We start from the raw sequence: 45,755 nt of genomic DNA on the forward strand, positions 1-45,755 counted from the left end.
GCAGCTCCTCGTCGCCGAGGCCCTCGCACTTCAGGGCGAGGGTGGCCCGGTGGTAGTCGAGGTAGGCGCGCAGGGTCTCGCGCTCCCCGCCGGTCAGGGGCGGCCCGACGCGTTCTGTGTTCCGCATGCACTGATCCTCTCCGCTGCCGGGCCCGCACGGAAGCCCCTCCCGGCGGCCGAAGCCCCGGAAGGCGCCCCGGGCGCGGGGCGGAGGCGGCACGCGGCCGGGGCCGGACTCCGCCGTCCCGCCACACGTGCGGGGTCAGGCTCCGTCGCCCCGCCACACGTACGGGGTCGTCACGCCGAGGACGCCGAAGCCCAGGCGTTCCAGGATCGGGCGGCTGTCGTCCGAGGCGTCCACCTGGAGGTAGGGGATGTCCCGGGCCGCCGCCACACGGGCGCGGTGGGCCACCAGCAGCCGGTAGATGCCGCGGCCGCGCCACTGCGGGTCCGTGCCGCCGCCCCACAGGCCGGCGAAGTCGCCGCCCGGCCGCATCTCCATCCGGGCCGCGCTGACGGGGACGTCCCCGGCCATCGCCACGACGGCCTCGATGGTGTCCGGCTCGTCCCGCAGCCGGCTGAGCACCTGCTCACGGATCCGGGGCCGCTCGGTGCCGAAGGCCCGGTGGTGGACCTCCATCATCAGGTCCACCCCGGCCTCGTCCGTCACCACCCGCAGGGTGATCCCCTCCGGCGGCTCCACCGGCATGGCGGCGAGCTCGGCCGTCCGCCCCACCAGCAGGGTCTCCGGCGCCTCCGGTACGAACCCGGCCGCGAGCAGCCGGTCCCCGAGGTCCGCCGGGCGGTCGTGGGAGTACAGCTTCCACTCGAACTCCGGCCCGCCCCCGTCCTCGCCGCGCGCCCCGAAGTACGCCACCTGCGCCGCGATCTCCGCGTCCGCCGTGTCCCCGTCGAGGTCCGACCAGAGCACGCCGTTCCAGCCGAGCCCGGGCACGGTCTGGCGTACGACCGCGCCCACCCGCTCCACCCGCGCGTGCGCGGCGTCGGGCCGCGCGTCGCGCCGCATCTCCGCGTCGTAGCGGTCGCGCACTTCCAGCAGTTCACCGGGGTTCGTCTTCATGGGATGAGCTGACCAGGTGCCGGGGCGGACGTACAACTGCATTAGCCTCGCCCCGTGAACGACGACTCCGCCATCTACACCGGCAAGGCCACCCCCGACGCCGCCGCCGACCGGGGCTGGCTCCTCGGCCACTTCAAGAGCACCGGCGATCCCCGCCACAGCGAGGACGTCGAGATCAAGTGGGGGGTCCATCCCAAGGGGGAGGAGCGCGAGCGGTGGGTGACCGGCGAACGGCGCACCGCCCTCCAGGTGCTGATCAGCGGCCGGTTCCGGCTGGAGTTCCCCGGCCGCACCGTGGTCCTCGCCGAGCAGGGGGACTACGTGGTCTGGGGGCGCGGGGTCGACCACTCCTGGTACGCCGAGGAGGACACGGTGGTCCTCACCGTGCGCTGGCCCTCGCTCCCCGGCTACCGGGTCGATGAGCCCTCCGTCCCGGAACGCCGGTGACCGAGGTCCCGCATCTCCCCCCAAGCCTGTGACGATGCACACGAAAGCAGCCAACGATCACGAAAGGCTGGAATCGTGTCGATCGAGGTGTATACCACCCTGGCCGCGACGGGACTTCGCGGCCGAACCTTCACAAGTTCACGAGTTCATGAGTTCTTTGCGCCGGGCTGCCTCCCGCTGAAGATCCGAACCACCAGGGAGCACGTCCGTTGGCAGCAATCGCACGGTGGTGCCTGCGGCACCGACTGGTCACCGTCCTGATCTGGCTGCTCGCCCTCGGCGGGACCGCCGCGGCGGCCGGGGCCGCCGGAACCGCGTTCTCCAACGACTACGAGGTCCCGGGCACGGAGTCCGCCAAGGCCCACGCCCTGCTGCGCGAGGGCTTCCGCGGCCAGGGCGGCGACACCGACACCATCGTGTGGCGGGCCCCTGACCACCGGACGGCACGCACCCCGGACGTGGAGCAGCGCATGACCCGGGCCCTGGACGCCGTCGCCGCCCTGCCCGGAGTGGCCTCGGTCGCGAGCCCCTACGCACCGGGCCCCGCCGGCGCCGCGCAGATCAGCCGCGACGGACGCACCGCCTACGCGGTGGTCACCTTCGACCGGCAGGCCGACTCCGTACCCCGGGCCCAGGCCGAGGCCGTCGTCGACACGGCGAAGAACGCGACCACCCAGGCGGACGGGCTCCAGGTCGAACTCGGCGGCCGCGCCATCGGCCTGACCGAGGCGCCCAGCGCCCACCTCGCCGAGGTCATCGGCGTGGGCATCGCCGCCGTCGTCCTCTTCCTCGCCTTCGGCTCCCTCGCCGCGAGCCTGCTGCCCCTCGCGACCGCACTCGTCAGCGTCGGCAGCGCCTACTTCGGGATCACCCTGCTCGGGCACGCCATGCCCGTCGCCGACTTCGCCCCGATGCTGGGCACCCTCGTCGGCCTCGGCGTCGGCATCGACTACGCCCTGTTCATCGTCACCCGGCACCGCAAGGGCCTGGCGCGCGGGCTCACCGTCGAGGAAGCCGCCGCCGGCGCCGTCGCCACTACGGGCCGGGCCGTCGTCTTCGCCGGGGCCACCGTCTGCATCGCGCTGCTCGGCATGCTGGTGCTGCGGCTGAACTTCCTCGACGGGGTCGCCATCGCCGCGTCCCTCACCGTCATCCTGACGGTGGCCGCCTCCGTCACCTTGCTGCCCGCCCTCCTCTCGTACATCGGCATGCGGGCCCTCTCGCGCCGCGAACGGCGCCGGCTCGCCGCCGAGGGGCCCCGGCCCCAGCCGCCCACCGGGTTCGCCGCCCGCTGGTCGGCCTTCGTGGAGCGCCACCCCAAACTGCTCGGAGCGGTCGCGGCCCTGGTGATGGCGGTACTGGCGCTGCCGACGCTCTCGCTCCACCTCGGCACCTCCGACCAGGGCAACAACCCGGCCGCCTCCACCACCCGCAAGGCCTACGACCTGCTCGCGGACGGGTTCGGGCCCGGTACGAACGGCCCGCTCAGCGTCGTCGCCCGGCTCGAGGGCGCCGGGGACCGCATAGCCGTCGAGCGGCTGACGGAAACCCTGCGCACCACCGAAGGAGTCGCCTCCGCCGGCCCGGCCGTCTTCAACCGCAGCGGGGACACCGCCGTCCTGACCGTCGTACCGGACTCCGCCCCGCAAGCCCGTGCCACGAGCGAGCTGGTCGACACCCTGCGCCGGGACGTCATCCCGCGCGCCGGGCACGGCAGCACCATGGACGCCCACGTCGGCGGGGTCACGGCCGGCTACGACGACTTCGCCGAGGTGATCGTCGGCAAGCTGCCGCTCTTCGTCGGGGTGGTCATCACCCTCGGCTGCGTCCTGCTGCTGCTCGCCTTCCGGTCCATCGGCATCCCGCTCAAGGCCGCAGCCATGAACGTCGCCGCCGTCGCCTCCTCCTTCGGCGTCGTCGTCATGATCTTCCAGTGGGGCTGGGGGAGCGAACTGCTGGGCCTGGGCAGCGCCGGGCCGATCGAGCCCTTCCTGCCGGTGATCATGGTGTCGGTGCTCTTCGGCCTGTCCATGGACTACCAGGTCTTCCTGGTCAGCCGGATGTACGAGGAGTGGCTGGAGACCGGCGACAACCGGCGGGCCGTCCGTGTGGGCCTCGCCGAGACCAGCCGGGTGATCAACTCGGCGGCCGTCATCATGATCTCCGTCTTCCTGGCCTTCGTGCTCAGCGGTGACCGGCTCATCGCGATGTTCGGCATCGCGCTCGCCGCCGCCGTCGCGCTCGACGCCTTCGTCCTGCGCACCCTGCTCGTCCCGGCGCTCATGCACATGCTCGGCGGCGCCAACTGGTGGATCCCGGCATGGCTGGACCGCCGGCTGCCCCGCATCAGCATCGAGCCGCCGGAACGCGCCACTCCCCGTGCGACACTTCCGTCGCAGCGGCCGGAAGCGGACCACGCCGAACCGGCCCGCACGCCCCGCTGACCGGTCACGAGCCGTAAGGAAGCACAGATGTTCGCGATAGAACTGGCCGACGACGCCCAGCTGTTCCCGCTGGAGGTGTGGCACGCCGAGGAGTTCCTGGCGCACATGGACCGGGGCCGCGAGTTCATCGGCCGGTACATCGGCTTGCCGGACCGCGTCACCGACCTCGAATCGGCGCGGCACCTGCTCGGCTCCAAGGCGGAGGAGGCCGCCAGGGACGGCGCCCGGCTCTTCGGCATCCGCGTCGGCGGCACCCTCGTCGGCGGGGTCCTCTTCCGGGAATTCGACGCCGCCGCCGGCAACTGCGAGGTCGGCTGCTGGCTGGAGCCCGCGGCGGCCGGCCGGGGCCTGGTCGGCAAGGCCTGCCGGGTCCTGATCGACTGGGCCTTCGACGTGCGCGGCATGCACCGCGTGGAATGGCACGTGGCCTCCGGCAACGAGAAGAGCATCGCCCTCGCCGAACGCCTCGGACTGACCCGCGACGGCGTCATGCGGCAGAACCACCTCCACCGCGGCGTCCGCCAGGACACCGAGGTCTGGGCCGTCCTCGCCCACGAATGGGCCGCCGCCCGCCCGGCTTAGGCCCCCGTGCCGCGGGCCCCTCCAGGGGCCTGCGGCCCACCACCGGCGCAGCGTCCGCCGCCCTCTCAGGAACCTCTCAGAAACGCCGCCTACGGTGCCCGGCATGGACACCACCAAGACCCCCGCCCCGGCCGCCCCCGACGCGGACGCCGCCGAGGACAAGGCGACCCCCGGCGCCCCGGACGAGGCCGCCACCGCCAGCCCGGCCGCCGGCCTCGACGGCGCCCCGGCCGCCACCGCCGCTACTGCCCAGGACGCCGAGGACGAGGACGCCGACGAGACCGGGGAGGACGCTCCCGAGCGGAGCACCGGCGTAGGGGCCGCCGCGTCCGCCGTCGTCGCCGCCGGTCTGGGCCTCGTCGCCCTCAGCGGCAGCTGGGTGTCCCGCGTCGCGGCCGAGCGCCAGACGCTCATCGGCCAGATCGAATCGGTCAGCGCGACCACCGCCAAGGAGAAGATCGCCGCCCTGTACGGCGACGCCTGGCACATGACCGCCGTCGTCAACGGTGTCCTTTCCACCCTCGCCCTCCTCGTCGCCGTCCTCGTCCTCGCCGGCCCGGCCTTCGGCGCCCCGGGCCGGGTCCACCCCGCCTGGGTCCGCTCCGTCTCCTGGGCCGCCGTCGCCCTGGGCCTCATCGGGGCCCTGCTCTTCGGCCTCATGTACTTCGACCTGCTCTTCCCGCTCCCCACGGCCGCCCAGTAGGCACCGCCTTACGGGATCTGCCCCCGGTCTTAGGCCGCCCTAGGCCTCCTCAGGGGCACCGGGCCCCGGCCTAAGGACCCCGGCACCGCGGAGATGCGGCATGAGCCCCATGCGCCGCACCCCTCTGGGACGCGAATCTCGGATCACACCGAACGAGGTGCCCGAGAAGAGCAACCAGGGAGACGAAATGTTCGAGTACGAGATCGCCACCGCCCGCCGCGCCGACCTCATCCGCGAGGCCGACCGGTACCGGATCGCCCAGGAGGCCAAGAAGGCCTCCCGCGCCTCCTCTCGCAGCCAGGAATCCGAAAGGCCGGTGAGTCGGCACCGCAGTCTCTTCACCCGCGCCGCCTGACCCGCGCCGCGGACCCGTCCGGACTGACCCGAGATGACGAGCGCACCGATAACGACTGCCACCGGACCGGACCCGTGTGCGATGCTCGGCGGCGTGGAGACCAGATCTGTCAGCCCGGTGTTCGTCGGCCGAGCCGACGAACTGGCCGTACTCGTCGACGCCCTGGCGCGCGCCGCCGGCCAGGAGCCGCAGGCCCTGCTCATCGGGGGAGAGGCCGGGGTCGGCAAGACCCGCCTGACCGAGGAGTTCCTCACGGAGGCCGCCAGCCGCGGAGCGGTGGTGGCCGTCGGCGGCTGTGTGGAGATCGGGGCGGAGGGACTTCCCTTCGCCCCCTTCTCCACGGCCCTGCGCACCCTCCGGCGCCTGCTCCCCGACGAACTGGCGGAAGCCGCCGCCGGCCAGGAGGACGAACTCGCCCGCATCCTCCCCGAACTCGGCGAGACGCCCCGGGGCCCCCACGACGAGGAGAGCACCGCCCGGCTCTTCGAACTGACCGCCAGGATGCTGGAACGGCTCGCGGCCGACCGCACCGTCGTCCTCGTCCTGGAAGACCTGCACTGGGCGGACACCTCCACCCGGCACCTCCTCGCCTACCTCTTCCGCACCCTCGGCCGGGGCCGGCTCGTCCTCGTCGCGACCTACCGCGCCGACGACATCCACCGCCGCCACCCGCTGCGCCCGCTCCTCGCCGAGCTCGACCGGCTCCGCACCGTCCACCGCATCGAACTGCCCCGCTTCAACCGGGCCGAGGTGCGCCGCCAGCTCGCCGGGATCCTCGCCTCGCAGCCGGAGGAGAGCTTCGTCGACTCCGTCTTCGACCGCTCCGACGGCAACGCCTTCTTCGTCGAGGAACTCGTCGCCTCCCGGGAGAGCGGATGCCGCACCGGGCTCACCGAATCCCTGCGCGACCTCCTGCTCGTCCGCGTCGAGGTACTGCCGGACGCCTCCCAGCGCGTGGTGCGCATCGTCGCCGAGGGCGGCTCCACCGTCGAGTACGCCCTGCTGCGCGCCGTGGTCCGGCTCGGCGAGGACGAACTGATCGAGGCCCTGAGGGCCGCCGTGGGCGCCAACATCCTCCTCGCCACCACCGACGGCGACGGCTACCGCTTCCGCCACTCGCTGGTCCGCGAGGCGGTCAGTGACGACCTGCTGCCCGGGGAGCGCGCCCGCGTCAACCGCCGCTACGCCGAGGCCATGGAGGCCGACGGATCGCTGGTCCGCGCCGAGGAACGGGTCATCCGCCTGGCCAACTACTGGTACGCCGCGAACGACCCCGCCAAGGCGCTGCCAGCCGTCCTCGCCGCCTCCGTCACCGCCCGCCGCCGGCACGCCTACTCCGAGCAGCTCAGCCTGCTGGAGCGGGCCATGGACCTGTGGGACAGCGTCCCCGACGAAGTACGCGCCGACCTGCGCCCCGCGGACTACACCGAGGTGTACCCGCCCTGCGGCTGCGACCCGGCCACCACCCCGCTCCAGCGGCTCGACCTGCTCGCCGAGGCCACCGTCGCCGCCCGTTTCGGCGGTGACCGCGAACGGGCCCTGAAGCTCACCAAGCTGGCCCTGCGCACCCTCGACGAGGACCGCGGCGACCCGCTGCGCGCCGCCTGGTTCTGGACCGAACGCTCCCGCCTCGTCGCCAACCTCGGCAGGGGCGACGGCTGGCAGGAGATCGCCAAGGCGCAGGAACTGGTCAAGGGGCTGCCCCCGTCCCAGGTCCACGCCGACGTCCTCGTCCGGGCCGCGGGCTGGGGCATGCTCCACAACCCCGGCCCCGGCAATCTCGCCGCAGCCGAACGGGCCGTGGAATACGCCCGCATGATCGGCGCCGAGGAGACCGAGCTCAACGCCCGGATCACCTACGGCTGCCTGCTCACCGACTCCGGCGACGGCACCACCGGCCTCGCCGAACTCCACGCGGTCAAGGACCGCGCCACCGAACTCGGGTTCACCGTGGTCGCGGGTCGCGCTCACGTCAACATCACCTCTCAACTCGAAGCCATGGGCCGGTCCCGCGAAGCGGTGGAACTGGCCGAACAGGGGGTCGAACTCGTCAGCAGGTCCCGGCTCCTGGACACCGAGGCCTGGGTCTGCGGGAACATGGCGGAGAGCCTGTACAGCCTCGGCCGCTGGGACGAGGCCGCCGAGGCCGCCCGCCGCACCCTGCGCGTCGGCCAGGGCGCCGCCCCCCGCGGCTCCGCCTCCGCACGCCTGGCCTACCTGGCCCTGGCCCGCGGGGAACTCGCCGAGGCCGCCCAGCAACTTGCCGCCGCGCACGCCCACTTCGGCACCCACGACAGCCAGCCCCAGCACCGGCTCCCGCTCTACCGGCTGGCGATCGGCCTGGCCGACGGAGAGGGCCGGATAGCCGACGTCCGCGCCGAGACCGCGGACGCCGTCGCCCACGGCTTCCCGCTCGGCCAGCACCGCTACGCCTGGCCCCTGCTGCTGGCCTCCGCCTCCGCCGAGGCCGACGCCCGGGGCCTGCCGGCGGCCGACGCCGGTAGGGGCGCCGCCCTGGACGTGCTGCGCACCGCCGCCCGGACCCTGGCCACCCCCGTCCCCCTGTGGGCCGCGCACGCCGAGTACCTGCGGGCCGAGCTGCTCCGCGCCGAGGCCCGCGACACCGTCGCCGACTGGGGCGCGGTCGAGGCGGCCGTACGCCCGCTCCAGCGCCCGTACCTGCTCGCCCGGGCCCGCCACCGGCTCGCCGAGGCACTGCTGGTCTCCGGCGGGGACCGCGAGACGGCCGCCGACCTGCTCCGCGACGCCCACGCCGCCGCCGACCGGCTCGGTGCCCGACGACTCCGCGAGGACCTGGCCCTGCTCGCGCAGCGCGCCCGGCTCCCGCTGACCGCCGAGGAGTCCCGGCCGGCCGCACCGGCCCCGGAGGCCGATCCCATCGAGGCCCTGGGCCTGACCAGCCGCGAGCGGGACGTCCTGCGCCTCGTCGCGGCGGGCGGCACCAACCGCCAGATCGCGGAGGAGCTCTTCATCTCCCCGAAGACGGCCAGCGTGCACGTCTCGAACATCCTGGCCAAGCTCGGCGTCGCGAGCCGGGGCGAGGCCGCGGCACTCGCCCACCGGCTGCGCCTCTTCGCCGCCCCCCTCGCCCCGGCGGCCCCGGCCGGGCGCGTCTAGACCTCGTCGGCCTCGTCGGCCTCGTCGGCGCCGGGGTCCCGGTCGGCCTCGGCGGCGGGGCGTATGAGCACCTTGCCGGAGTCGAGGTCTATGGGCCCCCGTCCCGGATCGCCGTCACCGACGTCGGTCCGGGACAGCTCCAGCCGCTTCTTCTCCTCGTCCGTGTGCTTGCGTCCCGGGTTGAACAGCTCCTCGATCATGTTGAACACGCGTCCACCCTGCCTTCCGCCCCTTCCGGAGCCGTTCAGGTCACCGCACCGTCAGTGTCAGGATCCTGTCGTCGCCCGCTTCCGGCGAGCCGCGCCCGTCCGTCTCGCTCGTCACCAGCAGCAATCCGTCTCCGCCGAGGGGCACCACCGTGCGCAGCCGGCCGTACTTCCCCTGGAGGAAGGGCTCCGGCTCCGCCGCCGGGGCAGCCCCCTTCAGCGGGATCCGCCACAGCCGCTCGCCCTTCAGCCCGGCCATCCAGATCGAGCCCTCCGCCCAGGCGATCCCGCTCGGCGAGGCCTCGTCCGGCTTCCACACCGCCACCGGATCACGGAACCCGGCTTTGCCCGCCTTCCCCTCCGCCTCCGGCCAGCCGTAGTTGCCACCCGGCTCGATGAGGTTCAGCTCGTCCCAGGTCCGCTGGCCGAACTCGGACGCCCACAGCCGCTTGTCCTTGTCCCAGGCGAGGCCCTGCACATTGCGGTGCCCGTAGGAGTAGACGACGGAGCCGGCTTCCGGATTGCCGTGCGCCGGCTGCCCGTCCGGGGTCATCCGCAGGATCTTCCCGCCCGGCGATTTCCGGTCCTGCGCCAGCGACGTGTCCCCGGTCTCGCCCGTGCCGGCGTAGAGCATCCGGTCCGGGCCGAAGGCGATCCGCCCGCCGTTGTGGATCAGTCCCTTGGGGATGCCCCGGAACACCGTGTCCGGCGCGCCCAGTTGCTGCCCGGCCGGTCTCTGCTCGTCGTACCGCATCCGGGCGATGCGGTTGTCGGACTCGGTCGTGAAGTAGGCGTAGACCATCCGGTCCGAGGCGAAGGACGGGGACACCGCCAGACCCAGCAGCCCGCCCTCCCCGCCCGGGGCCACCCCGGGGACCTCCCCGATCTGCGTCACCGCACCCGTGTCCGTCCGCACCCGGCTGATGGTGCCCTTGTCCCGGGAGGCGACCAGCAGGTCCCCGCCGGGCAGCGGGGCCACGCCCCACGGGGTGTCCAGGCCCTTGGCCACCTCTCCCGACACCGTCACCGCCCCCTTCGCCGGCGCCCCCGACGCCTCCGGCCGGCCCGAGGCCCCCGAGGACGCCGCTCCCGTCGGCGGCGAGCCCGGTGGCGAACCGCCCGGCCCGGCCCGCTCGCCGTCCGGCGCGGAGCAGCCCGCCGCCAGCAGGGCACCGCACCCCGCCAGCGCGAGCGCCGCCAGCACGCCCCGGCGCCGCGCGGGCCCGCCCCCGTACCCCGGCGCCGCCTCCAGGTCCCGCGCCCCGTCCTTGTGAAACCGCCCGTACCGCATCGTCCGCTCCCCTCCGGCCGTCCGTCCTGAGCCGTCCGCCCTCAGCCGTCCGTCCTCAGCCTTGTGTCCTCCAGTCCTGCCCTTCACATGACTCAACAGACCCGGCCACTTCCGAAGTTCCACCCCTCGTACACCCGATCGAGTGGATGTGGGGAAGCCGGCAAGATCCGAAAGGGACGACCTAGTCCCAGGCTCCCACCGCCGCCGGCAGCCCCGCTATCTCGGCCAGCTCCCCGGCAGTGAGCCGCACCTCGGCCGCCGCGGCGTTCTCCGCCGCCCACCGGGCCCGCTCCGCCCCCGGTACCGGCACCACGTGGGGTCCCTGCGCCAGCACCCAGGCCAGCGCCACCTGTGCCGCCGTGATCCCGGGCCCCCGCCGCCGGGCCACCCGCCGCAGCCCCGCCACCAGGACCTGGTTGGAGGCCATCGCGTGCGCCGTGAACCGAGGGTGGCGCGCACGCACGTCCGCGTCCTCGAAACCCTGCCCCGGCGTCAGCGTCCCGGTCAGGAACCCGCTGCCCAGCGGCATCGCCGCCAGCAGCCCCACCCCCCGCGCCGCACACCACGGCAGCAGCTGCCACGCCGCCTCCGGCGACCACACCGACAGCTCCGCCTGCACCGCCGTCACCGGGAACACCTGCTGCGCCCGCTCCAGCTGCCGCACGGTCGTGCGGTACCCACGGTCCCCCCGGCGCCCCGCACCCGGCCCGGCCCCCGCGCCCAGCGCGCAGAACCCCAGTGCCCGTACCTTCCCCGCGCCCACCAGCTCCGCCATGGCTCCCCAGGTCTCCTCCAGGGGCACCTCCGGATCCACCCGGTGCAGCTGGTAGAGGTCTATGACGTCGGTCCGCAGCCGCCGCAGCGAGGCGTCGCACGCCCGCCGCACGTACCCCGGCCGCCCGTCGGCCACCACGTGCCCCTCACCCGCCCGCAGCCCCACCTTGGCGGAGACGAAGGCCTCGGCCCGCCGCTCCCGCAGCACCCGGCCCAGCACCAGCTCGTTGGTGAACGGCCCGTACAGATCGGCCGTGTCCAGCAGGTTCGCCCCCAGGTCCAGCGCCGTGTGCAGGGTGCGCAGCGATTCCTCGCCCCGCCGGCGCGAAGGCGCGTAGGCCCAGCTCATCGGCATGCAGCCGAGCCCTATGGCTCCCACCGTCAGCGGTCCCGACCCGATCGACCTGCGCTCCACCCCTGCGTCCCCCTTCCGGCCCGGTCCCGGTCCGGCCCTCAAACTAACGGCTTGATCCAGTTCCCTTCGCATAGCCTCGCGATCATGACTGCGACGACCGGGGACGTCTGGCTCCCCTTCCCGCCCGGACAGATCGACGGCCTCCCCGACTGCTTCCGCTACCGCCAGTGGGACGGCGAGGACACCTTTCCGGCCGATCCGGCCGACTGCGTCTTCTACGTCACCCCGTACATGAAGTCCCAGGAGGTGACCCTGCGTCCGCTCGCGGCGATGCCCGCCCTGCGGGTGGTGCAGACCCTCACCGCCGGTATCGACCACGTCCTGCCCGGCCTCGGCGACCTCCGGCCGGGCGTACGGCTGTGCAACGCCCGCGGCGTCCACGAGGCCAGCACCGCCGAGCTCGCCCTCACCCTCACCCTCGCCTCCCTGCGCGGCATCCCCGGCATGGTGCGCGGCCAGGACCGGGAGGAGTGGCGCGGCGGCTTCTACGCCGCGCTCGCGGACAGGTCCGTCCTGATCGTCGGCTACGGGGCGATCGGCGAGGCCGTCGAGGACCGGCTCGTCCCCTTCGAGTGCGGCCGGATCGCCCGCGTCGCCCGCTCGGCCCGCACCGCCCCGCACGGCCCGGTCCACGCCCTCGCCGACCTCCCGGCCCTCCTCCCCGAGGCGGACGTGGTGGTGCTGACCACCCCGCTGACCGAGGAGACCCGGGGCCTCGCCGGCGCCGCCTTCCTCGGGCGGATGAAGGACGGCGCCCTCCTCGTGAACGTCTCGCGCGGGCCGGTCGTCGACACCGCCGCCCTGCTGGCGGAGCTGGAGTCCGGCCGGCTGCGCGCCGCGCTCGACGTCACGGACCCCGAGCCGCTGCCCGCGGGCCACCCCCTCTGGCACGCCCCGAACGTACTGATCACCCCCCACGTGGGCGGCAGCAGCTCGGCGTTCGAGCCCAGGGCGAAGCGGCTCGTGGCCCGCCAGCTCACCCGGTTCGCCGCAGGGGAGGAAGTCGGCAACACCGTGCTGATCAAGGACTGAGGCGGGCGCGCCCCCGCTCGGGAAGCAGCGTGCGCGCAGGCCCGGCGGCAGGGCGGCGGCGGTCCCGACGAGACCGGTGGCCACGACCCCCCTCATGGTAACTGAGCGTAGAGAAGCTATGTCGCTGAGTGACGAAAGTGGTGTATCGTCCGGAACAAGGGGCTGCGCCACGTACGTCTGGCGCTGGGGAGTGATCGGACACTTTGGGGGGCGACGGGCGATGCACGGCCAATGGACGAAGGATCCGATGCGGCACAGCCGCCGGAGGCGCCGCCGCCGGGACTGGGCTGCGCCAGAACCGTCCGGCGAGGGGCACCGGTGAGCGCCCAGGGGGCGGCGCTCCTGACCCGGTCGCCGGTCCCGGGTGGCGGTCGGAGCATCGCGGCACAACTCCTCCTCGCACTCGTGAGCGGCGGCTACGCCGTCGGCGCCGCCCTCGGCTGGGGGTCGGACGAACTCGCCAAGATCATGGGCGACTTCGGGCTCAGTGCCGCCGGATTACTGGCCGCGTTCTCCTGCTACCACTACGCCCGCACGATCGACCGGCGTGAACGCCCCGCCTGGCTGATGTTCGCCTTCTCCTCGCTCATGGGCGGCCTGGGGAACGCGGTCTGGGGCTGGTACGAGGTGGTCCTCGGCCAGAAGCTCCCCGAGCCTTCGATCGCCGACTTCGCCTTCCTCTGCTTCGCACCGCCCGCCATCGTGGGCCTCCTCGTCCTGGCCAAACGCCCGGTCACCCGCGCCGGATGGGTCTGCCTCGGCCTCGACTCCTGGCTCATCGGCGGCTCCCTGCTGACCCTGTCCTGGAGCCTGGCCCTCGCCAACGCCGCCCGCACCGCCCAGTCGGGCGCCCCCGGCAACGTACTGCGCGCCGCGCTCTCGCTCGCGTACCCGCTCCTCGACATCGCGCTGGTCTCGATGGTCCTGGTGCTGCACTTCCGGCGCTCGGCGAACAACCGCTCGGCGGTCAACACGGCGATCGCGGCCCTCGCCCTGACCGTCCTGAGCGACGCGCTGTTCACCTCGCCGCTGCTCAACACCACCTACAACTCAGGGGAGATCCTCGACGCCGGCTGGTTCGCGGGCTCGCTGCTGCTCGCGTACGCCCCCTGGGGCGCCCGCCGGCCCGAACCGGTGCCCCGCCCCTCGCCGCCGCGCCACGACCGCCCGCACAGCCGTCCCATCACCGGCTCGCTGCCCGCCCTCACCCCGTACCTCGCGGCCGCCGTCTGCACCCTCGGCATCCTGGCCAACGTCGTGGACGGGCGGAAGGTCGACCGGATGGTGGTCTTCACCGGCTGCACCGTCGTCCTCGCCCTCGTCATCCGGCAGGGCATCATGCTCCTCGACAACATCGCGCTCACCCAGGAACTGGCCCAGAAGGAGAACCACTTCCGTTCCCTGGTCCAGGGCTCCAGCGACGTCATCATGATCGCCGCGCCCACCGGGACCCTGCGCTACGTCAGCCCCGCCGCCGCCGGGGTCTACGGCCGCGAGGCGGAGGAGCTGGTCGGCACCGAGCTCGCCGCCCTGATCCACCCCGAAGACCTCGGCCGGGTGGTCCACGAGGTACGCCGTTTCCTGGCCGCCCCGCCCGCCGAGGAGCCCACCACCCGCATCGAGTGCCGCTTCAGGTCGGGCAGCGGCGAGTGGCTGAACGTGGAGTCCACGGTCAACCGCCACCAGGGCGGGCTCATCCTCAACAGCCGCGACGTCACCGAGCGGGTCCGCCTCCAGGCCCAGCTCCAGCACAGCGCCGAGCACGACCCGCTGACCGACCTGCCCAACCGGGCCCTGTTCACCCGCCGGGTCCGCCAGGCCCTCACCGGCCGCCGGGCCGGCGACCACAGCACCGCCGTGCTCTTCATCGACCTCGACGGCTTCAAGGCCGTCAACGACACCATCGGCCACCAGGCCGGCGACGAGCTGCTCGTCGAGGCCGCCCGCCGCCTCCAGGACGCCGTCCGGGCCGGGGACACCGCCGCCCGGCTCGGCGGCGACGAGTTCGCCGCGCTCATCCTCGGCGACGGCAGCCGCGACCGCAGTGCCCGCGAGTACCAGGTGCACGACATCGCCGACCGGCTGCGCGCCACCCTCTCCCAGCCCTACCGCATCGCCGGGAGCGAGGTCCGGGTGGCCGCCAGCATCGGCGTCGCCTTCGCCGACCCCGGCATCACCCCCGCGGACCTGATGCGCAACGCGGACCTCGCGATGTACCGGGCCAAGGCGGGCGGCAAGGACCGGGTCGAGCTGTACGCGCCGCAGATGCAGGCCGAGATCGCGCGGAAGGCCGAGCTGGCCGGGCGGCTGCGCACCGCCCTGCACGACGGAGACTTCGCCCTGCTGCACCAGCCCGTGGTCTCCCTGGCCACCGGCGAGGTCACGGCGGTCGCCGCGCAGGCCCGCTGGCGCTCGGCCCAGGGGATCCTCTTCACCCCCGCCGAGTTCCTCCGGGTGGCCGAGCACAGCGAGGGGGGACCGGCGGCCGGGCCGGACGCCTCCCGCACGGCCGAACTGGGCCGATGGCTCCTCGAAGAGGCGGTGGAGCAGGCCGCCGAGCGGCACCGGGCGGGGCACGGCGTACCAGTGGCCGTCCGGATGACCGCCCAGCGGCTGCTGGACCCCGCCGTGCCCCGGGGGAGCGTGGAGGCCCTGCTGAACCGCCACGGGCTGCCCTCCGGCGCCCTCGTGCTGGAACTGGCCGCCTCCGACCCCAGGGTGCCCTTCGACGAGCTGGAGCGCCGCCTGACGGCCCTGCACCGGCTCGGCGTACGGATCGCCCTCGACGGCTTCGGCAGCGGCTACGCGGCCATCAGCGCCCTCCGCCGCCTCCCGGTGGACCTGCTCAAACTGGACCGGGGGCTGGTCGAAGGCGTGGTCGAATCGGCCAGGCTGCACAAGATCACGGCGGGATTGTTGCGGATCGCAAACGACCTCGGCATGCAGTCCGTGGCCGACGGGGTGGACCACCCCGAGCAGGTGCTGGCCCTGCGGGCGATGGGGTGCACCCACGGCCAGGGCGCGGCCTTCTCCGGACCACTCGACGAATACAGGCTGCGCCGCACGCTCGTGAGAGGTACGTTCCCAGTACCGGGCGGTACGGCCCAGCCCGCCTTGGCCGGAGGCTCGTCCGGTGGCTCGATGGTCATCCATAGGGGCTCACATAATGAGACGCCCGTCCCACCCGCTTGACATCCACCTCCCGCCGGAGGGAGGGTCAATGCCATGCGCACCCGAATTCTCGTACTTGGAAAGCGCGTCGGCTGAAGCTGGGGCCTGCATGTCCCCGCTCGACACCACCGACGCGCTCCCCTCGCTTGCCACCCGGCACGAGGGGTTTTTTGTTGCACTGGCACACGCCTCCGGACCAGATCCGGAGCACCCCCGCTCCTCGTAAAACCCTCAGCTTCGAGAAGAGAATGCCGATGACCGAGCAGGCCTCCGGGGCCCACCATCCGCAGCCGCGGCCCCGTACGGGCGGACAGCAGTCCGCCGCAGTTGAGCACGTGACGGGTGCGCAGTCCCTCATCCGCTCTCTCGAAGAGGTGGGGTGCGACACCGTCTTCGGTATCCCGGGCGGCGCCATCCTCCCGGCCTACGACCCGATGATGGACAGCAAGAGGGTCCGTCACATCCTGGTCCGCCACGAGCAGGGGGCCGGCCACGCCGCCACCGGCTACGCCCAGGCCACCGGCAAGGTCGGCGTCTGCATGGCCACCTCCGGCCCGGGCGCCACCAACCTGGTCACCCCGATCGCCGACGCGCACATGGACTCCGTGCCGCTCGTCGCCATCACGGGCCAGGTCTCCTCCAAGGCGATCGGCACCGACGCCTTCCAGGAGGCGGACATCGTCGGCATCACCATGCCGATCACCAAGCACAACTTCCTGGTCACCAGGGCCGAGGACATCCCGAGGACGATCGCCGAGGCCTTCCACATCGCGTCCACCGGCCGCCCCGGCCCGGTCCTGGTCGACATCGCCAAGGACGCCCTCCAGGCGAAGACCACCTTCTCCTGGCCGCCCGCCATGGACCTGCCCGGCTACCGGCCCGTCACCAAGCCGCACGCCAAGCAGATCCGCGAGGCCGCCAAGCTCATCTGCCAGGCCAAGCGCCCCGTCCTGTACGTCGGCGGCGGCGTCATGAAGTCCGGTGCCACGGCCGAGCTCAAGGTCCTCGCCGAGCTGACCGGCGTCCCGGTCGCCACCACGCTGATGGCCCTGGGTTCCTTCCCCGACAGCCACCCGCTGCACGTCGGCATGCCGGGCATGCACGGCTCCGTCACCGGCGTCACCGCGCTGCAGAAGTCGGACCTGCTGATCGCGCTCGGCACCCGCTTCGACGACCGCGTCACCGGCAAGCTGGACAGCTTCGCCCCCTTCGCCAAGGTCATCCACGCGGACATCGACCCGGCCGAGATCGGCAAGAACCGCGAGGTCGACGTCCCGATCGTGGGCGACGCCCGCGAGGTCATCGCCGACCTGATCCAGGCCGTCCAGGCCGAGCACACCGAGGGCAACGCGGGCGACTACACCGCCTGGTGGAAGGACCTCAACCGCTGGCGCGAGACCTACCCGCTGGGCTACGACCTGCCCGAGGACGGCATGCTCTCCCCGCAGCAGGTCATCGAGCGGATCGGCGCGCTCGCACCCAAGAGCACGATCTTCGCGGCGGGCGTCGGCCAGCACCAGATGTGGGCCTCGCACTTCGTCAAGTACGAGGAGCCGCGCACCTGGCTGAACTCCGGCGGCGCCGGAACCATGGGCTACGCGGTCCCCGCCGCGATGGGCGCCAAGGTCGGGATGCCGGAGCGCACCGTCTGGGCGATCGACGGCGACGGCTGCTTCCAGATGACCAATCAGGAACTGGTCACCTGCGCGCTGAACAACATCCCGATCAAGGTCGCGATCATCAACAACGGTGCGCTGGGCATGGTCCGCCAGTGGCAGACCCTGTTCTACAACCAGCGGTACTCCAACACCGTGCTGCACGCGGACGAGACGGGCCACGACACCGTGGGCTCGCAGCTCGGCGAGTCCAACGCGCCCCGCAAGGGCACCCGCGTCCCGGACTTCGTCAAGCTGTCCGAGGCCATGGGCTGCGTCGCGCTGCGCTGCGAGGACCCGGCGGACCTGGACAAGGTCATCGCCGAGGCCAACGCGATCAACGACCGCACGGTCGTGATCGACTTCATCGTCCACGAGGACGCCATGGTGTGGCCGATGGTCGCCGCCGGCACCTCCAACGACGAGGTCATGGCAGCCCGGGGCGTCCGCCCCGACTTCGGCGACAACGAAGACGACTGAGCCGAGAGAGCCTGAGAGAGAGAACGACTCACATGTCCAAGCACACGCTCTCCGTCCTGGTCGAGAACACGCCCGGCATCCTCGCCCGGATCGCCGCGCTGTTCTCCCGCCGCGGGTTCAACATCGACTCCCTCGCGGTCGGCGTCACCGAGCACCCCGACATCTCCCGCATCACCATCGTGGTCAACGTCGAGGACCTTCCGCTGGAGCAGGTGACCAAGCAGCTCAACAAGCTGGTCAACGTGCTCAAGATCGTCGAGCTGGAGCCGTCGAACGCCATCGAGCGCGAACTCGTCCTCGTGAAGGTCCGCGCCGACAACGAGACCCGCTCGCAGATCGTCGAGATCGTCCAGCTGTTCCGCGCCAAGACCGTCGACGTCTCCCCGGAGGCCGTCACCATCGAGGCCACCGGCGGCAGCGACAAGCTCGGCGCCATGCTCAAGATGCTGGAGCCCTTCGGCATCAAGGAGCTCGTGCAGTCCGGCACCATCGCCATAGGGCGTGGCGGGCGGTCCATCACGGACCGCAGCCTGCGCTCGCTCGAGCGCAGCGCCTGAGCGTCGCGCGTCCGGTCCGGGACGCGGGGCTGACACGCCGGCCCGCATAGCGAGACCGAGAAACTCTTATTCCGTTCCCCGCCGTACGGTGGGAGCAACACCAGCGCACCAAGGAGATATCCCAGTGGCCGAGCTGTTCTACGAGAACGACGCCGACCTGTCCATCATCCAGGGCCGCAAGGTCGCGGTCATCGGTTACGGCAGCCAGGGCCACGCCCACGCGCTGTCGCTCCGTGACTCCGGCGTCGACGTCGTCGTCGGCCTCAAGGAGGGCTCCAGCTCCAAGGCCAAGGCCGAGGAGCAGGGCCTGAAGGTCGTCTCCGTGGCCGAGGCCGCCGAGTGGGCGAACGTCATCATGATCCTGACCCCGGACCCGCTCCAGGCCGAGATCTACGAGGCGTCCATCAAGGACAACCTGCAGGAGGGCGACGCGCTCTTCTTCGGCCACGGCTTCAACGTCCGCTACGGCTTCATCAAGCCCCCGGCCAACGTGGACGTCGCCCTGGTCGCCCCGAAGGGCCCGGGCCACCTGGTCCGCCGTCAGTACGAGGAGGGCCGCGGCGTTCCGTGCATCGCCGCCGTCGAGCAGGACTTCTCGGGCAACGCCTTCGCCCTGGCCCTGTCGTACGCGGCCGGCATCGGCGGCACCCGCGCCGGCGTCATCAAGACCACCTTCACCGAGGAGACCGAGACCGACCTGTTCGGTGAGCAGGCCGTCCTCTGCGGTGGTGCCTCCGCTCTGGTCAAGGCCGGTTTCGAGACCCTGACCGAGGCCGGCTACCAGCCGGAGATCGCGTACTTCGAGTGCCTGCACGAGCTGAAGCTCATCGTCGACCTCATGTACGAGGGCGGCCTGGAGAAGATGCGCTGGTCGGTCTCCGAGACCGCCGAGTGGGGCGACTACATCACCGGCCCGCGCGTCATCACCGACGCCACCAAGGCCGAGATGAAGAAGGTCCTGGAGGAGATCCAGAGCGGCAAGTTCGCCGAGGAGTGGATGGCCGAGTACAAGGCCGGTCTGCCGAAGTACAACGAGTACAAGAAGGCGGACTCGGAGCACCTGCTCGAGACCACCGGCAAGAAGCTGCGCAAGTTGATGAGCTGGGTCGACAACGACGAGAGCTGATCTCGTGAACGGCGGGGCCGGGACGGTGCGTCCCGGCCCCGCCGCGCATCCGCCGGCTCCGCCAGTCGAGGATCACCGGAATGTAGCCCTCGGACAGCGCGGATTGTCCACCCCGGCCAATCCCGGACGGGTGATCCTTCCGTACAGGAGGAAATCCGCGCGCGAACCGCTACTACACTGCTGAACACAACGCGTCAGGCCCACAGTGTCGTGCGTCTTCCACGCGGCTACCCCCTCCACCGCCTGCGGCCGTCGGGACGGCCGTCCGCACTGGACTTGTGAGGACCCACGTGAGCTCGAAACCTGTCGTACTCATCGCCGAAGAGCTGTCGCCCGCCACGGTGGACGCGCTCGGTCCGGACTTCGAGATCCGGCACGTCAACGGCGCCGACCGCGCCGAGCTGCTCCCCGCGATCACGGACGTCGACGCGATCCTCGTCCGCTCCGCCACCAAGGTGGACGCCGAGGCCATCGCCGCGGCCAAGAAGCTGAAGGTCGTCGCCCGCGCCGGTGTCGGCCTCGACAACGTCGACGTCTCCGCCGCCACCAAGGCCGGCGTGATGGTCGTGAACGCCCCGACCTCCAACATCGTCACCGCCGCCGAGCTGGCCTGCGGCCTGCTCGTGGCCACCGCCCGCAACATTCCGCAGGCCAACACCGCCCTGAAGAACGGCGAGTGGAAGCGGAACAAGTACACGGGCGTCGAGCTCAGCGAGAAGACCCTCGGCGTCGTCGGCCTCGGCCGCATCGGTGTCCTGGTCGCCCAGCGCATGTCGGCCTTCGGCATGAAGGTCGTCGCGTACGACCCGTACGTACAGCCCGCGCGCGCCGCCCAGATGGGTGTCAAGATGCTGACGCTGGACGAGCTGCTCGAGGTCGCCGACTTCATCACCGTGCACCTGCCGAAGACCCCCGAGACCGTCGGTCTCATCGGGGACGAGGCCCTGCACAAGGTGAAGCCGTCCGTCCGCATCGTCAACGCCGCGCGCGGCGGGATCGTGGACGAGGCCGCGCTGTACTCGGCCATCAAGGAGGGCCGCGTCGCCGGCGCCGGCCTCGACGTGTACGCGAAGGAGCCCTGCACGGACTCCCCGCTCTTCGAGCTCGACCAGGTCGTCTGCACCCCGCACCTCGGCGCGTCCACGGACGAGGCCCAGGAGAAGGCCGGCATCGCGGTGGCCAAGTCGGTGCGCCTCGCCCTCGCCGGCGAGCTCGTGCCGGACGCGGTCAACGTCCAGGGCGGTGTCATCGCCGAGGACGTCCGTCCGGGTCTGCCGCTCGCCGAGAAGCTCGGCCGCATCTTCACCGCCCTCGCGGGCGAGGTCGCGGTCCGCCTCGACGTCGAGGTCTGCGGCGAGATCACCCAGCACGACGTCAAGGTGCTGGAACTCTCCGCCCTCAAGGGTGTCTTCGAGGACGTCGTCGACGAGACGGTCTCCTACGTCAACGCCCCGCTGTTCGCGCAGGAGCGCGGCGTCGAGGTCCGTCTGACCACCAGCTCGGAGTCCCCGGACCACCGCAACGTGGTGACCGTCCGCGGCACCCTGTCGGACGGCCAGGAGGTGTCGGTCTCCGGCACCCTCGCCGGCCCGAAGCACCTTCAGAAGATCGTGGGCGTCGGCGAGTACGACGTGGACCTGGCCCTGGCCGACCACATGATCGTGCTGCGCTACACCGACCGCCCGGGCGTCGTCGGCAAGGTCGGCCAGCTCCTCGGCGAGGCCGGCCTGAACATCGCGGGCATGCAGGTCGCCCGTGCCGAGGAGGGCGGCGAGGCGCTCGTCGTCCTCACCGTCGACGCGGAGGTCCCGGCGGACGTCCTCGCGGCCATCTCGGCGGAGATCGGCGCCGCTTCGGCCCGTACGGTCAACCTCGGCTGACCGTCGCGCACCGTCGAAGGGGCCCGGGCGTCAACCCGGGCCCCTTCGTGTCACCCCCGTCCGAGGGGTCCGCGTACGCATGGAACATCTGTATATGACGGATGTATAAACACTGTGTGCGGGACCTTCGTCCCGGACGGCCGCCTTGCTACGGTGACGGCCATGGGACACAAAGAGGATCTGCTCGAAGGCGCCAAGAAGTGCCTGGTCGAGAAGGGTTTCGTACGCACCACCGCGCGCGACATCGTCGGCGCCTCCGGCACGAACCTGGCCTCCATCGGCTACCACTACGGTTCCAAGGACGCCCTGCTCACCCAGGCGTTCATCGCCCTGATGCAGCAGTGGGGCGAGACGGCCTTCCAGGACGGCATGCCCGGTGAGGACGGCTCCCTGGAGCGCCTGCGCGCCCTGTGGGAAGGGGTCCTCGCCCAGCACGACGCCTCCGCCCCCGTCTGGGCGGCCAGCATGGAGGTCGCGCTGAGCGGCGAACGGCTGCCGCAGCTGCGCGGGATGCTCGCCGCCTCCCAGGCCGAGGGCCGCCGCGGTCTGATCTCGCTCCTCACCGGCACCCCGGAGGAGGAGCTCACCGAACGCGACGAGCGCACCCTCGGCTCCGTCTGCCAGGCGCTGCTCAACGGCCTGATGATCCAGTGGCTGCTCGACCCCGGCACCGCCGCCTCCGCCGAGGAGTTCACCGAGGGGCTCCGCCGCATCGCGGAGGGGCTGACGGCCGCCCGGGGCGGATCCGCCGGACGCGCGCCGGCGCAGACGCGATGAGATCCGGGTTCCTGTCCGCCGGGGGCGACCTCGGCCCGCTGCCGCCCGTGGGCCGCGCCCCGGACGCCCGGCCGCTGCCCGGCTCCCCGGCCGGGATCATGCGGCGCTGCGCCGCCACGGCCGTGGACCTGACCATCGCCATCGTGGTGATCCTCGTACCGCTCCTCGGCTTCGACCGGGTGCTCGCAGTCCTCGCCCTCACCGACCGGGAATCCAGTACCGCCTGGCAGACGGCCGCGGCGGCCTGGACGGCGGCCTTCGTGCTGCTCTACTCGCCGCTGTCCGTCTCGCGACGGGGGGCGACGCCCGGCAAGCGGCTGTTGGGCATGGAGGTCGTCGCCCGCGGGGGCGGGCGCCTCTCCTACGGGCAGGCGGTCGTCCGCCACCTCACCAACCTGGTGGTCACCGGCATTCCCTTGCTGAGCGTGGCCAACGCGTCCTCCATGACGCTCAGCCCCGACGCCCTCGGCATCCACGACAAGGCCGTCGGCAGCGCGGTCATCCACCGCCGCCCGGCCTCCGCCTGAACGGCGCTCAGGCCCGCAGTCGGGCGGCCTTGAGCGCCATGTGGAGCAGCAGCCGGTCCTCGCCCGCGTCCAGGTCGAGCCCCGTCAGCTGCTCGACCCGGCCCAGCCGGTAGTACAGGGTCTGGCGGTGGATGCCCAGCTCCGCCGCCGCGCGGCCCGCCTGCCCCGCGCAGTCGAGGAACACCTCGGCGGTACGGGCCAGTTCCCGGTGGGCCGGCGCCAGCAGCGCCCGGGTCGCCGGGTCGTCCGCCGGGCCCGCGGCCACGGCGGCCAGCATCCGGTACGGCCCGATCCCCGCCCACCGCGCCACCGGCCCCAGCCCCGGCTGCGCGGCCGCCGCCCGGGCGGCGGCGGTGGCCTGGGCCCAGGCGGCGGGCAGCTCCGTGAGCGCCCGGACCGGGTCGGACAGCCCGGCGGTGACGGCGCCGCCCCCCGAAGGCCCCCGCTTACCGCCGCTCGGCCCGGCCGCCGGAGCCGCCGCCGGCAGCAACCGTCCCGCCGCGGCCAGGGCCGGAGCCGACGCGTCCCCCGACCGCAGCCGCAGCAGCACCGCGAGCGCCGCCGCCGCGGGGCCGGCACCCGCGCCGTCCGGGCCCTCGGACCCCGCCGGGACCACGCACACCGCCGCCGCCCCCGGGACCGACCCCGGAGCCTCCCCGGACCACGGGGCCACGCACACGGCGGCGTGCGGTCCCTCGGCCCCGGGCCCCAGCGCCACCCGCAGCGCGGCCACCGCCATGTCCTGCTGCCAGCCCCGGCCGGCCGTCAGCACCGCCAGGAACTCCCGGGAGAGGCCGGCGCCCGCCCTGGCCTCCTCGGCGAGCAGCACCCCGATCCGCCGGGCCACGTCCATGGCGGCCTCCAGGGCGGCCGGACCCGGGCCCGGATCCTGGTCGAGGAGCCACACGTAGCCCTGCACGATGCCCCGGTACCGCACCGGCAGGCAGATCCGCCCCCGGAAGACCCCGGCGTCAGGGGCCGCCGGGATGCGCACCGGGCCGGTGGCGCGCGCGATGCCGAAGCCCTCGAACCAGGCCCGGACGGCCGCCGTCGACTGCCGGGTCAGGATCGAGCGGGTGCGCACCGGGTCCATCACGAGGTCGTCCTCGCTGTCGTGCGCGCCGAAGGCGATGAGGCGGAAGTCCCGGTTCTCCAGCGTCGCCGGGGCGCCGAGCAGCGCCGAGATCTCGTCCACCAGGTCCTGGTAATCGCCTTTCACGCGGCCATTCTCCCACTTCGCGGCCGACCCTTCAGACAGATGTATGAGATCCGGGACACGGATGCGTGACAGCTGTCGATGGCAGAGGATCGTGGAGATCCTTAGGTTTCACGGTGGTTTCACTCGCGTTTTCCCTACGGCCGCAGCACCACCCCCGCGGCGTCCGTTCGTCCGCTTCTGCCACCCGTTGGAGGTGCCCCGTGCTGGGTCCCGCGATCCTCGCCGCCTCGCGCAGCGACAAGATGCGCCGTATCGTTTCCGCCGCCCCGGTGACCAAGCCGGTGGTCAACCGGTTCATCCCCGGTGAGACGGTCGACCAGGTCATCCCGATCGTCGAGGAGCTGACGCGCAAGGGCCTCGAGGTCACCCTCGACGTCGTCGGCGAGGACATCACCGCCGTCGAGCAGTCCTACGCGGCCCGGGACGCCTACCTGGAGCTCATCCAGCGCCTCAAGGAGCTGCAGCTGGGCGAGGCGGTCGAGATGTCGGTCAAGCTGTCCATGTTCGGCCAGGCGCTGGAGGGCGGCCACGAGCTGGCCCTCGCCAACGTGCGCCCGGTCGTCGAGGCCGCCGCCGCCATCGGCACCACCGTCACGCTGGACGCCGAGGACCACACCACCCTCGACTCGATGTTCGCCATCCACGAGGAGCTGCGCCGGGACTTCCCGCAGACCGGCTGCGTGATCCAGGCCTACCTCTTCCGCACCGAGGCCGACGCCCGCCGCCTGGCCGCCGCCGGCAGCCGCGTCCGGATCGTGAAGGGCGCGTACAAGGAGCCCGCCGAGGTCGCGTACCAGGACAAGGCCGAGATCGACAAGGCGTACGTCCGGATCATGAAGATCCTGATGGAGGGCGAGGGCTACCCGATGATCGGGTCCCACGACCCGCGCCTCATCGCCATCGCCCAGGAGCTCGCGCGGCAGGCCGGGCGCAAACTGGACGAGTACGAGTTCCAGATGCTGTACGGCATCCGCAGCGAGGAGCACCTGCGGCTCGCCGCCGAGGGCCACCGGATGCGCGTCTACACGGCCTACGGCACCGACTGGTACGGCTACTTCATGCGCCGCCTCGCCGAGAAGCCGGCCAACCTGCTCTTCTTCCTCCGCTCGATGATCACCAAGAACTAGGTCAAGGAGTTACCAGCCCCATGGATGCTGTGACCCAGGTCCCCGCGCCGGTCAACGAGCCGGTCCACTCGTACGCCCCCGGCAGCCCGGAGCGCGCGCGCCTCGAGATCCAGCTGAAGCAGCTGTCCGAGAACCCGATCGACCTCCCGATGACGATCAACGGCGTCAAGCGGATGGGTGGCGGCGAGCGCTTCGACGTCGTCCAGCCCCACGACCACAAGTCGGTCATCGGTACGTACGCCAACGCCACCGAGGCCGACGCCCGGGAGGCCGTCGACGCCGCCCTGGCCGCCGCCCCGGCCTGGCGCGCGATGTCCTTCGACGACCGCGCCGCGATCATCCTGCGCGCCGCCGAGCTGCTGGCCGGCCCGTGGCGCGAGAAGCTGGCCGCCTCCACCATGCTGGGCCAGTCCAAGACCGTGCAGCAGGCGGAGATCGACACCCCCTGCGAGCTCGTCGACTTCTGGCGCTTCAACGTCCACTTCGCCCGCCAGATCCTGGCCGAGCAGCCGGCCGCGAACAGCGCCGGTGTGTGGAACCGCAGCGACCACCGCCCGCTCGAGGGCTTCGTCTACGCGATCACCCCGTTCAACTTCACGGCCATCGCCGGCAACCTGCCCACCGCCCCCGCGCTCATGGGCAACGTGGTCGTGTGGAAGCCGTCCCCGACGCAGACCCACTCCGCGGTCCTCCTCATGGAGCTCCTGGAGGCGGCCGGCCTGCCCAAGGGCGTCATCAACCTGGTGACGGGCGACGGCATCGCCGTCTCCGAGGTGGCCCTGAACCACCCCGAGCTCGCCGGCATCCACTTCACCGGCTCGACCAAGACCTTCCAGTACCTGTGGAAGACGGTCGGCAACAACATCGAGAAGTACCGCTCCTACCCCCGCCTGGTCGGCGAGACGGGCGGCAAGGACTTCGTCGTCGCGCACCCGTCCGCGGACCGCGCGATCCTGAAGACCGCCCTGACCCGCGGCTCCTTCGAGTTCCAGGGCCAGAAGTGCTCCGCCTCCTCGCGCGCCTACGTCCCGGCCTCCATCTGGAACGACGGCTTCAAGGAGCAGTTCGCGGCCGAGGTCGACGGCATCGCCATGGGTGACGTCCGCGACCTGTCCAACTTCATCGGCGCGGTCATCGACGAGCGCTCCTTCGCGAAGAACAAGGCCGCGATCGACCGTGCGAAGGCCGACCCGACCTGCACGATCGTCGCGGGCGGCACGTACGACGACTCGGAGGGCTACTTCGTCCGCCCCACCGTCATCGAGTGCACCGACCCGGAGAACGAGGTCTTCACGACCGAGTACTTCGGCCCGATCCTCGCGATCCACGTGTACGAGGACGACAAGTACGACGAGATGCTGGCGCAGATGGAGAACGTCTCGGCCTATGCCCTGACCGGCTCCGTCATCGCCCAGGACCGCTACGCGGCCGCCGACACGATGGAGAAGCTCCGCTTCGCGGCGGGCAACTTCTACATCAACGACAAGTCGACCGGCGCCGTCGTCGGCCAGCAGCCCTTCGGCGGCGGCCGCGCCTCGGGTACGAACGACAAGGCGGGCGCGGCGTCCAACCTGCTCCGCTGGACCTCGACCCGCTCCATCAAGGAGACCCTGGTCCCGCCGACCGAGTACGGCTACCCCCACATGGGCTGACCCGGCTCGACCCCTGAATCCCGCCCCCGCTCCGGTACCCCCAAGCCCGGAGCGGGGGCGGTCCAGGTCGCGGGGGCGGCCCGCGGGTTCAGACCTCCACCAGGACCTGGTCCAGGGACTTGCGGACCAGGTCCGGGACCTCGCAGTCGTCCGCCGGGTAGCCGACCGGGATGACCGCGAAGGCCTTCTCGTTCTCCGGGCGGTTCAGGACGTGCCCCAGGAAGCGCATCGGGCTCGGGGTGTGGATGAGCGCCGCCAGGCCCGACAGGTGCAGGGCCGACAGCAGCATGCCGACCGCGATGCCGACCGACTCGTCGACGTAGTAGTGCTTGCGCTTCGTGCCGTTGGGGCCGAGCCAGTAGCGCTGCTGGAAGACCACGATCAGCGCCGGCGCGTCCGTCAGGTGGGTCTTCACGGCGTCCGTGCCGATGGGTCGCAGCGCGGCGAGCCACTCGTCGCCGAGGCGGCCGTCGTAGGAGATCTGCTCCTCCTGCTCGGCCGCGGCGCGGATCTGCTGCCGGATGCCCGGGTCCTTGACCAGGACGAAGGTCCACGGCTGCTGGTGCGCACCGGAGGGCGCGGTGGCGGCGCAGGCGATCGCGTCGCGGACGGCCTGCTCGGGGACGGGATCGGGGGAGAAGTGGCGCACCGTCCGCCGCTCGTCCATCCGGGCCCGCAACTCCGCCGCGCGCGCGAGCGATTCGGGGCCCGGCATGCGCGCGGGACGGTAGGGGACGGGCCGGTAGGGTCGGCCATGGGTGGGGGTCCACTGCTGGGTCTCAGGCGACATGCGCAGATCTTCCAGCGAGGGAACTCCCGAGGCCAGGGGAGCGTCATCAGCCAATGTCCGTTGTGTACTGACAGGGGGGCTATGACCGTGTCGAACGTCGGTCGATTCGTGGCGTGGGAGGGCTGCTTCAACGCCCGTGACCTCGGCGGGCTGGGAGCGGTGCGGCCCGGGACGCTGGTACGGGCCGACAGCCTCGACGGGCTCACCGCCCGCGGCTGGACCACACTGGCCCGCGACGGGGTGCGCACCGTCATCGACCTGCGCAACGACGGCGAAGCCGAGCTGGACCACGCCCCGCGTCCGCCCGGGCTGACCACCCTGCGGATCCCGCTCGACGGCATCGAACACCGGGACTTCTGGGACGTGTGGTGGGGCACTCCCGGCTTCGGCACCCCCGCGTATTTCCGGCCTTTCCTGGAACGGTTCCCCGACCGCGTGGCCTCCGTCGCCCGGGCCGTCGCCACCGCCCCGCCGGGCGGGGTCGCCTTCCACTGCGGTCTGGGCTACCTGCGCGGGGCGGGGCTGACGGCCGCCGAACTGGGCCGGCTCCGGGGCAGACTGGGGGCATGAGCGACGCCACGCACACCCGTCTCGCGCACACCTCGCAGCTCGGCGCGGACGACCTCGCCGTGATCAGGGACCTGCTCGACGCGGCCTTCGACGGGGACTTCGGGGACGAGGACTTCGAGCACGCCCTCGGCGGGATGCACGCCCTGGTGTACGAGGGCGGTGCGCTCGTCGCGCACGGCAGCGTCGTCCAGCGGCGGGTGCTGCACCAGGGGCGGGCCCTGCGGACCGGGTACGTCGAGGCCGTCGCCGTACGCGCCGACCGGCGCCGGCGCGGGCTCGGCGCGGCGGTGATGGCCGGGCTGGAGGGCGTCATCGCCGGGGCGTACGTGCTCGGCGCCCTGTCCGCGTCCGACGAGGGCGCGGCGCTGTACCAGAGCCGGGGCTGGAAGCCGTACGCCGGGCAGATCGGCGTGCTCGGCCCGGCCGGGCCCGAGCGGCTGGCCGAGGAGGAGGGCTCGGCCTACGTGTGGACGCCGCCCGGCGGGGTCGCGCCGGACGCCGCCGGGCGGCTCGACTTCGACTGGCGGGACGGGGACGTCCTGTAGCCGGGGCCGGAATCAGTCGCCGGCACGTACGAGCATCTTGCCCAGGTTCTCCCCGCGGAGCATGCCCAGGAAGGCCTCCACGGTGCGGTCGAAGCCCTGGGCGACGGTGGTGTCGGTGCCGATCCGGCCGCTGCGCAGGTGGGGGACCAGGAAATCCTCCAGCTCGTCCTGGAGATCCGTGTGGTTGCGGACCAACACCCCTTCCAGGCGCAGGGACTTGTGGACCACCTCGAAGAGGTTGCGCGGCGCGGCGGGGGAACGGTCCCCGTTGTACATCGAGATGGCGCCGACCCAGGCGATCCGGCCGTACTCGCGCAGGGATTCGATCGCGCCCTCCAGGTGCTCCCCGCCCACGTTGTCCACGTAGACGTCGATGCCGTCCGGCGCGGCCTGCGCCAGCTGCTCGGCGACGGGCCCGTCGTGGTAGTCGAAGGCGGCGTCGAAGCCGAGGGTCCCGGTGAGGTGGGCGGTCTTCGCCGCCGAGCCGGCGCTGCCGATGATCCGGCGGGCTCCGAGCAGCCGGGCGATGTGCCCGGTGGCGGTGCCGACCCCGCCGGCGGCGGCGGAGACGAAGAGGTCCTCGCCCGCGCGCAGGGCCGCCGTCCGGGTGAGGGCGGCATAGGCCGTCAGGCCCGTGCCGCCGAGGATCGACAGGTAGGCCTCCAGCGGGACGCCCGCGTGGCCGCGCAGCTTGCGGGTGCCGTCCACACCGAGGGTGACCAGGGAGTGGGTGCGCCAGCCCGCGCGGTGGAAGACCAGGTCGCCCTCCGCCAGGCCGGGGTCGCGGGAGGCGGTCACCCGGCCCACCGTGCGGCCCTCCAGCGGGGCGTGCAGCTCGAAGCCGTCCTCGCCGCCGTCCATCATCCCGCGGTGGTACGGGTCCACCGACAGCAGCAGGTTCTCCACCAGGGCGGTCCCGGGGGCGGGTTCGGGGACGGGCGAGGAGACGTACGCGAAGTCGGAGGCGGCCGGGAAGCCGGTCGGGCGGGCGATCTGGTGGACGGCACGGGCCGTTTCGGTGCTCATGGCCCCGACCGTAGGAAGGAATCCCGGAGCCGGGCAGGGGGTTGCGCTCATGGAAGCCGCACATCCATGAACGCGGCTCATACACCGAGGTGGGAACCCATGGCCGAGCTGGCCCCGCAGGAACTCCGGGTGCTGGTCGCCGTCGCCGAGACGGGCGGCTTCTCCGCCGCGGCCGCCGTGCTGGGCATCAGCCAGTCCGCCGTCTCGCACTCGGTGCGCGGCAGCGAGGGCAAGGTCGGCGCGGTGCTCTTCGAGCGCGGGCGCGGCGGGGCCTCGCCCACCCCGGCCGGGGAGCGGGCCGTCGCGCTGGGCCGGCGCATCCTGCGGCTGTACGAGGTGCTGGGCGCGGAGGCGCGCGGCGCGGCCCGGGCTCCCGCCGGGCGGGACGCCGGGGAGGGGGTGCTGCGCGTCGCGGCCTTCCGCAGCGCGGCCCTGCACCTGCTGCCGCCCGCGCTGGAGCGGCTGGCCGCGCTGTACCCCGGGATCCGCCCCGAGGTGAGGGTGGTGCGGGAACTGGGTGCCGGCACGGCGGGGGAGGTGGCCGCGGGCCGGGCGGACCTGGGCATCGCGACGCTGGGCGCGCGGGAGGACGTACCGCCGGGGCTGCTGACCGGGGTGCTCGTGGAGGAGGCGTACGCGCTGGTGCACCCGGCCGGGCAGCCGGACCCGAGGGCGCTGCCCCTGCTCGACTGGGACGAGAACTGCGGCTCCTACACCCGGGAGTGGTGGCGGGCCCAGGACTGGATCCCCCGGGCCACCGTGAAGGCCGAGGACGATGCCATGGTGCTGACCATGGTCGGCCGGGGGCTGGGGATGGCGATCATGCCGGAGCTGTCGCTGCGCGAGGCGCCGGACACCGTCGAGATCACCGGTCTGGGGCCCCGGAGGCCAGTGAGGCAGGTGGGATACGTCACCACACCGGAATTGGCGTCGACCCATGCTGTCAGGGCTCTGATCAGGGAACTTCGAGCTGAGAAGGTCTGAAACGGAACTACCGGAGGGCTCCCTTCGGGCGGTTTCCCGTCTCAGATACTAGGAAGTCCGAGTAATTGCGGAGACAGACAGCCGGACCTGCCCTAGCTTTGTAGGAGCCGAACGTCTCGCTGATCCTGCGAATGGCGGTCGAGAGCGCGCGCCCCCTGGCAGGCAACCCCTGCGGCGCACGGCTCCCCGCCTCTTCCGGCGCCTTGAAGGAACACCCCTCATCCGTGGCCCCGCCACGCCGTGATCCCAAGGAGTCGATCACCATGACCCCCACCACCGCCGCAGCGCGCCGCGTCCGCCACTCCTCCCCGGCCGACGCCGACCGCAAGAACGCCGCCGCCGCCCTCCAGCGCGCCCTGGACCGCCGTGACAACGGCGGCTCGACCGGCCACTGACCGGGCTCCCGGCGGGCATCGCCGAGCCCGTCCGCACCGGACATGTCGCGTCCCCGCCGGCCGCCCCGGCGGTCCGAATGGTGGACGCGATATGTCTGAGGGCTGGGACACGGAGTACGGTTCCGACATGGCGACCAGCATCAATCTCGCAGTGATCCCCGGTGATGGCATCGGCCAGGAAGTCGTGGCTCAGGGCCTCAAGGTCCTTACCGCGGTCCTGCCCCAGGATGTGAAGCTGGAGACCAAGGAGTACGACCTCGGCGCCCAGCGCTGGCACCGCACCGGTGAGACCCTCCCGGACGCGGAGCTCGAGGCCCTCAAGCACCACGACGCGATCCTGCTGGGCGCCATCGGCGACCCCTCGGTCCCGTCGGGCGTCCTGGAGCGCGGTCTGCTGCTGAAGCTCCGCTTCGCCTTCGACCACTTCATCAACCTGCGCCCCTCGAAGCTGTTCCCGAACACGGCCACCCCGCTGGCCGGCCGTCCGGAGATCGACTTCGTGGTGGTCCGCGAGGGCACCGAGGGCCCGTACACCGGCAACGGCGGCAGCCTGCGCACCGGCACCCCCGCCGAGGTGGCCACCGAGGTCAGCGTGAACACCGCCTACGGCGTGGAGCGCGTCGTGCGCGACGCGTACGAGCGGGCCAACGCGCGTCCCCGCAAGAAGCTGACGCTCGTCCACAAGAACAACGTCCTCGTGTACGCGGGCCACCTGTGGAAGAACATCTTCGACAAGGTCGGCCAGGAGTACCCCGAGGTCACCACCGACTACCTGCACGTCGACGCCGCGACGATCTTCTTCGTCACCCAGCCCGAGCGCTTCGACGTCATCGTCACGGACAACCTGTTCGGTGACATCCTCACCGACCTGGCCGCGGCCGTGACCGGCGGCATCGGCCTGGCCGCCTCCGGGAACATCAACCCGACCGGCGCCTTCCCGTCCATGTTCGAGCCCGTCCACGGCTCGGCCCCCGACATCGCGGGCACCGGCAAGGCCGACCCCACCGCGACGATCCTCTCGGTGGCCCTGCTCCTGCGTCACCTCGGCTACGAGGACCAGGCCGTCCGCATCGAGGACGCCGTCTCCGCCGACCTGGCCGAGCGCGACGGCACCTTCCGCTCCACCGACGCGATCGGCGACGCCCTCGCCGCGCGAGTAGCCGGCTGACCCGGCCGTTCCCTCCAGGAAGCCGCCAGGTCACAAAGGGACCTGGCGGCTTCTCCTGTGCGGCCCCCGGTGCCACCATCTCCCTGGGCCGCTCAGCCCCGTTTCTCCGAAGCGTGCCCACGAGCGATAATCGAACGCGAGGCCGCGGAATACGGGGAAGCTCGGACGTCCTGGTACGCATGAGCGCGGTCCGCCCTACCCAACCGGTGAAGGACAAGCACTCATGACGACGCCCACGATCGAGCTCAAGCCCTCCTCGAACCCGCTGTCCGACGCGGAGCGCGAAGCGATCCTGGCCAACCCGGGCTTCGGCCGCCACTTCACCGATCACATGGTGACCATCAAGTGGACCGAAGGCCGCGGCTGGCACGACGCCGAGCTCGTCCCGTACGCCCCGCTGGCGATCGACCCGGCGAACATGACCCTGCACTACGCGCAGACGATCTTCGAGGGCCTCAAGGCCTACCGCCAGCCCGACGGCACCGTCGCCACCTTCCGCCCGCGCGCCAACGCCGAGCGGTTCCAGGCCTCCGCCCGCCGCATGGCGATGCCCGAGCTGCCGGCCGATCTCTTCATCGAGGCCTGCGACGCCCTGATCAAGCAGGACCGCGCCTGGGTGCCGGACTCCGGCGAGGCGTCCCTGTACCTGCGCCCGTTCATGTTCGCGTCCGAGGTCGGGCTGGGCGTCCGCCCGGCCAACGAGTTCCTCTTCATGGTCATCGCCTCGCCCGCCGGCGCCTACTTCCCCGGTGGCGTCAAGCCCGTCTCCGTCTGGCTCTCCGAGGAGTACGTCCGCGCCGTCAAGGGCGGCACCGGCGCCGCCAAGACCGGCGGCAACTACGCGGCCTCCCTCGTCGCCCAGGCCCAGGCCGCCTCGCACGGCTGCGACCAGGTCGTCTGGCTCGACGCCGTCGAGCACCGCTGGATCGAGGAGATGGGCGGCATGAACCTGTACTTCGTGTACGGCGACCGCATCGTCACCCCCGAGCTGACCGGCTCTCTCCTCCCCGGCATCACCCGCGACTCCCTCCTCACCATCGCCCGCGACCTCGGCTACACCGCCGAGGAGGGCCGGATCACCACCGAGGACTGGAAGCGCGACAACGAGAACGGCACCCTGACCGAGGTGTTCGCCTGCGGCACGGCCGCCGTCATCACCCCGGTCGGCTCGGTCAAGTCGGAGCGCGCCGGCTGGACCCAGGGCGACGGGCAGCCCGGCGAGGTCACCATGAAGCTCCGCAAGGCGCTCCTCGACCTCCAGACCGGCCGCACCCCCGACACCCACGGCTGGATGCACCCGCTCGGCTAGGGGGTGTCCGGCGGATCATGGCCGGACGGAAGGAAGGCCCCCCGCGCGGTGCGCGGGGGGCCTTCCGGCGTTCCGGGAGGGAGCGAGGGTCAGCGCTCGTCTTCCGTCTCGCCGTCGTCCTTCTTCTCCTTGCGCTCCTTACCCGTCCCCTCCGGGCCGAGCCCCACGACGGCGTCGCCGAACGCGTAGGCCAGGCCCGCGATCCCATGGGCGATCCTTCCCGCCACGTACACGACTTCTTCCACGATGCCTCCCCGTGTCGGGCGCCGGCCCCGTCCTATTCGGCCGCCGCCACCACTGCGTTCCCCGCCGGTCCGGCGGCCGGTGCCGCCTGCGGCCGGACCGTCAGGGCGGTGTACACCGCCCCGCCGACCAGCCCCGACAGGATGAAACTACAGTCCACCCCGCCGGTGAGGGCCAGCAGCGGGCCCTCGTACACCGGGGTCGACACGGCGGCCAGTCCCACGGCCGCGCCCGCCGCCCAGGAGGCCGTGGCGCGGAGGTTCCAGCCACCGCTGTACCAGTAGACGCCGCCGCGGGCCCGACGGTTGAACACCTGGAGGGCATCGGCGTCGTAGGACCCGCGGCAGCGCACGAAGCCGATCAGGGTGACCACGGCCCACGGGGTGCCGATCGCGGTGAGCAGCAGGACGAACGAGGTCATCGCCGACTGCACGTCCCACTCGAAGGAGCCGAAGAAGACGAACGCGGTGGCCACCGCCGCGGCGATCACCGTGGCCTTGGTGCGGGTGGTCCCCGGCACGATGGCGTCCAGGTCCAGGCCCATGGAGTAGAGCATGAGCCCGGCGTTGCCCACCGAGCCGGCCGCCGCCGCGGCGAGCAGCGGGAGGAGGTACCAGAAGGGCGCGGCCTCCACGAGCGGCCCGGCGTAGTCGGCGCCGGCGCGGGCGGCGAGGGCGGTGTAGGTGCCGAACAGCTGCGGGACCAGCAGGCCGGCCAGCAGTCCGAGGCAGGTGGCCCGGAAGACCTTGCGGGAGCCGTGGCGCCGGGGGGAGACGTAACGGGTGTAGTCGCCCAGCAGGGTGATGAAGGCGACGGGTCCGCTGAGCCCGGCCGCGACGGCGGCCAGCAGCCAGGTCGGCCAGAAGGAGCCGAGCAGGTACGCCGTGTCCGGCGGGGCGGCGGTCGTGAAGTCCGGGGCGTACGCGACGACGCCGACGGCCAGCAGGACGACCATGGCCACCGACAGCACCTTGCTCATGCGCAGCAGCAGCCGGTAGCCGAAGACGGCGGCCACGACGGTGCACACGGCGAGTACGCCGTACATCACGGCGCGGGTGAGGCCGGTGTCCGGCAGCCCGGTGAGGCGGGACAGGGTCGCGGCCATCACGTCACCGCCTATCCACAGGGTGAGCGCGGTGTAGCCGAGGGAGAGCAGCAGGCCGACGACGGAGCCGACCAGCCGTCCGCGTACGCCGAACTGGGCGCCGCTGGAGGTGGACAGGTTGGTCGCGGTGCGCAGGGACACCAGGGCGAGCGGCGCGGTGAAGGCGATGCCGACCAGGGTGCCGGTCACGATGGCGGTGACGGAGGGCACCAGCCCGAGCCCGAAGGACGGGGGCAGCCAGCCGAAGACGATCACGCCGAGGCAGAGGTTGGAGCCGAGGAGGATCGAGACCAGGTCACGGGGACCGCTGGTCCGTTCCTCCTCGGGGATGGTGTCGACTCCGCGCTGTTCGATGGGCATGGGGGACTCCCTTGGCAGGGCGGGGATGGTTGCGCATGCGTTTGAGCGTCATTCAATGTGACCTGTGCCGGTGGCCCAGGTCAATCCTTCACCGAGAGGAAATGAGGAGTTAGAGTGATGCTCTAACCCATCGACTCAAAAGGTGGTGGATCGGCGTGCGGCTGACCCCTACGGAGCGCGACCGGCTGCTGCTGCGCAGCGCCGCGGAACTGGCCAGGGCCCGACGGGCCCGGGGCCTGAGGCTCAACGTCCCCGAGGCCACCGCGCTGATCGCGGACACGGTCTGCGAGGCCGCGCGCGACGGCAAGCGCCTGGCGGAGGCCGTCGAGGAGGCCCGCTGCGTGCTCGGCCCCGACGACGTGCTGCCCGGCGTGGCCGACGTGGTCACAGAGGTGCACGTGGAAGCCGTCTTCGACGACGGCTCCCGCCTGGCGGTGGTCTCCGCGCCGATCCAGGGCGCCGTGCCGCTCGGTGACGACGCCCCCGGCGCGGTCGTACCCGGTCCCGGCGCGCCCCAGCCCGAACCGCGGCTGCTCCTGCGCGTGCGCAACACCGCGTCCGTGCCGGTCAGCGTCACCTCCCACTTCCACTTCTTCGAGGCGAACCCCCGGCTCGACTTCGACCGCGCCGCCGCCTACGGCATGCGGCTGTGCGTGCCGGCGGGTTCCTCGGTGCGCTTCGACCCGCACGGCGAGGGCGAGGTGGGACTGGTCCCGATCGGCGGCGAGCGGATCGCGATCGGCTTCGCCGGGCTGGTCGACGGCCCGCTGGACGCCCCCGGGGCCAAGGAGCAGGCCCTGGCCCGCGCCGCCGCCTGCGGCTACCTCGGCGCCGCCGCCCCGACCGACGACGCCCCGGAAGGAAACCAGGCGTGAGCCGTCAGACCCCCCACAGCGACCACAGCGCGCACTGCGCCCCGGGCAGCCGCCACATCGACCCGCACGAGTACGCCTCCGTCTTCGGCCCCCGCGCCGGCGACCGGGTCCGGCTCGGCGACTCGGGGCTGACCGTCCGGGTGGAGTACGACGCGCAGAAGCCCGGCGACGAGTTCCTGGCCGGCTTCGGCAAGACCGCCCGCGACGGCCTGCACCTGAAGGGCGCCGCCGTCCGCGACACCTGCGACGTCGTGATCAGCAACGTCCTGGTGATCGACGCCGTGCTCGGCATCAAGAAGGTCTCCATCGGCATCCGCGAGGGCCGCATCCACGCGATCGGCCGCGCCGGCAACCCGGACACCCTCGAAGGGGTCGACGTCGTCGTCGGCACCGGTACGAGCATCGTCTCCGGGGAGGGCCTGATCGCCACCGCCGGAGCCGTGGACACCCACGTCCACCTGCTCTCCCCGCGGATCATGGAGGCCTCCCTGGCCGCCGGCGTCACCACCGTCATCGGCCAGGAGTTCGGCCCCGTCTGGGGTGTCGGCGTCAACTCCCCCTGGGCGCTGAAGCACGCCTTCAACGCCTTCGACGCCTGGCCCGTCAACATCGGATTCCTCGCCCGCGGCTCCTCCTCGGACGCCGCGCCCCTGGTGGAGGCCCTCGCCGAGGGCGGCGCCTCGGGCTTCAAGGTCCACGAGGACATGGGCGCGCACACCCGCGCCCTGGACACCGCCCTGCGCGTGGCCGAGGAGCACGACGTACAGGTCGCCCTGCACAGCGACGGCCTGAACGAGTGCCTCTCCGTCGAGGACACCCTGCGCGTCCTGGACGGCCGGACCATCCACGCCTTCCACATCGAGGGCTGCGGCGGCGGGCACGTCCCCAACGTGCTGAAGATGGCGGGCGTGCCGAACGTCATCGGCTCGTCCACCAACCCCACCCTGCCCTTCGGCCGCGACGCCGTCGCCGAGCACTACGGCATGATCGTCTCCGTCCACGACCTCAAGCCGGACCTCCCCGGCGACGCGGCCATGGCCCGCGACCGGATCCGCGCCGGGACGATGGGCGCCGAGGACGTCCTGCACGACCTCGGAGCCATCGGCATCACCTCCTCCGACGCCCAGGGCATGGGCCGGGCCGGCGAGACCATCCGCCGCACCTTCGCGATGGCCGCCAAGATGAAGGGCGAGCTCGGCCCCCTGGACGGCGACGGCGAGGGCGACGACAACGCCCGCGTCCTGCGCTACATGGCCAAGCTGACCATCAACCCGGCCATCGCCCACGGCCTGGCCCACGAGATCGGCTCCATCGAGACCGGCAAGCTCGCCGACATCGTGCTCTGGCGCCCGCAGTTCTTCGGCGCCAAGCCGCAGCTGGTCCTCAAGTCGGGCTTCCCCGCCTACGGAGTCACCGGCGACCCCAACGCCGCCACCGACACCTGCGAACCGCTCGTGCTGGGGCCGCAGTTCGGCTCGTACGGGGCCACCGCCGCCGACATCTCCGTCGCCTTCGTCTCCGCCGCCGCGGCGGCGCTGGGCGGCGACGCGATGCCGACCCGCCGCCGCCGGGTCGCCGTACGCGGCACCCGGGGCATCGGCCCCAAGGACATGCTCCTCAACTCCCGGGTGGGCGCGGTCGACGTCGACGCGCGCAGCGGACTCGTCTCCCTCGACGGGGAACCGCTGCGCTCCGAAGCGGCCGACTCGGTCTCCCTCAACCGCCTCTACTTCTTGTAAACGGCACAGCCCGTAAGCCCGTAAGGACCCCCGCCATGACTGCACAGCCCGCCAAGCCCTCGGACGACGGCTTCCGGATGCCCGCCGAGTGGACCCCCCACGAGCGCACCTGGATGGCCTGGCCCAGCCCCAACCCCACCTTCACCAACGCCCAGGAGCTGGCCGAGGCCCGCGAGGCCTGGGGCGCGGTGGCCCGCGCCGTACGCGCGTACGAACCGGTGACCCTCGTCGTCTCCCCGGGCGACGCCGAGAGCGCCCGGGCGGTCGTCGGGGACGACGTCCAGCTCGTCGAGCGGGAGCTCGACGACGCCTGGATGCGCGACATCGGCCCGACCTTCGTCACCAACGACGCCGGTGAACTGGCGGCCGTCGACTGGACCTTCAACGGCTGGGGCGCCCAGGAGTGGGCCCGCTGGGACCACGACTCGAAGATCGCCCGGCACGTCTCCGACCTCGCCGGCACCCGCACCTACAGCACCCGGCTGGTGAACGAGGGCGGCGCCATCCACGTCGACGGCGAGGGCACCGTGCTCCTCACCGACACCGTGCAGCTCGGCGAAGGCCGCAACCCCGGCTGGACCCGCCGGCAGGTCGAGGAGGAGATCCACGCCCACCTCGGCACCACCAAGGCCATCTGGCTGCCGTACGGCCTGGCCGGCGACTACGGCACCTACGGGACCCAGGGCCACGTGGACATCGTCGCCGCCTTCGCCCGCCCCGGCGTCGTCATGGTCCACACCCAGCCCGACCCGGCCCACCCGGACCACGAGCGCTGCAAGACCATCGCCGCCCTCCTGCGCGCCTCCACCGACGCGCGGGGCCGGCTGCTGGAGGTCGTGGAGGTTCCCGCGCCGACCGTTCTCGAGGAGGACGGCGAGTGGGTGGACTACTCCTACATCAACCACTACCTCTGCAACGGGGGCGTGGTGCTGTGCGCCTTCGACGACCCGCGCGACGAGGAGGCCGCGGAGATCTTCCGCGGACTCTTCCCCGAGCGGACCGTGACGCTCGTTGACGCACGTACGATTTTCGCCGGGGGTGGCGGTATCCACTGCATCACCCAGCAGCAGCCGAAGGTCTGACCCGAGGCGGACCTCGTGAAGGAGCGGCCCATGGCGGCGGGTGGAGTACCGGTACGGGCGGCGCGCAAGAACGCGCCCCCGCGCGAGGACGTACTCGTCGCCGCCATGGCCACGATCGCCGAGCGCGGACTGGAGGGCCTGACCATGGCCGGCCTGGGCCGGCAGGTCGGCATGAGCAGCGGCCACCTCCTCTACTACTTCGGCAGCAAGGACGAGCTCCTGCTGCAGACCCTGGAATGGAGCGAGGCGGCCCTCGGCGACCAGCGCAGGGCCCTGCTGGCCCGCCGCGGGCCGGCGCGCGAGCGCGTACAGGCGTACGTGGACCTGTACGTGCCCGACGGCGCCCGGGACCCGCACTGGACCCTGTGGCTGGAGGTCTGGAACCGGTCCCAGAACGCGGGCCCCCAGGAACGCGAACGGCAGGCCGCCATCGAGGGCGCCTGGCACCGCGACCTGGTCGCCCTGCTCGCCGAGGGCATCTCGCGCGGCGAGTTCCGCGCGGTCGACCCCGACCGCTTCGCGGCCAGGCTGCGGGCCCTGCTCGACGGATTCAGCATCCAGGTCGCCGTCGGACTGCCCGGCATCGAGCGGGAGGACATCCTGGTGCACGTCGGGGAGTTCCTCGCAGAGACCCTGGCCGGGTAGGCCGTCCCCGCGCGGCGGGCCGCCTGCCGGACGGCGGGTGCCCGCATGCTGAGACCGGCGTCCACGGGCCGAAGGCCTTGTGTCACACTGCGGGCGTGTCTGCTCGGCTCATGATTATGGACAGCAGCGCGCCGGTCCTCTGTGACCGCTGAAACCGTGGACGACCTCCGCGGCAGCGGCCACCGTGCCTCAGACCCGCGCGCAGACCTCTCGCACCCGCGAGGGGTCTTTTCGTTTCCAGGGCAGAAACATGCCGGAACCGGACAGCGCGCGATGATGGGGGCAGTGGATCCCCGGTCTCCGGAACCACTCATCCGACAGGAGTCAGATCAGCATGACGACGACAGAGGCGAGCCAGCCGACAGAGGCACTCGACGACGGCTTCCACGTCTTCGACACCACCCTGCGCGACGGCGCCCAGCGTGAGGGCATCAACCTCACAGTCGCGGACAAGCTGACGATCGCGCGGTACCTCGACGAGTTCGGAGTCGGCTTCATCGAGGGGGGCTGGCCCGGCGCCAACCCCCGCGACACCGAGTTCTTCGCCCGCGCCCGGGCCGAGATCCGCTTCAGGAACGCCCAGCTGGTCGCCTTCGGCGCCACCCGCCGGGCCGGCGGCGACGCCGCCTCGGACCCGCAGGTGCGCGCCCTCCTGGAGTCCGGCGCGCCGGTCATCACCCTCGTCGCCAAGTCCCACGACCGCCACGTCGAACTCGCGCTGCGCACCACCCTCGAAGAGAACCTGGAGATGGTCCGCGACACCGTCTCCCACCTCGTCGCCCAGGGCCGCCGCGTCTTCGTCGACTGCGAGCACTTCTTCGACGGCTACCGCGCCAACGCCGAGTACGCCAAGTCCGTCGTCCGCACCGCCCACGAGGCCGGCGCCGACGTCGTCATCCTCTGCGACACCAACGGCGGCATGCTCCCCGCCCAGATCGGCGCGGTCGTCTCGACGGTACTGGCCGACACCGGCGCCCGCCTGGGCATCCACGCCCAGGACGACACCGGCTGCGCCGTCGCCAACACCCTGGCCGCCGTCGACGCCGGCGCCACGCACGTCCAGTGCACCGCGAACGGATACGGAGAGCGGGTCGGCAACGCCAACCTCTTCCCGGTCGTCGCCGCGCTGGAGATCAAGTACGGCCGCAAGGTCCTCCCCGAGGGCGCGCTCGCCGAGATGACCCGCATCTCCCACGCCATCGCCGAGGTCGTCAACCTCACCCCCTCCACGCACCAGCCGTACGTCGGCGTCTCCGCCTTCGCGCACAAGGCCGGCCTGCACGCCTCGGCGATCAAGGTCGACCCGGACCTGTACCAGCACATCGACCCCGAGCGCGTCGGCAACACCATGCGCATGCTGGTCTCCGACATGGCCGGCCGCGCCTCCATCGAGCTCAAGGGCAAGGAGCTCGGCGTCGACCTCGGCGGGGACCGGGCGCTGATCGCCCGCGTGGTCGAGCGGGTCAAGGAGCGCGAGCTCGCGGGCTACACGTACGAGGCCGCCGACGCCTCCTTCGAGCTGCTGCTGCGGGCCGAGGCCGAGGGCCGGGCGCGCAAGTACTTCCGTACCGAGTCCTGGCGGGCCATCGTCGAGGACCGCCCCGACGGGACCCACGCCAACGAGGCGACCGTCAAGCTGTGGGCCAAGGGCGAGCGGATCGTCGCCACGGCGGAGGGCAACGGCCCCGTCAACGCCCTCGACCGCGCACTCCGGGTAGCTCTGGAGCGCTTCTACCCGCAGCTGGCCAAGTTCGAGCTCGTGGACTACAAGGTCCGCATCCTGGAGGGCAAGCACGGCACGGAGTCCACGACCCGCGTCCTGATCTCCACGACGGACGGCACCCGCGAGTGGAACACGGTGGGCGTCGCCCCCAACGTCATCGCGGCCTCCTGGCAGGCCCTGGAGGACGCCTACACGTTCGGCCTCCTCCACGCGGGCGTCGAACCGGCCGAGTAGCTCCGGCGCACACCTCGCCGGGCTCCGGCCCGGCGAGGTCCTCGACCCCCGAGCGTGAGGCTTATGTCCGGCTTACACGGGAAATTGCCGGTTCGGGTAGCGTCGTCAGTATGAGGACCAGGCTGATATCCATACGCGTGGGATCGATGCTGTCCGGTCTGCTGCTGGCCCTGTCCGCCGGGGCGCTCGGCGCCGCCCCGCGGGCCGTCGCGGCCGACGGGGGGACCGCCGCCGTGGCGGAGGCGCTCAAGAAGGGCCCGGTCTACGTCGATCCCGGGGCCGCCGCACAGCTGTCGCCCGCCCAGGTGGACGCCCTGGCGGCGAAGATCGAGGCGGCCGGCAAGCCGCTCTTCGTCGCCGTGCTGCCCGCCACCGCCGCCTTCCCCGCCGACAGCGTGCTGCGCACGGTGCGCACGCAGACGGGGATCACCGGGCTCTACGCCATCCGTCTCGGCGACGGCTTCAACGCCGGGGCCGACCCGGCCGTCATGCCGGGCAACGCGGTCCGCAACCTCACCGACGCGGTGAAGGCCGGCGGGGCGGTGGACGCCGCCGCCCAGCTGAACGACTTCGCCGACCAGGCCCTCCCGCAGCTGAAGGGCCGGGCCCCCGCCTCCTGGAGTGAGGGGTCCGGCGGGGGCGGATCCTCCGCCGGGGCGTTGATCACCCTCGGCGCGGTGGCCCTGGCCGGCGGCGGTGGCGCGTACCTGCTGGTCAAGCGGAACCGGAAGAAGAAGGAAGAGACCCGGCGCGAAGCGATCGCCCGGCTCGCGGTGGTGGTGGACGAGGACATCACCGCCTTCGGCGAGGAACTCGACCGCCTCGACTTCCACCCCGGTGAGCCCGGCGCCGACGACGCCATGCGCAAGGACTACGAGCACGCCCTGGACTCCTACGAGAAGGCCAAACGGATCATGGCCTCGGTGCGGGAGCCGCACGAGGTGCGGAGCGTGACCCAGGCGCTGGAGGACGGCCGCTACGCGCTGGCCAGCCTCGACGCCCGCCGCCAGGGCAAGCCGCTGCCCGAGCGCCGCCCGCCCTGCTTCTTCGACCCGCGCCACGGTCCGAGTACGCAGGACGCGGCCTGGACGCCGGCCGGCGGGGCGGCCCGTACGGTGCCGGTCTGCACGGCGGACGCCGTACGGCTGCGCGACGGCGTGGACCCGGCGGTCCGTACCGTGGACACGGAGCACGGCCCGCGCCCGTACTACGACGCCGGCCCGGCGTACGGCCCGTGGGCCGGCGGATACTTCGGCGGCGGCATCCTGCCCGGCCTGCTGATGGGCACGATGCTCGGCTCGATGATGGCCACTCCCGCCTACGCCTCGGACTTCGGCGGCGGGTACGGCGGCGGGGGATTCGAGGGCGGGGAGGCCTCGGGAGCCGACTTCGACCCGTCCGACTTCGGCGGCGGGGACTTCGGCGGCGGTGGCGGCTTCGACGGTGGCGGCGGCTTCGACGGCGGGGGCGGCTGGTAGCCGCCCCCGGGGTTCCGCGCGGCCGGGATCAGGCCTGCTTGACCGCCGAGATGTCGAAGGTCAGCTTCACCTTGTCGCTGACCATCACGCCGCCGGCCTCCAGGGCCGCGTTCCAGGTCAGGCCCCAGTCGGAGCGGAGGATCTCCGCGGAGCCCTCGAAGCCGACGCGCTCGCTGCCGTAGACGTCCGTGGCGGAACCGGAGAAGTCCAGGTCGATGGAGAGCGGACGCGTCACGTCCTTGATCGTCAGCTCGCCGGTGATCCGGTACGCGTCACCGCCCAGCCGCGCCGCGGAGGTGGAGCGGAAGGTCATCAGCGGGAAGAGCTCGGCGTCGAAGAAGTCGCTGCCCAGCAGGTGGGCGTCGCGGTCGGCGATGCCGGTGCTGACCGAGGCGATCTGGACGTCGATGGAGGCGGTGGAGCGCGAGGGGTCGCTGCCGTCGAGGTGCAGGGTGCCCTCGTGCCGGGCGAAGCTGCCGCGGACGTTGGTCACCATGGCGTGGCGCACGGTGAAGCCGATGCTGCTGTGGGCGGCGTCGATGACGTAGTCGCCGGTGAGCGCGGCGAGCGCCGGGTCGACGTCGAGCGTGGCGACCGGACCCTGCGGGACGGACGCGCTGCGGGTGCCGCGGCGGGAGAAGAGACCCATGACTTCCTCCTGAGGAGATCCTTGTTTCGTTGAACTTTCAACAAGAACGACGCTAGACCCATTCCGTTCAAATTTCAACTTCTTGGGTCCGCGTGCGCGGATTTATAGGAACCCCACAAAGGTCGGGGGTCCCTGCTGGGGGAGTCCATGCATACTTCGGAGGTTCTGTCCGGGCCGGACAGCGGACGGGGCCGGAGACTGTGTAGAACCGACGGAGGGTTTTCATGGCCACGCTCCGTAAGGTCGGTACATGACCGTTGTGGACCAGACTTCGAGCGAGCCGACGGACGCCCGTGGGCGCGTGGCCGAGCTGCACTCCCTCCGCGAGGAGGCCCGGCGCGGCCCCAGCGACCGCGCGACCGAAGCGCAGCACGCCAAGGGCAAGCTGACCGCGCGCGAGCGCATCGCGCTCCTGCTCGACGAAGGTTCCTTCAGGGAGGTCGAGCAGCTGCGCCGGCACCGGGCGACCGGTTTCGGCCTGGAGGCGAAGAAGCCCTACACGGACGGTGTGATCACCGGCTGGGGCACGGTCGAGGGCCGCACGGTCTTCGTCTACGCGCACGACTTCCGCATCTTCGGCGGCGCCCTGGGCGAGGCCCACGCCACGAAGATCCACAAGATCATGGACATGGCCATCGCGGCCGGCGCCCCGTTGGTCTCCCTCAACGACGGCGCGGGCGCCCGTATCCAGGAGGGCGTCTCCGCCCTCGCCGGCTACGGCGGCATCTTCCAGCGCAACACCAAGGCCTCGGGAGTCATCCCGCAGATCTCGGTGATGCTCGGCCCGTGCGCCGGCGGAGCCGCGTACTCCCCGGCCCTGACGGACTTCGTCTTCATGGTCCGCGAGACCTCGCAGATGTTCATCACCGGCCCGGACGTGGTCCGCGCGGTGACCGGCGAGGAGATCACCCAGAACGGCCTCGGCGGCGCGGACGTGCACGCCGAGACCTCGGGCGTCGCGCACTTCGCGTACGACGACGAGGAGACCTGCATCGCCGAGGTCCGGTACCTCATCACGATGCTGCCCTCCAACAACCGCGAGAACCCCCCGGTCCACGAGAGCTCCGACCCCGCCGACCGGCGCTCGGACGTCCTGCTGGACCTGGTCCCCGCCGACGGCAACCGCCCCTACGACATGCTCAAGGTCATCGAGGAGCTCGTCGACGACGGGGACGTCCTGGAGATCCACGAGCGCTGGGCGCGCAACATCATCTGCGCCCTCGCCCGCCTGGACGGCCAGGTCGTCGGCATCGTCGCCAACCAGCCCGGCCACCTCGCCGGTGTCCTGGACATCCACGCGTCCGAGAAGGCCGCGCGCTTCGTCCAGATGTGCGACGCCTTCAACATCCCGATCGTCACGCTGCTGGACGTCCCCGGCTTCCTGCCGGGCGTCGACCAGGAGCACGGCGGCATCATCCGCCACGGCGCCAAGCTGCTGTACGCGTACTGCAACGCGACCGTGCCGCGGATCTCGCTCATCCTGCGCAAGGCCTACGGCGGCGCGTACATCGTCATGGACTCCCAGTCCATCGGCGCCGACCTCACCTACGCCTGGCCCACCAACGAGATCGCCGTCATGGGCGCCGAAGGCGCCGCCAACGTGATCTTCCGCAAGCAGATCGCGGACGCCGAGGACCCCGAGGCGATGCGGGCCCGGATGGTCAAGGAATACAAGGCCGAACTGATGCACCCGTACTACGCGGCCGAGCGCGGCCTGGTGGACGACGTCATCGACCCGGCCGAGACCCGGGGGGTGCTCGTCAGCGCCCTGGCGATGCTCCGCACCAAGCACGCCGACCTGCCGTCCCGCAAGCACGGCAACCCGCCGCAGTAACGAGCGAAGGAGACCTGCCGACGATGAGCACCGCCACCGACACCCTGCTGAAGGTCGAGAAGGGCAACGCCGAGCCCGAGGAACTGGCCGCGATCACCGCGATCCTCCTCGCCCGCGCCGCCGCCACCCCGGAAGAGGCCGCCGTCACCCGCCGTTCCACCGCGGGCTGGCGCCGACTGGAGCGCAGCCGGGGCTTCCAGGCCCCCCACAGCTGGCGCGGCTGAGCAGCGCGCGCACGAACGCCGAAGGCCCCGCACCCCCTCCAGGGGCGGTTTCTAGGGGTCGTGGCAACACGTGGTCGGTTGATCAGGCCGCGAGGAGTTTATGCAAACGCTCGGCTGGGGTTTCCCAGCCGAGCGTTT

General features: G+C 72.3%; 41 protein-coding genes (1 of these 41 cut by a window edge). 30 read left to right on the top strand and 11 right to left on the bottom strand.

The window, feature by feature from the left end:
• Positions 1-127, bottom strand: partial view of a DinB family protein gene (locus tag ACZ4WZ_RS10755; RefSeq protein ID WP_467887940.1) — the 5' end (the start) only. The gene continues 383 nt to the left of window position 1, outside the view; only the first 127 of its 510 coding nucleotides appear in the window; its start codon is at positions 125-127; the stop codon falls past the left edge of the window.
• 135 nt (positions 128-262) lie between these two features.
• Positions 263-1,081: a GNAT family N-acetyltransferase gene (locus tag ACZ4WZ_RS10760; protein WP_467887942.1), complete on the bottom strand. Its 819-nt coding sequence runs from the start codon at positions 1,079-1,081 to the stop codon at positions 263-265.
• A 54-nt stretch (positions 1,082-1,135) separates the two neighbouring features.
• On the opposite strand from ACZ4WZ_RS10760, the gene ACZ4WZ_RS10765 reads away from it, so the two are divergent.
• The 6 genes from ACZ4WZ_RS10765 (at position 1,136) to ACZ4WZ_RS10790 (ending at position 8,750) form a co-directional block, all read left to right on the top strand.
• Positions 1,136-1,528 carry a cupin domain-containing protein gene (locus ACZ4WZ_RS10765; RefSeq protein WP_467887945.1) on the top strand — a complete coding sequence of 131 codons (393 nt, stop codon included), beginning with the start codon at positions 1,136-1,138 and terminating at the stop codon, positions 1,526-1,528.
• Positions 1,529-1,737: 209 nt separating this feature from the next.
• On the top strand, positions 1,738-3,972 hold the full coding sequence (locus tag ACZ4WZ_RS10770) for an MMPL family transporter (RefSeq protein WP_467887947.1): 2,235 nt from the start codon (positions 1,738-1,740) through the stop codon (positions 3,970-3,972).
• 27 nt (positions 3,973-3,999) lie between these two features.
• Complete coding sequence (locus tag ACZ4WZ_RS10775; protein ID WP_467887950.1) at positions 4,000-4,554, top strand: GNAT family N-acetyltransferase; 555 nt, start codon at positions 4,000-4,002, stop codon at positions 4,552-4,554.
• A gap of 103 nt (positions 4,555-4,657) precedes the next feature.
• Positions 4,658-5,257: a hypothetical protein gene (locus ACZ4WZ_RS10780; protein WP_467887953.1), complete on the top strand. Its 600-nt coding sequence runs from the start codon at positions 4,658-4,660 to the stop codon at positions 5,255-5,257.
• A 100-nt stretch (positions 5,258-5,357) separates the two neighbouring features.
• Positions 5,358-5,612: a hypothetical protein gene (locus tag ACZ4WZ_RS10785; RefSeq protein ID WP_467887956.1), complete on the top strand. Its 255-nt coding sequence runs from the start codon at positions 5,358-5,360 to the stop codon at positions 5,610-5,612.
• An 81-nt stretch (positions 5,613-5,693) separates the two neighbouring features.
• Positions 5,694-8,750, top strand: coding sequence for a helix-turn-helix transcriptional regulator (locus ACZ4WZ_RS10790; protein ID WP_467888054.1), 3,057 nt, complete (start codon positions 5,694-5,696; stop codon positions 8,748-8,750).
• On the opposite strand, the gene ACZ4WZ_RS10795 is transcribed toward ACZ4WZ_RS10790, so the two are convergent.
• The 3 genes from ACZ4WZ_RS10795 to ACZ4WZ_RS10805 form a co-directional block, all read right to left on the bottom strand.
• Positions 8,747-8,950, bottom strand: a complete 204-nt coding sequence (locus ACZ4WZ_RS10795) for a DUF6191 domain-containing protein (protein WP_467888057.1) — start codon at positions 8,948-8,950, stop codon at positions 8,747-8,749. The two genes, ACZ4WZ_RS10790 and ACZ4WZ_RS10795, sit on opposite strands and share 4 nt — an antisense overlap.
• 49 nt (positions 8,951-8,999) lie before the next feature.
• On the bottom strand, positions 9,000-10,247 hold the full coding sequence (locus ACZ4WZ_RS10800) for a PQQ-dependent sugar dehydrogenase (RefSeq protein ID WP_467887958.1): 1,248 nt from the start codon (positions 10,245-10,247) through the stop codon (positions 9,000-9,002).
• 181 nt (positions 10,248-10,428) lie between these two features.
• Positions 10,429-11,436, bottom strand: coding sequence for an aldo/keto reductase (locus ACZ4WZ_RS10805; protein WP_467887961.1), 1,008 nt, complete (start codon positions 11,434-11,436; stop codon positions 10,429-10,431).
• 84 nt (positions 11,437-11,520) lie between these two features.
• On the opposite strand from ACZ4WZ_RS10805, the gene ACZ4WZ_RS10810 reads away from it, so the two are divergent.
• From ACZ4WZ_RS10810 to ACZ4WZ_RS10845, 8 genes are all read left to right on the top strand, one after another.
• Positions 11,521-12,468, top strand: coding sequence for a 2-hydroxyacid dehydrogenase (locus ACZ4WZ_RS10810; protein ID WP_467887964.1), 948 nt, complete (start codon positions 11,521-11,523; stop codon positions 12,466-12,468).
• 318 nt (positions 12,469-12,786) lie between these two features.
• Positions 12,787-15,660 carry a putative bifunctional diguanylate cyclase/phosphodiesterase gene (locus ACZ4WZ_RS10815; RefSeq protein ID WP_467887966.1) on the top strand — a complete coding sequence of 958 codons (2,874 nt, stop codon included), beginning with the start codon at positions 12,787-12,789 and terminating at the stop codon, positions 15,658-15,660.
• A gap of 227 nt (positions 15,661-15,887) precedes the next feature.
• Entirely contained in the window at positions 15,888-17,774 is a 1,887-nt protein-coding gene (locus ACZ4WZ_RS10820) for an acetolactate synthase large subunit (RefSeq protein ID WP_467887969.1), read from the top strand.
• A 32-nt stretch (positions 17,775-17,806) separates the two neighbouring features.
• A complete protein-coding gene (ilvN, locus tag ACZ4WZ_RS10825; RefSeq protein WP_388939950.1) occupies positions 17,807-18,331 on the top strand; it encodes an acetolactate synthase small subunit in 525 nt (174 codons plus the stop codon).
• Positions 18,332-18,455: 124 nt separating this feature from the next.
• Positions 18,456-19,457, top strand: a complete 1,002-nt coding sequence (ilvC, locus tag ACZ4WZ_RS10830) for a ketol-acid reductoisomerase (protein WP_467887972.1) — start codon at positions 18,456-18,458, stop codon at positions 19,455-19,457.
• Between the two features lie 290 nt (positions 19,458-19,747).
• Positions 19,748-21,337, top strand: a complete 1,590-nt coding sequence (serA, locus tag ACZ4WZ_RS10835) for a phosphoglycerate dehydrogenase (protein ID WP_467887974.1) — start codon at positions 19,748-19,750, stop codon at positions 21,335-21,337.
• A gap of 162 nt (positions 21,338-21,499) precedes the next feature.
• Positions 21,500-22,114 (top strand): TetR/AcrR family transcriptional regulator, encoded by a 615-nt coding sequence (locus tag ACZ4WZ_RS10840; RefSeq protein ID WP_467887977.1) that lies wholly within the window; start codon positions 21,500-21,502, stop codon positions 22,112-22,114.
• Positions 22,111-22,641: an RDD family protein gene (locus ACZ4WZ_RS10845; RefSeq protein WP_467887980.1), complete on the top strand. Its 531-nt coding sequence runs from the start codon at positions 22,111-22,113 to the stop codon at positions 22,639-22,641. Before ACZ4WZ_RS10840 ends, ACZ4WZ_RS10845 begins: the two co-directional genes overlap by 4 nt.
• A gap of 7 nt (positions 22,642-22,648) precedes the next feature.
• On the opposite strand, the gene ACZ4WZ_RS10850 is transcribed toward ACZ4WZ_RS10845, so the two are convergent.
• Positions 22,649-23,860 (bottom strand): PucR family transcriptional regulator, encoded by a 1,212-nt coding sequence (locus ACZ4WZ_RS10850; protein ID WP_467887983.1) that lies wholly within the window; start codon positions 23,858-23,860, stop codon positions 22,649-22,651.
• A gap of 200 nt (positions 23,861-24,060) precedes the next feature.
• Here ACZ4WZ_RS10850 and ACZ4WZ_RS10855 point away from each other — a divergent pair, with 200 nt between their 5' ends.
• Positions 24,061-24,987, top strand: coding sequence for a proline dehydrogenase family protein (locus tag ACZ4WZ_RS10855; RefSeq protein WP_467887986.1), 927 nt, complete (start codon positions 24,061-24,063; stop codon positions 24,985-24,987).
• Positions 24,988-25,007: 20 nt separating this feature from the next.
• Positions 25,008-26,639 carry an L-glutamate gamma-semialdehyde dehydrogenase gene (gene pruA, locus ACZ4WZ_RS10860; RefSeq protein WP_467887989.1) on the top strand — a complete coding sequence of 544 codons (1,632 nt, stop codon included), beginning with the start codon at positions 25,008-25,010 and terminating at the stop codon, positions 26,637-26,639.
• A gap of 88 nt (positions 26,640-26,727) precedes the next feature.
• Here the strand turns inward: pruA and ACZ4WZ_RS10865 are convergent, their stop codons facing one another.
• On the bottom strand, positions 26,728-27,429 hold the full coding sequence (locus ACZ4WZ_RS10865) for a nitroreductase family protein (protein WP_467887991.1): 702 nt from the start codon (positions 27,427-27,429) through the stop codon (positions 26,728-26,730).
• A gap of 81 nt (positions 27,430-27,510) precedes the next feature.
• Here ACZ4WZ_RS10865 and ACZ4WZ_RS10870 point away from each other — a divergent pair, with 81 nt between their 5' ends.
• Together ACZ4WZ_RS10870 and ACZ4WZ_RS10875 are read left to right on the top strand one after the other, a co-directional pair.
• Positions 27,511-27,999, top strand: a complete 489-nt coding sequence (locus ACZ4WZ_RS10870) for a tyrosine-protein phosphatase (protein ID WP_467887994.1) — start codon at positions 27,511-27,513, stop codon at positions 27,997-27,999.
• Entirely contained in the window at positions 27,996-28,544 is a 549-nt protein-coding gene (locus ACZ4WZ_RS10875) for a GNAT family N-acetyltransferase (protein WP_467887997.1), read from the top strand. Before ACZ4WZ_RS10870 ends, ACZ4WZ_RS10875 begins: the two co-directional genes overlap by 4 nt.
• 12 nt (positions 28,545-28,556) lie before the next feature.
• Here ACZ4WZ_RS10875 and ACZ4WZ_RS10880 read toward each other — a convergent pair whose 3' ends face one another.
• On the bottom strand, positions 28,557-29,570 hold the full coding sequence (locus ACZ4WZ_RS10880; protein ID WP_467888000.1) for an NADP-dependent oxidoreductase: 1,014 nt from the start codon (positions 29,568-29,570) through the stop codon (positions 28,557-28,559).
• Between the two features lie 99 nt (positions 29,571-29,669).
• Here ACZ4WZ_RS10880 and ACZ4WZ_RS10885 point away from each other — a divergent pair, with 99 nt between their 5' ends.
• The 4 genes from ACZ4WZ_RS10885 (at position 29,670) to ACZ4WZ_RS10900 (ending at position 33,426) form a co-directional block, all read left to right on the top strand.
• Positions 29,670-30,554 (top strand): LysR family transcriptional regulator, encoded by an 885-nt coding sequence (locus ACZ4WZ_RS10885; RefSeq protein WP_467888002.1) that lies wholly within the window; start codon positions 29,670-29,672, stop codon positions 30,552-30,554.
• A gap of 263 nt (positions 30,555-30,817) precedes the next feature.
• Positions 30,818-30,949 (top strand): hypothetical protein, encoded by a 132-nt coding sequence (locus ACZ4WZ_RS10890; protein ID WP_281206921.1) that lies wholly within the window; start codon positions 30,818-30,820, stop codon positions 30,947-30,949.
• Positions 30,950-31,076: 127 nt separating this feature from the next.
• Positions 31,077-32,117 carry a 3-isopropylmalate dehydrogenase gene (locus ACZ4WZ_RS10895; protein WP_467888005.1) on the top strand — a complete coding sequence of 347 codons (1,041 nt, stop codon included), beginning with the start codon at positions 31,077-31,079 and terminating at the stop codon, positions 32,115-32,117.
• 223 nt (positions 32,118-32,340) lie between these two features.
• A complete protein-coding gene (locus ACZ4WZ_RS10900; protein WP_467888008.1) occupies positions 32,341-33,426 on the top strand; it encodes a branched-chain amino acid aminotransferase in 1,086 nt (361 codons plus the stop codon).
• A gap of 89 nt (positions 33,427-33,515) precedes the next feature.
• Here ACZ4WZ_RS10900 and ACZ4WZ_RS10905 read toward each other — a convergent pair whose 3' ends face one another.
• Together ACZ4WZ_RS10905 and ACZ4WZ_RS10910 are read right to left on the bottom strand one after the other, a co-directional pair.
• Positions 33,516-33,671 (bottom strand): hypothetical protein, encoded by a 156-nt coding sequence (locus tag ACZ4WZ_RS10905; protein ID WP_467888011.1) that lies wholly within the window; start codon positions 33,669-33,671, stop codon positions 33,516-33,518.
• Between the two features lie 32 nt (positions 33,672-33,703).
• Positions 33,704-35,134: a cytosine permease gene (locus ACZ4WZ_RS10910; protein WP_467888012.1), complete on the bottom strand. Its 1,431-nt coding sequence runs from the start codon at positions 35,132-35,134 to the stop codon at positions 33,704-33,706.
• A gap of 155 nt (positions 35,135-35,289) precedes the next feature.
• On the opposite strand from ACZ4WZ_RS10910, the gene ureA reads away from it, so the two are divergent.
• The 6 genes from ureA (at position 35,290) to ACZ4WZ_RS10940 (ending at position 42,910) form a co-directional block, all read left to right on the top strand.
• On the top strand, positions 35,290-36,009 hold the full coding sequence (ureA, locus tag ACZ4WZ_RS10915; RefSeq protein ID WP_467888015.1) for an urease subunit gamma: 720 nt from the start codon (positions 35,290-35,292) through the stop codon (positions 36,007-36,009).
• A 56-nt stretch (positions 36,010-36,065) separates the two neighbouring features.
• Positions 36,066-37,748, top strand: a complete 1,683-nt coding sequence (locus ACZ4WZ_RS10920) for an urease subunit alpha (RefSeq protein ID WP_467888059.1) — start codon at positions 36,066-36,068, stop codon at positions 37,746-37,748.
• Between the two features lie 35 nt (positions 37,749-37,783).
• Positions 37,784-38,830 carry an agmatine deiminase family protein gene (locus ACZ4WZ_RS10925; protein WP_467888018.1) on the top strand — a complete coding sequence of 349 codons (1,047 nt, stop codon included), beginning with the start codon at positions 37,784-37,786 and terminating at the stop codon, positions 38,828-38,830.
• Between the two features lie 30 nt (positions 38,831-38,860).
• On the top strand, positions 38,861-39,475 hold the full coding sequence (locus ACZ4WZ_RS10930; protein ID WP_467888021.1) for a TetR/AcrR family transcriptional regulator: 615 nt from the start codon (positions 38,861-38,863) through the stop codon (positions 39,473-39,475).
• A 334-nt stretch (positions 39,476-39,809) separates the two neighbouring features.
• Positions 39,810-41,432, top strand: a complete 1,623-nt coding sequence (gene cimA / locus ACZ4WZ_RS10935) for a citramalate synthase (protein WP_467888023.1) — start codon at positions 39,810-39,812, stop codon at positions 41,430-41,432.
• Between the two features lie 110 nt (positions 41,433-41,542).
• Positions 41,543-42,910 (top strand): hypothetical protein, encoded by a 1,368-nt coding sequence (locus ACZ4WZ_RS10940; protein ID WP_467888026.1) that lies wholly within the window; start codon positions 41,543-41,545, stop codon positions 42,908-42,910.
• A 28-nt stretch (positions 42,911-42,938) separates the two neighbouring features.
• Here ACZ4WZ_RS10940 and ACZ4WZ_RS10945 read toward each other — a convergent pair whose 3' ends face one another.
• The gene (locus tag ACZ4WZ_RS10945) at positions 42,939-43,559 is read right to left on the bottom strand and encodes a YceI family protein (RefSeq protein WP_467888029.1); all 621 of its coding nucleotides are present in this window, start codon (positions 43,557-43,559) and stop codon (positions 42,939-42,941) included.
• Between the two features lie 250 nt (positions 43,560-43,809).
• Between ACZ4WZ_RS10945 and ACZ4WZ_RS10950 the strand changes: the two genes are divergently transcribed.
• Both ACZ4WZ_RS10950 and ACZ4WZ_RS10955 read left to right on the top strand, forming a co-directional pair.
• On the top strand, positions 43,810-45,393 hold the full coding sequence (locus ACZ4WZ_RS10950) for an acyl-CoA carboxylase subunit beta (protein ID WP_467888032.1): 1,584 nt from the start codon (positions 43,810-43,812) through the stop codon (positions 45,391-45,393).
• Between the two features lie 23 nt (positions 45,394-45,416).
• Positions 45,417-45,617 carry an acyl-CoA carboxylase subunit epsilon gene (locus ACZ4WZ_RS10955; RefSeq protein WP_388939996.1) on the top strand — a complete coding sequence of 67 codons (201 nt, stop codon included), beginning with the start codon at positions 45,417-45,419 and terminating at the stop codon, positions 45,615-45,617.
• The last annotated feature ends 138 nt before the right edge of the window (positions 45,618-45,755 follow it).

The sequence above is a fragment of the Streptomyces sp. NPDC029122 genome, from assembly GCF_055569445.1.

Excerpts from the sequence above, each read along its gene's own strand:
- ACZ4WZ_RS10760 (WP_467887942.1), bottom strand. The coding sequence starts at position 1,081 with ATGAAGACGAACCCCGGTGAACTGCTGGAAGTGCGCGACCGCTACGAC.
- ACZ4WZ_RS10775 (WP_467887950.1), top strand. The coding sequence starts at position 4,000 with ATGTTCGCGATAGAACTGGCCGACGACGCCCAGCTGTTCCCGCTGGAG.
- ACZ4WZ_RS10780 (WP_467887953.1), top strand. The coding sequence starts at position 4,658 with ATGGACACCACCAAGACCCCCGCCCCGGCCGCCCCCGACGCGGACGCC.
- ACZ4WZ_RS10785 (WP_467887956.1), top strand. The coding sequence starts at position 5,358 with ATGAGCCCCATGCGCCGCACCCCTCTGGGACGCGAATCTCGGATCACA.
- ACZ4WZ_RS10790 (WP_467888054.1), top strand. The coding sequence starts at position 5,694 with ATGCTCGGCGGCGTGGAGACCAGATCTGTCAGCCCGGTGTTCGTCGGC.
- ACZ4WZ_RS10795 (WP_467888057.1), bottom strand. The coding sequence starts at position 8,950 with ATGATCGAGGAGCTGTTCAACCCGGGACGCAAGCACACGGACGAGGAG.
- ACZ4WZ_RS10800 (WP_467887958.1), bottom strand. The coding sequence starts at position 10,247 with ATGCGGTACGGGCGGTTTCACAAGGACGGGGCGCGGGACCTGGAGGCG.
- ACZ4WZ_RS10810 (WP_467887964.1), top strand. The coding sequence starts at position 11,521 with ATGACTGCGACGACCGGGGACGTCTGGCTCCCCTTCCCGCCCGGACAG.
- ACZ4WZ_RS10820 (WP_467887969.1), top strand. The coding sequence starts at position 15,888 with ATGCCGATGACCGAGCAGGCCTCCGGGGCCCACCATCCGCAGCCGCGG.
- ilvN (WP_388939950.1), top strand. The coding sequence starts at position 17,807 with ATGTCCAAGCACACGCTCTCCGTCCTGGTCGAGAACACGCCCGGCATC.
- ACZ4WZ_RS10840 (WP_467887977.1), top strand. The coding sequence starts at position 21,500 with ATGGGACACAAAGAGGATCTGCTCGAAGGCGCCAAGAAGTGCCTGGTC.
- ACZ4WZ_RS10845 (WP_467887980.1), top strand. The coding sequence starts at position 22,111 with ATGAGATCCGGGTTCCTGTCCGCCGGGGGCGACCTCGGCCCGCTGCCG.
- pruA (WP_467887989.1), top strand. The coding sequence starts at position 25,008 with ATGGATGCTGTGACCCAGGTCCCCGCGCCGGTCAACGAGCCGGTCCAC.
- ACZ4WZ_RS10865 (WP_467887991.1), bottom strand. The coding sequence starts at position 27,429 with ATGTCGCCTGAGACCCAGCAGTGGACCCCCACCCATGGCCGACCCTAC.
- ACZ4WZ_RS10870 (WP_467887994.1), top strand. The coding sequence starts at position 27,511 with ATGACCGTGTCGAACGTCGGTCGATTCGTGGCGTGGGAGGGCTGCTTC.
- ACZ4WZ_RS10875 (WP_467887997.1), top strand. The coding sequence starts at position 27,996 with ATGAGCGACGCCACGCACACCCGTCTCGCGCACACCTCGCAGCTCGGC.
- ACZ4WZ_RS10880 (WP_467888000.1), bottom strand. The coding sequence starts at position 29,570 with ATGAGCACCGAAACGGCCCGTGCCGTCCACCAGATCGCCCGCCCGACC.
- ACZ4WZ_RS10885 (WP_467888002.1), top strand. The coding sequence starts at position 29,670 with ATGGCCGAGCTGGCCCCGCAGGAACTCCGGGTGCTGGTCGCCGTCGCC.
- ACZ4WZ_RS10890 (WP_281206921.1), top strand. The coding sequence starts at position 30,818 with ATGACCCCCACCACCGCCGCAGCGCGCCGCGTCCGCCACTCCTCCCCG.
- ACZ4WZ_RS10895 (WP_467888005.1), top strand. The coding sequence starts at position 31,077 with ATGGCGACCAGCATCAATCTCGCAGTGATCCCCGGTGATGGCATCGGC.
- ACZ4WZ_RS10900 (WP_467888008.1), top strand. The coding sequence starts at position 32,341 with ATGACGACGCCCACGATCGAGCTCAAGCCCTCCTCGAACCCGCTGTCC.
- ACZ4WZ_RS10910 (WP_467888012.1), bottom strand. The coding sequence starts at position 35,134 with ATGCCCATCGAACAGCGCGGAGTCGACACCATCCCCGAGGAGGAACGG.
- ACZ4WZ_RS10925 (WP_467888018.1), top strand. The coding sequence starts at position 37,784 with ATGACTGCACAGCCCGCCAAGCCCTCGGACGACGGCTTCCGGATGCCC.
- ACZ4WZ_RS10930 (WP_467888021.1), top strand. The coding sequence starts at position 38,861 with ATGGCGGCGGGTGGAGTACCGGTACGGGCGGCGCGCAAGAACGCGCCC.
- cimA (WP_467888023.1), top strand. The coding sequence starts at position 39,810 with ATGACGACGACAGAGGCGAGCCAGCCGACAGAGGCACTCGACGACGGC.
- ACZ4WZ_RS10940 (WP_467888026.1), top strand. The coding sequence starts at position 41,543 with ATGAGGACCAGGCTGATATCCATACGCGTGGGATCGATGCTGTCCGGT.
- ACZ4WZ_RS10945 (WP_467888029.1), bottom strand. The coding sequence starts at position 43,559 with ATGGGTCTCTTCTCCCGCCGCGGCACCCGCAGCGCGTCCGTCCCGCAG.
- ACZ4WZ_RS10950 (WP_467888032.1), top strand. The coding sequence starts at position 43,810 with ATGACCGTTGTGGACCAGACTTCGAGCGAGCCGACGGACGCCCGTGGG.
- ACZ4WZ_RS10955 (WP_388939996.1), top strand. The coding sequence starts at position 45,417 with ATGAGCACCGCCACCGACACCCTGCTGAAGGTCGAGAAGGGCAACGCC.